Source organism: Elusimicrobiota bacterium, from assembly GCA_018816525.1.
Classification (GTDB): domain Bacteria; phylum Elusimicrobiota; class Endomicrobiia; order CG1-02-37-114; family XYA2-FULL-39-19; genus OXYB2-FULL-48-7.
The window spans coordinates 1-51,027 of sequence record JAHIVV010000048.1 but is presented as its reverse complement, the minus strand read 5'-3'; the positions used below and the strand labels follow the sequence as shown (position 1 = coordinate 51,027).

The window sequence follows — 51,027 nt, the reverse complement described above, 5'->3', positions numbered from 1 at the left end:
GACCTTTTTATTTCTTCCAGGATTACAGTTCTTTCCAGTTCCAGTTCATCTTTAGAGAAATTAGCCCGCTGGTTTGCAAGATCAGCCATTATTCTTAAGGCATTATAAAACCCGTCTGTAGATATATCGATATAAAAATACGTGAACTCTTTAGAGGTTGCTGCATTTATATAGCCGCCGTAGGATTCGACAATGCGTGAAATTTCCCCGACAGGAAAATTTACAGTGCCCTTAAAAAGCATATGTTCTAAACAATGAGACACTCCGTTGTTCCGTGTGTTTTCATCAATTGACCCGGCACGCACCCATAGCTGTACGGAAACTAGCGGAGTTTTGTGGTCCTCCTTAATGAAAACGTTTAAACCATTTTTAAAAACAGTTTTTTTAAACCCGGATAAGGGAGAAAATCCGGACAATCCTAAAATTGATAGTAAGCTCATCATAGCGATAGTTCCTCTCAAGTATTTTATTTTCACCTGAAACACCTCTCTTTCAGGTGTCCCAATGCTAGATTCTGACTGATAAGTTCAAGGTGAACTTGGGAAGAATCTATAGGGACTGAATAAGTAGTTTTCATTTCATTTATCTTCTTTTTTTAAGCACTTTTATAAGTTCGTGATAATTCAGTGTGTTTATTACATCTTTTTTTTCAAGCCAACCGCGCTGGGCGACAAAAACACCCTGAGGGATATATTCCATATGGTCCAAACGGTGGGCATCCGAACCAATGGTCATCTTTATGCCCATTTCTTTTGCTTTTTTGCAATAAATGTCTGTAAGGTCCAAGCGTTCGGGAAATGCGTTTATTTCAAGAAATACACCGAATTTTTTTGCGCCTTCAAGCACTCTTTCCATGCTTATGGAATAGGAATCTCTTTTGCGTATAATTCGTCCTGTGGGATGTGATAAAGCATTTACGTATTTATTTTCAAAAGCGCGGAGAATTCTGCCGGTAATTTGTTCTTCGGTCTCTTTAAAGCCCGTATGAATTGAAGCAGTAATAAAATCCAGTTCTTTAAGCACTTCATCCGGATAATCCAGCTTTCCGTCAGTAAGGATATCCACTTCCGAGCCGCACAGAATATGCACATCACCGTATTTTGCGTTATAATTGTGAATTTCATCATTTCTTTTCCTGAGGTCTTTTACTGAAGCCCCATTTGCAATTTTTAAACTTTGAGAATGATCGCAGATTATTATCCATTCCCACCCCAATTCAATGGCTTTTTCAGCAACCTGTTCTACGGTATTTGCGCCGTCGCTGTAATTTGTGTGCAGGTGTATATCCCCCAGAATATCCTTTTCGCGGATAAGCCCAGGGATAGAATTTGTTTTCGCCGCTTCAATTTCCCCCCGGTTCTCCCTTATTTCCGGAGGTATATACTGCAGCCCGACTGAATTATAAACTTCGGTCTCAGTTTTACCGGCTATAAGTTCGTTGGAAGTATTTTTCTTTTTTACTTTATATACGCCGTATTCGTTAATAGTTAAATCCTTCTTGGAAGCAAGTTCCCTGAGGGCGACATTATGTTCTTTGGAGCCCGTAAAATACTGCAGGGCCGCGCCGTAACTTTCCGGCGCAACAACTCTGAGGTCTATCTGGATATTCTCGTCGGTATAAATACTGGCCTTTGTTTCCCCGCTGGAAATTATTCTGTCAACTTCGGGCAGGTGCGTAAATTTTTCAATTATCAGGCTGTTATTGTTATTTTCTACGGTGCACAAAATATCAATATCTCCGACGGTTTCCAGCTTTCTTCTTAAAGAACCCGCGTAACTGATATTACGGACTTCTTTGATTTTTTTTAACTGGCTGATTATATTTTCTGAAAGCGCAAGAGCGTCATGCAAAAGTATTCTGCCTCTTGTCTTTTGTTTTAATGCAATACCCTGCAAAATATTGGCCTGAGTTTTTTCAGCAAAACCGGGCAAATCTTTCAATTTGCCTTCCTCGGCAGCTTTTTTTAACTTGTCAATGTCGGAAATATGCAGTTTATCAAATACTATTTTAGCTTTTTTCGGGCCCAGGCCGGGAATCTGCATGATTTGTATTAACCCTTTGGGAGACAGTTTTTTAAGGTCTTCGAAGTATTCGATCTTCCCGGTATTAAGGTATTCTGTTATCTTTTCAGCTATGCTCTCGCCTATTCTGGGAACTTCCCTTAGTTTTCCCCTGGCGGAAAGAGCATCAATGTCGTCAGTTAAAGATTCTACGGCCTGCGCTGCCCTTTCGTAGGCCCTTATGCGGAAAGGATTATGCTCGGTGAGGCTTAATAATTCGGAAATTTCGTAAAGTAATTTTGCTACTTCATTGTTTCTCATTTTACCGCGATTCCGGCGTAGCCAACAACGGCATCCATGTCGCCGCTGACATCGCCGCTTGTTGAGTATTGGATAAGCCTTGCAGATTTTGCGCCAAGTTTTTTACTGGCGATGATTACAGCAGTTGCGGGCAGGATACCGCACATGGAAATTCCATTTTGTTTGACTGTGCTATACAAACCGGCGGCGTCAAGCTGGAGTATTTTATCAATAGCTAATGAATCCATTTTTTTGGCATACTGCTGGGGTTCATAATGGGTCATATCTGTTGACGCAATAATCATAGTTTTATAATTTGTTTTTTTTATGGATTCAGCCACTGCATTAGCAATATCCTGGGCAACTTCAAATTCGTCCGACATAAGGACAATGGGTACAATTTTTACTTTTGGGTTAAAATATTGAATAAAAGGTATTTGGACTTCGATACAATGTTCGCGCATATGCGCTTGTGTATCAGTTTTCAAAAATTCCGAAAACTGCATTATGCTTTTTGAAAGAGCCGAATCTATTTCAACATCTCCAAGAGGCATTTTCCAGGCACCTTCAGAAAAAATGCTTGCCGGCGCGCCATTACCGGTATGGTTTGGCCCGATTATTATATAGGTTTCTGCAGTATTTATTCCGGAATAAACCTTCCCGGCGACCTTGCCTGAGTACATCCAGCCGGCATGAGGGCAAATACAGGAAATAGCGTCAGTTTTTTGTGTTTTGAGATCCAAATACTCTTCAATCTCTGTTTTTGTTTTTGGATACCAGGTACCTGCAAAAAGCGCGTTGCGAATCATGATGGTATTATACAAGTTTTTAGTTATATTTCAAACAGGGCGCGATGGAACTTGTCAGTGAACTCTAATTCTTGTACAATGTTAGCCATAGGGCTACCTCCTTAAGTTATTTTGATGATAACCTTTAGGAGTTTAGCCCTTTTCATTTTTTATGTCAAACTGAAATTACACACTATATGATACAATACCGGTACTGATGTCCCTCTTTACTCCCGCCTATATTTATTGTAAAATTAGCCACATCATGAAACTCTTAAAAATAGACTATTTTAAGCCCGAAAAAGAAAAGATTGCGCTGGCCGCTGAAACTATAAAAAAAGGCGGGACGGTTATATTTCCAACAGAAACGGTTTACGGTATTGGTGTTGATGCTTTAAACCCTGAAGCAGTAAAAAAAGTATTTGAATTAAAAGGAAGGCCGCAAAACAACCCTCTTACTATTCACATAGCCAATAAACAGGATATAATCAAAATAGCCTGGAATATCCCGGATTATATCTTTAAAATCATCAATAAATTCATGCCCGGCCCTTTGACAATAGTGCTATTAAAAAATAAAGATGTTAGCGACCTGGTCACCGCCGGCAGACAAACCGTAGGCATCAGAATGCCGGATCACCCGGTCGCTTTTGAATTTATAAAGGAATCCGGCTCATTGATAGCCGCGCCTAGCGCGAACTTTTCAGGCAAAAAAAGCCCGCAAAGTATCCAGGAAATCCCAAAAAAATTGCTTGAAAAAGCGGATATCGTTCTTGATAGCGGCCCTGCCTTGACAGGAATGCCCTCAACTGTGGTTGATTTTACTGTTTCCCCGCCAAAAATACTCCGCCAAGGAGCGATAACTATGGAAGATTTAAAACGCATTATTTGAACTACCCCTGTAATTTTAGTATAATACCACACTATGAAACGAACACATTATTGCGGTGAACCTAATCTTGAACATCTTGGAAATAAAGTAACTCTATGCGGCTGGGTGCACTCCAGGAGAGACCACGGCGGAGTAATATTTGTTGATTTGCGCGACCGGGAAGGTGTGGTACAGTTGGTTTTTAATCCTGAATCTTCAAAACTATTCCAACAGGCAGAACAACTTCATGCTGAATATGTATTGATGATAACGGGCCTTGTCCAAAAAAGGCCTAAAGGCACAATCAACCCCAAACTGCCTACCGGTGAAATAGAAATCATCGTTGAAACCCTTGAAATATTAAACACTTGCGAAACTCTGCCTTTTGAAATATCCGAATTCTCAAATGCCGGCGAAGAATTGCGCCTGAAATACAGGTACTTGGACTTGCGCAGGCCTCAGGTAAAAGAAAACATCCTTTTCAGGAACAAATTGACTTCTGCCCTAAGAAAACACCTGTCTCATGAGGGTTTCACCGATATCGAAACCCCATTTTTAACAAAATCCACACCTGAAGGCGCAAGAGATTTCCTTGTTCCATCGCGTTTGAACCCGGGCACCTTTTATGCTCTACCCCAGTCACCACAATTATTCAAGCAATTGCTGATGGTTTCCGGTTTTGACAAATATTACCAGATAGTCAGGTGCTTCCGGGATGAAGACCTGCGCGCAGACAGACAGCCGGAATTTACCCAGGTTGATATTGAAATGAGTTTCGTTGAACCCGACGACGTAATGACGATGACCGAGAAACTTCTCTGTGCGGCTTTAAAAGAAGCCACCGGTATTGAAATAAAAACACCTTTTAAAAGAATGGACTATGCTGAAGCCCTTTCCAGATATGGCTCTGACAAACCGGATTTAAGGTTCGGCCTGGAATTGGTTGATATATCGGATATCGTAAAAACCGCAAAATTTAAAGTTTTTTCTGATACGGTTGCTAACAAGGGAATTGTCTGCGGCATCTGCTGTAAAGATGACAAAGAGAAATTTTCACGCCAGAAACTTCTTTCCATGACAGAAATTGTAGCGCCCTTCGGCGCAAAAGGCCTTGCCTGGATTAAGATAACGACTGACGGGTTTGATTCTCCCATAGCGAAATTTTTCACGCCTGAAGAATTAGCAAAAATAAAACAACAGTTCGGAGCACAGCCCGGAACTATCATATTCTTTGTTGCGGATAAGCCAAATGTAACCTATAATTCACTCGGCTGTCTAAGAAACTATCTTGGCAAGGAATTGAATTTAATTGACACTTCTGCCGGGAAACTTGAATTTTTATGGGTTGTTAATTTTCCCCTGCTTGAATGGAACGCTGAAAATAAACGGTGGGTAAGCATGCACCACCCGTTTACTATGCCCAATATAAAAGATATTTCAGAAATTGGCCAGGCCACAGCCGGCATTAAAGCGCTGGCCTACGATATTGTATTAAACGGCACAGAACTCGGCGGCGGAAGCATACGTATTCATAAAAAAGAACTCCAGGAAAAAATATTCAAGCTGCTGGGAATAGCCGACGAAGAAGCAAAAGACAGGTTCGGTTTTCTTGTGGAAGCGTTCAAATTCGGAGCGCCCCCGCACGGCGGTATAGCGCTGGGTTTAGACAGGTTTGTAGCCCTGCTAAAAGGCGAAGAATCTATCCGGGATGTTATCGCATTCCCTAAAACCCAAAAAGGAATCTGCCCGCTTACGGGCGGCCCTGATACTGTAGAAGACAAACAATTGAAGGAGTTAAATATAAAATCAACTTATGTCGAAAAAGAAACTATTTCTAAGTAATTATACGCAAGCCATCAGCATCCTGGGCGAAAGCGACAGGAATATAAAGGATATTGAAAACGAACACAATGTAAAGGTTCTTTCTTTTGAAGATCCTAAAACGAACAAATACGTTATTGAGGTTTCAGGAAAAAAAACAAAAGTGGACAATGCATTCGAGAGCCTGCTTGATTTGAAAAACAAAACAATGCCGACTAATCCGGAAAAACCAGGCCCGGCAAATTCATGCCCTGAGCCCGGCCAGAGCGCTGTTTATAATACCTTTTCCGGCAAGCAGATTCGCTCGTTATCAGCAAATCAAAAAGCTTATATAGACGCTATAAATAAATACGACCTGGTGTTCGGCATCGGTCCCGCAGGCACCGGAAAAACTTTCCTTGCTGTGGCTGCGGCTTTGACCATGCTTGAAAGCGGCAAAGTCAGCAAGATTGTTATCACCAGGCCGGTTGTTGAATCCGGTGAAAAACTGGGCTTTCTTCCGGGCGACCTTTATGAAAAAATTAACCCTTATTTGCGGCCTCTTTATGACGCTTTTTACAGCATGATAGGCCCGGAGAGATTCCGCAGGTACAGGGATGATGATACTATTGAAATCGTTCCGCTGGCTTATATGAGAGGAAGGACGCTTGAAAATGCGTTCATAATTCTCGACGAAGCCCAGAACACAGTCCCGGAACAGATGAAAATGTTTTTAACGCGCCTCGGCTTTAATTCCCAGGCAGTAATCACCGGAGATGTGACCCAGATAGACCTGGAAAACAAAAAACAGTCCGGGCTGGTTTTAAGCGAAAAAATATTAAACAAAATCGAAGCGATAAAATTCATACATTTCACCGATAAAGATGTCGTCAGGCACAAACTAGTGAAAGAAATAATAAAAGCTTACGAAATTTGGGAGAACCGGAAAGACAAATGACACTAAGAGAGGCGGCAAGAAAATTCCTTTTAAGGCTTTTAATCTGGACGGAAAAAAATTCAAAACCCGTGCTAAGGGACAATCTTCAATTCTGGCAGAGACAAATACATATACATCCTGTAATAATCATCGGGGTTAATGCGCTTCTTATTTTTTCAGCACTTGTTATTGAAATCGGCCCCACACCTACAAAGCTTTTCGGGCTTTTGCTTTTTGTTTTGCTTTCTTTTACTTTATTCATTGTATTCCTTAAGAGAAACTTGCAGGATTTAGCCAGGGACAATGATGCGATGATGCTCCTGGGTATTTTAACCTCATTGTCGGTCCTGTTGATTGAAACTATAAAACCTTTTGGCTCGCTTTCGCCGCTGCTTGTGCCCATAGCGGGTGTTATACTTCTGGCATCGCTGTTGCTTGGAAATAAAGCGGGCATGCTTCTTGCCATTGCTATTCCTTTTATGTGCGGGATTCTTTACGATTTTAAGCTTGAATATTTGTTTTACCATATCATGGGTTCTCTCTTAGCTTTAAATTTGTCTACAAAAATAAAACACAGGCAGGACATCACCCGGGTTGGCACAAAAATAATGGCCATTAACGTTATTTCTGTAATAACCCTCACGCTTCTGGGGCCTCTCCCTGCTGGCCAATTAGTCACAAATATTTTATGGGCCTGCGCCAACGGTATTGCAAGCATAATATTTGTGTTCGGGCTCCTGTCGCCGCTTGAAACATTTTTTTCACGTATTACTAATATTAAACTGATAGAGCTGGCGGATTTCAACCAGCCTTTGTTGAAAAGGTTAATGATGGAAGCGCCCGGAACTTATCACCATTCGCTGATGGTGGCATCCGTCGCAGAACAGGCGGCCGAAGTCATAGGCGCCAACGCATTGCTCGCAAGAGTAGGCGCGATTTATCACGACATCGGAAAGATTGCCAAACCGGAATACTTTATTGAAAACCAGCTCGCCAGCGATAATCCCCACGATGCTATTCCGCCTTCCATGTCGGGACTGGTTGTTATAACGCACGTCAAAGAAGGCGTAACTTACGCGGAACAGCAAAATTTAGACAAACCTATAGTTGATTTAATTAAAGAACACCACGGCACCTCACTCATATACATGTTTTACCAGAAAGCGCTTCAAGGCGGAGATGATGCCGAGGAAAGCAGGTTCCGCTATCCCGGCCCAAAACCTAAAACAAAGGAATCCGCCATACTTATGCTCGCAGATTCCTGTGAAGCAGCATTGCGCCTGCTTGAAACGCCTTCTTCAAACAGAATAAAGGAAACCGTTGAAAAAATCATAAATAATAAATTCACCGACGGTCAGCTGGATGAAGCGCCGATAACCCTTTCAGACCTGCACATGATTGCAGGAAGCATGATAACAACCCTTACCAGCATACATCACACAAGGACGGAATATGAAAGATCAAAACAGAAAGACAACAATACGGATCCACAATCTTAATGTTAAAATAGATCTGCCGGAAAATATTGAAAACGACATCAGGACCGTAGCTAAAGCCACTTTTGACCAGGAAAAATTCTTCGGTTCCTACCAGCTGTCAATCGTGCTTACGTCGGATGAAGAGATAAAAGAAATGAACCTGCGGTATTTGCAAAAAGACCGCACCACTGACGTAATGTGCTTCCCCTACGCAACCGGCAAGCAGGTGCAATCCGACATATTTATTTCAGTGGATTCCGCCCAGGCCCAGGCCGAACAATACAACCATACCTTTAAACAGGAAATACTTTTTCTTGTCATTCACGGTATACTTCACCTGATCGGATGGAACGACGATTCCGACGGCAGAAGAAACCAGATGTGGGGCCGGCAGGAACAAATCCTGAAATCGGTATGCTAATTTTTTTCAGCCTTATCCTGATTTTATTCCTGTTATTTTTGTCATTCTTTTTCTCTGGTGCGGAAGCCGCGCTTTCCTCCCTGTCAAAATATAAAATAAGAAAAATTACCGCGCTTCAAAAACCTCTTCGCAAAATCTTTTCCAAATGGCTTCAGTACCCGCAGGATTTTTTGACCACCATTCTTGTGGGCAACGCCGTCTCCAACATTTTGGTAAGTTCTATTGCCACTTTCATTGCAATACAAATTTTCGATAAATTTCTATCAAGAGAAATAATTGAATTTGCCGCCTGGCTTTTTATTACCGCTTTTATAATTACCTTTTGTGACATTGTGCCGAAAATGTACGGTAAAAGCAACCCGGAAAGAATGTCCCTGCTGGTTATAACACCTATCGGTTTTATCAATAAAATAATTTACCCCCTGATTAAGCCCTTTATATGGTTTGCCGGAGGCGTATTGGGCATAAAATCCGCAAGGCCTGTCAGCAAAATTAACTCGATAACCGCTGAAGAAGTCAGAAATATAGTTTTAGATTCCGGCAGACGGGGCATATTGGGAAAAGAAACCACAAAAATGCTGGAAGGAATGCTGAAACTTTCAAAAATCAGGGTCAGTGAAATCATGGTACCTATAGACAAGGTGGAAAGCGTAAACATTGACAACTCTTCGGAAAAAATCATGGACGACCTGCTTGAAACCGGCCGCAGCCGCGTCCCTGTTTATTCAGGTTCCAGAAACAGAATAATCGGAATCGTCCTGCTGAAAGACCTGGTTAATACAGGTCAAAATGAATCAATAGAATTTTCAAAATCGCTTATCAGGCCCGCGCATTTTGTTACCGCGGATGAAAAGGTAAGTAAACTGCTTTCTGAATTCCGCAAAGGCACTTCGCATTGCGCTATTGTCATAGATTATAAAAACGATGTGAAAGGATTCCTGACGCTTGAAGATGTGTTGGAAGAAATAGTAGGAGAAATTATTGACGAATACGAATTGGCCTACGGCCAGTCCCGTTGAAAACTAAATTAAAATAAATATATGGAACTATTAATAGTTGTAAAACTTATTCTAATGGCAGTTTTCATACTCATGGGCGCTTATTTTAACGCAGTTGAAACCGCTATCCTGAGCATCTCCGGATTAGGCCTGACTGGAATGAAGGAAAAGCACCCTAAGATAAGTAAATGCCTTACGGCCTGGGAAACAAATCCTGATAACCTGATAGCGACAATCCTGGTAGGGAACAACCTTATGAGTATCGGCGCCGGGGTGCTTTCTGTTTCCCTGGCTTTGGATTTTGCCGGCCGCTGGTTTATATATTTTATACCTTTTATTGTTGTTGTTTTGGTTCTGATGTTCAGCGATATAGCTCCCAAGATTTACAGCAGGCTTAATGCAGAAGCAGTTTGTATTTCCGGGATACCTTTACTGATATTTTTCTCAAAATTGTTTTTTCCTGTAACAAATATTCTTGTACGCTTTGCAAAAAGTTTCATGCGCCTGATCAGGATCCATGAAAGATCAGAATCGCCATTTTTGTCCAAAGAAGAATTGCAGATTCTGCTTAATTCCGACACGGAACCCATCACGAATTCAAGCGCTGACTCAAGCCTCGGCCTGTCCAGGCAGGAGAAAAAAATGTTTTCCAACATCCTGCTTTTCGGCGAGAGGCGCGTTCAGGAAGTCATGGTTCCCAGGCCGGAAATTTTTGCCATAGATTACAATACGGGCCTGGACGAGATAATAAACAGGGTTTTAACAAGCAAATATTCCCGCATTCCCGTTTATAAAGGTTCCCTGGACAACATCATCGGCGTCATTTACGCCAAAGACCTTATACTTACCTGGCAAAACAGGAAACTCTTTGTTCTGGATGACATAATACGCCCAGCTTATTTCGTGCCTGAAAATATTTTAGTAGATAATTTAATCCGCGAATTCAAATCCGGTAAGCACCACCTGGCGGTTGTAGTGGATGAATATGGGGTAGCGCAAGGATTGATTACCGTCGAAGATATTGTTGAGGAAATAGTCGGCGAAATTTACGACGAATATGACATACGTGAAAAACCTATAACTGATTTTCCCTGTGCCGCCAGCACAAACTGGGTGGTTAAAGCCACGCGGTCCATACACAAAGTGAATGAAGAATTAAAGCTTGGCGTCCAGCCGACCAGAGCTTTCACCACCGTGGGCGGCTGGGTGCTTACGCTGTTTAAGAAAATACCGGCACCCGGCGAGAAAATAGTGTGGAAAGAATTTACCATTGAAATAGTGGATGCAGACCGTAAAAAGATAAAGATAGTTAAAATCACAAAATAAAAACATGCAATACCAAAGAACCCGCGGGATCGTTTTGTATTCCAGAAAAACCGGCGAAGTTGACAAGTACCTGCACATTTACAGCCTGGAACTTGGCAAAGTAAAAGCTACGGCCACCGGTTCCAGAAAAATCACAGCCAAACTGCTTGCGGCCACAGAACCCGTCACAGAAACCGAATTCATGCTCTACCTGAACAGTAAAACATCCAGGATCAGGGTTATAGGTGGAATATTAAAAAATATGTTCAATCCGCTTAAAACAAATATTACGAAATATTCCTATGCCTGCGCCGTAGTAAACCTGGTAGATTCATTGACCGCCGAACATGAAAAAAATATCCATAAATATGTCCTTTTAAAAAGAACTCTCGAATTGCTTGAAACTTCAAAACGGCCGGATTATATTTACCTGGCCTTTGCCCTGAGATTCATGAAACTCTGCGGTTATGGGCTGGAATTAAATAAATGCGTTAACTGCGAAACAGAAGTCCTGAATGATGAAATCAGCCAAAAATCTGATATAATATTCTTCAGCCTGAAAGACGGAGGGCTTGTCTGCAAAAACTGTTATAATGAAGCTGATTTTGAGTTAATAGGTGTTAACACTAAGGCAACAAGTTTCATCAGACAGCTTTCAAAACTCCCGGGCGAAGACGTGGAAAAATTGGAAGTTCCAAAAAGAATAGAAGAACTCGTTGAAAATTTAATAAGAACATACGTCAATGAATACGTGCCGTACTCATTGAAAACCCAGATGTTCGTGAAAAATTTAACCAGCTAATAACACATGACTGACCGCACATTCTTCCTATCGAATACCGTGCGGTTCGAGAAAGGTAACTGTGATTTTCCAGGAAATTATTTTTGCATTAGAAAAATTCTGGTCCCGCAAGGGCTGCCTGATTGTCCAGCCCTACGACCTTGAAAAAGGCGCAGGGACGTTTAACCCGGCGACTTTTTTGAGGGCCCTAGGACCCAAGCCCTGGAAAGCCGCCTATGTGGAACCCTCTCGCAGGCCAACCGACGGCAGATACGGTGAAAACCCAAACCGCTTACAGCATTATTACCAGTACCAGGTTATAATGAAACCTGCTCCGGCAAACATACAGCAATTATATTTATCTTCATTGACCGCTATCGGCTTAAACCTGAAACAACACGATATCCGTTTTGTAGAAGACGACTGGGAATCGCCTACCCTTGGCGCCTGGGGGCTGGGCTGGGAAGTATGGCTTGACGGAATGGAAATCACGCAGTTTACATATTTTCAGCAGATCGGAGGGTTTGAACTAAACCCCATCTCAGTGGAGTTGACCTACGGGCTCGAACGGCTTGCCACTTACTCCCAGAAGAAAAATTCTGTTTACGATATTCTATGGAACAAAGATACCACTTACGGAGAAGTGCACCTTGAAGATGAAAAACAATTTTCCAGATATAACTTTGAAGAAGCAAATGTAGAACTTTTACAAAGGCATTTTACAGATTGGGAAAAAGAAGCGCTTTCCCTTTTAGACAAAAAACTGGTTTTGCCCGCTTATGACTGCGTAATGAAATGCTCGCACTTGTTTAACCTGCTTGACGCGCGCGGAGCAATTTCAGTTACAGAACGCATCTCGTATATCAGCCGGGTGCGCAACCTGGCTCACCGCGCAGCAGAACAGTACATCGAAAAAGAGACAAAATAGCTTTATGGCTAAGAACACTTTACTCGAAATCTATACAGAAGAAATACCGGCGAACTTTATCCCCCCGGTTATCGCAAACTTGCGTGAGCTCACGAAAAAGTTCCTTGATGAACAGAAACTTGAATACAAAAATGTAACTGTCTGGGCCACACCCAGACGCCTTGCTGTTTATATAGACGGCCTTGTTGAAAAGACAAAAGAGGAAACCATTGAAGTAATGGGGCCTCCCGTCAAAATAGCCAAAGATGAAAACGGCGAATTTACAAAGGTAGGACTTGGCTTTGCCAACACCCAGGGAATTAAAGCTGAGAACCTCCAGATAAAAAACACTCCTAAGGGCGACTATTACTACATCACCAAACAAACCGGCGGCCAGCTAACAGAAAAAGTATTGCCGGAAATATTCACAAAAATCATTACCAAAATTTATTTCCCCAAAACTATGGTGTGGAATGAATCAAAATTCAAGTTTGTCAGGCCTATAAAAAGCATTATCGCGCTTCATGGAGCTAAACCGGTAAAACTTACAATAGCAGGAATAAAATCAGGCGTTCACACTTACGGGCTTTACATAAAATCATCAAAAAAACTCAAGGTTGCCCTGCCTGAAAAATATACAAGCATTTTGAGGGATAATTACGTTATTGTTGACCAACAAATAAGGAAAGGAAATATACTGAGCACTGCCAACCAGGCAATTAAAAAAATAGGCGGTAAAGTAGAATTTGATGAAAAGCTCCTTGAAGAGATAACATATTTAGTGGAACACCCCACAGCTGTCCTTTGTGAATTCGATAAAAATTTCCTAAAACTACCCGAAATAGTCATTATCACTTGCCTGGAAAAGAAACAAAAATTCTTCCCGGTTATGGACAAGAACGGAAAACTTAGCAATTATTTTATAGGTATCAGGAACGGCGCATCGGAACACCAGGAGATTGTTAAGGAAGGCTACGAGAAAGTGGCGTCAGCGCGGCTTAAAGACGCAGAATTCTTCTATGAACAGGATTTGAAAGAAAAGCTTGAAACCAAAACAGAAAAACTCAAAGGCATAATATTCCAGCAGAAACTTGGTACAGTGTACGAAAAAATACAGCGGATAGAAAAACTTTCCAGTCAGATCGGCCAGTGGCTTAACCTAGACCCGGTGCAAAAAAGAGAAATCAGCCGCACGGTAATGCTGTGCAAAAATGATTTATTAACTTCTATAGTATTTGAATATGCCGAGCTTCAGGGTGTTATCGGCGCAATTTACGCAGAAAAAAACGGCGAACCTGAAAATGTCTATAGCGCAATTGAACAACATTACTGGCCTTTATCAGCCCAGGGCAAACTTCCAAAAACAATAACGGGCGCTGTGGTTTCCATTTCAGACAAGATTGACACGATTGCAGGCAATTTTGCCGTAGGGCTTATTCCTACAGGCTCAGCAGACCCCTATGGATTAAGACGCCAGGCGATAGGAATAGTCAGGATTCTTATTGAAAAGAAAATCCAGATTCCGCTGAAAGAATTAATACAGAAAGCTATAGCATGCCTTCCGGGTTCAATTACAGGAAGCCAGCCGAAGCTTTTGGATATAACACTGGATTTTTTCCGCCAACGCTTAGAAGTAATTTTTGAAGAAAAAGGTTACAAAATAGACGAAATCAGGTCGGTTTTAAGCAAGGATTTTAACAATTTAATTGAAGTTCAGGAAAAACTGGATGCTATTAAAGAAATCCGGAAACTTCCTGACTTTGAACCTTTGGCGGCAGGATTTAAAAGAGCATCTAATATTTTAAGGCAGGCCCAGCAAAAGAACTTGCCTGTTAATGTTAATCAATTGTCTGCCGATAAATTAATGGAACAGGAAGAAAAGGATCTCTACCAAAGCCTTGAAAGAGTAAAAAAGGAAATTCAGCAGTTTATTGATAAGAAGGAATATTTGGAAGTTTTAAAGATACTTGTAACCTTGAGGGAACCGATAGATAAGTTTTTCGATAAGGTTATGGTAATGGCACCCGATACAACTTTACGCGATAACCGCCTTGCTCTCTTGCAGGAAACAGTAAACCTCTTTCTAAACGTTTCTGACCTCTCCCAACTGCAATAATCGCCCCAGGCCGTTTAAAATTTCATTCCTAACGAAAAATAATGGTTGCCGGGTGACTGGCTGAAATTTGAATTAAATAATCACGAGATGTCCCCTATTTGCCAGATAGACGTAAAAAATGCCAAAAAAGTTCCCCAATATTTTTAATGGGCTTGTAATTCTAAACGGAGGATATTGAAAACGTGGTTTGCGGAGCGTTCTTTGATTTCTAGGCGTGTGCCTATGAAGTGCACCGTTTCAGTTTTATTTTTTTTGGGAGTAACCAGGGCAAAACAGACCGTTCCTACCGGTTTTTCGGGAGTCCCTCCCGAAGGGCCGGCAATTCCGCTGATCGCGACAGCGTAATCGCTTTTGGTGAGCGCTTTCGCGCCTTTTGCCATTTCCAGCGCAGTGGGCTCGGAAACAGCACCATTTTTATCAATTACCTCAGGATTTACTTTGAGTATTTCAATTTTTGAGTGGTTTGAGTAAGAAACTATCCCGCCCTGAAAAAAAAGCGAACTACCGGGAATATTTGTCAGCCGGTTTGCTATAAGCCCGCCTGTGCAGGATTCTGCAACGGAAAGAGTACTTTTATGTTTAATGAGCAGGTCTCCAACAATACTTTCTAAAGTTTGAGCATCCTCACCGTAAATATAATCTTTGAGCACCCTATAGAACTCTGCTTTTATGCTGTGCATAATTTCATCCACTAACATTGAATCAGTGCCCGTGACAGTAGTTTTTATGTTTACTCCGGATAAATGGGCAAGAATGGTAAAGGATACGGAGCCATCTTCAAGTTTGCGCTCCGTTTCAATGATAGGTTTTATTATTTCATTTACTTTTGATTCCCCAAGCCCGAAAATATGAATAGTTTTTGATTTCGCAATAATCCCGCAATATTTATTTTTCAAAAGAGGCGCTAAGAAGGATTCAAACATTGTGTGCATTTCTTTCGGCGGGCCGGGAAGAATCACAATAAGTTTGTTATTGTGTTCCAAAAATTGCCCGGGGGCCGTGCCGAACTTGTTCTCTATTGTTTTTGCACCTTCAATAAGGTAAGCCTGATTTTCATTCCCCTTAAGCGAGAATTTGTAGCCCCTGGAAGCCATGTACTGTTCCAGTTTTTTAAGCAACTCTTCGTTGCGTATAAGTTTTTTATTTAATGCTTTTGCAGCGGCTTCTCTGGTAAGGTCGTCAAAAGTGGGCCCGAGCCCGCCGGTAATTATTGTAATATCGGCTTTGACGAAGGCATCTTTAAAAGTTGCTGTCATTTCTTCAAGATCATCAGGAATGGTTCTTGCGGAATTCAATTGCAGGCCGATATCACTGAGATGTTCTCCGATATAAGCGATATGGGAGTTTAGTTTACCATAGAGAAGTTCATGCCCTACACAGATAAGTTCAATACGCATATTTTAGTGAAAGAAACCTACTTTTTTTTCTTCTACTGCTTGAGGTGTTTTTATCTCGCCGAATTGCAGTTCATATTTTTTTATGTTGTCATTAATTGCCAAAAGCAGGCGTTTCATATGCTGGGGCGAAGTTATTATTCTTGACCTTATTTTTGCTTTTGGCGCCTGGGGCTGGACAAAGATAAAATCGAACACAAATTCGGTTTCATTATGGGATATTAACGCTAAGTTACAATAAATCCCCTGCGCAGTCTGGTCATCTACTTCAATCTGAATCTGTTTTGTCTCAAGTGACGGTTGATTTTGTTCGGCCATTTTTTTTCCCCTTTAACACCCAATGTTACTCGCTTGGAAGAGTATTGAGTGTATTCTCCTTGTAAATACCTCTATAGTTTTATCGCTTTCAATATTTTTTCAAGTTTTGCTTCCACAACTGTAGGCTGTTTTATCGATTTTATTGCTCTTTCAGGGTCTTTAAGCCCGTGTCCGGTCAAAATGCAAATAGCGGTTTTTCCGTTTTCCTTTTTTAATTTAGCAGAATATTTTATAAGCCCTGCCAAAGAGGCCGCGCTTGCAGGTTCGGCAAACACGCCTTCCAATCCGGCTAAAAGTTTATAAGCATTTATAATTTCGGTATCTGTTACGGTATCGATAACACCTTTGGATTCGTCTCTCGCGGCTTCTGCCTGTTTCCAGCTGGCCGGGTTGCCTATCTTTATTGCGGTTGCAAGGGTTTTCGGGTGCTTGATGGGTTTTCCTAAAACTATCGGCGCTGAGCCTTTTGCCTGAAACCCCATCATGCGCGGCAATTTGAGATTTGAAATTTGAAATTGTTGATATTCTTTATACCCTTTCCAATAAGCTGTAATATTTCCCGCGTTTCCTACGGGCATGAACTGGTAATCGGGAGCGTCTCCCAAAAATTCTATAATTTCAAATGATCCGGTTTTCTGGCCTTCAATTCTATACGGGTTTATTGAATTGACAACTGTTACCGGGTAGGTTTCGCTGATTTTTTTAACAAGGGTGAGAGCTTCGTCAAAGTTGCCTTTAATGGCGATAACTTTGGCACCATGCATCATTGCCTGCGATAGTTTTCCAAGAGCAATTGAGCCCTCCGGTATAATTACGATACATTTGATGCCGGCTTTGGCGGAATAAGCGGCTGCGCTGGCTGAAGTATTGCCGGTAGAAGCGCAAATGACCGCGTTTGCTTTTTCTTCCACAGCTTTTGAAATGGCCATAGTCATACCGCGGTCTTTAAATGAGCCGGTTGGATTAAAACCCTCACACTTCAAGTAAATCTTTAAGTCCAGTTTCAAGTGTGATTCTATGTTTTTTGCCCTTAAAAGAGGAGTATTCCCTTCATACAAAGTTATAATCGGGGTTTTATCGGTTACCGGGAGGTATTTCTTGTAGCGTTCTATAACGCCTTTATACATATCAGTCTGCGCCTTCAAAAGCTTCTTTTATTCCGCCGCTGGTTGGTGCTTTAACCGCAACGTTTGCTGTTTTTACATATTTTTTCACTATTTCAGCGCTATTTTTTACGTTCAATTTGTCGAAATAAAATACAAATTTTTCCTCCAACGCTTCAGTAATTGTATCCCTTGCGCTTTGAGGAAGCGACCAAATGGCTTTTTTGAACGGGCCGTTGGCTTTTTTACGTGTTTTATAAAGGAACTGCTGGTCGGTATCAGTTGATTTTCTTTCAGCGGCGCAATTCTTAACGCACCATTCATTGATTTCTTTTTTAAGGCTTTCCGGAAAAGCAGGGCTGTCAAAAATCATGTTCTGGAATTCTGTTGCCAGGTGGATTTCCGAAGTCTCGACTTTTGAAAACTTATCAAACAAATCAGCCGGAAGAGTGGAAGCTCCGTGCTGTACACAGCCGGAAATCTTGTATTCATCGCGGGCAATTTTGCCTAATTTTTCAAGGACATTAAAATCAAGTTTTACCGAGGCTATGCTTCCGTCTGGAAGAGGTACTCCGCCGTGCGAAGTTCCGGTTTGAACTGCTATTTTCGAAATCCCTGATATTTTTCCGATCTCTTTCAAATAGCCGTTCAAATAAGCGCGCATCTCGGCTTCATTTGAATTTGATCCGCCTATTTCGCCGATTTCCCCGCCGAGCATTACATCAATGCCTTCGGGCTGAATACTTCTGGTGAATTTTGTTAATTCAGCGGCAACATCAAAATTGGGTTTCTGTTGTTCATCTATCGATGTTTTCGAAAGATCTACAAGAGTTGATGTATCAAGGTCAATGTTGAAAAATCCTGCTTCAATTGATTCCTGAAGAAGGTCTTTTGCGCCTTTCATTTCTTTTGCCGCATCTTCTTTATATTTTTTACCGTTTACCTGGTAATGGTCGCCTTGGACGAATATTGGGTTAGGATAATTTTCTTTTATTGCGGCAGCCAGCATTGCCGCTGCAAATTCAGAAGGCCTCTGGTCAGTATAGCCGGATTCTGAACGGGCTATTTCAAAAATAAAAAGGCCGACATTTGCTTTCTTGGCCGCTCTGAAGACTGCTCTTGCGAAATCGTAGCTGAGCTGCCTTACGTTTATCGCCGGAACTGTAAAACCTTTTATTTTTCCTTCGCCGCGGGCTTTGTAAACCTCAAATATTGAAGCCGGTCCGTTTCCCAGCTTTTGTCCTAAAAGCCTGATAATGAATCTGGACATATTGCGTACTTCTTCGCTGGGCGAAAATGCCGAGTTCCAGACCAGTTCGTCTATCAGTTCGCTTCTTAATTTTTTATCATTAAGAATTTCAACAGCTGAACCGTCTTTGCTAAATTTGATTGTGTCTTTGATGCTGTCTATCAAAGATTTTTTGTCTGCATGCTCTTTCATTAGTTAATCCTCCTTCTTGGATTTTTTATTTTCCGTAAAATTGCCTATGGAGCGGTACTTTTTATATCTTGCCTTGAGTAATTCCGGAATTTTCATTTTTTTAAGGGCTGATAAATTTTTGATAAAAGCTTTTTTCATATTTTCTGCAGTCAGATTGATATCCTTATTGGCTCCACCGAGAGGTTCAGTGACAATCTCATCTATTACTTTAAGTTTTAATAAGTCCGGCGCGGTGATTTTCATGGCTTCTGCAGCCTCTGCGTATTTTGTGGCATCATGAAATAAAATGCTCGCGCAGCCTTCAGGGCTTATAACAGAATAGTAAGCATTTTCAAGCATAAGAATCTTATCAGTTACGCCGATACCTAACGCTCCCCCTGAACCGCCTTCCCCGATGACAATGCAGATTATCGGTGTTTCAACAATGGACATTTCCCTGAGGTTTCTTGCTATTGCTTCGCCCTGGCCCCTTTCTTCCGCTCCTATACCCGGATAAGCTCCCATAGTATCAATGAAAGAAATGACAGGCCTGTTAAATTTTTCTGCCAATTTCATAATACGCAATGCTTTCCTGTAACCTTCAGGGTGCATGGATCCGAAGTTACGTTCCATGTTTTCCTGCAGGGTTCTGCCTTTTTGCTGGGCTAATATGGCAACGGGTTCGCCGTCGAGCAGTGCGAAGCCGGCAATAAGCGCCTTATCATCGGAAAAGTTTCTATCGCCGTGCAGTTCTGTAAAATCCGTAAAAATAAGGTTGATATAATCCAGGCTGTAAGGCCTTTTAGGATGGCGGGCAAATTTTACCCGCTGCGCGGGAATCAGGTTTGAATAAATGTCGTGCTTTAGAGTATGGCATTTTTCTTCCAGGGTTTTTATTTCGGCGTTAACGTTTACCTGGGGAATACCGTCTTTGTTCGCCGGATTGTTTGAAATTTTTTTAAGTTCGGCAATTCTATTTTCAAGTTCAACTATAGGCTGTTCGAAATCTAATCCCTGGAATTCTTCTGCCATAATTTAAATTTTCCTTTGTTGGACTGCCGTTTAAAATTTGGTTTGGTAATTGATTTCGACAAACCTGTCGATATCAATCTTCCTTGGTGACGCAAGGTCCCTGAACGAAAAATCTATATAAATATCTTCAGTGGGATAAAGCCTTATGGCGGCATTGAGCCTGGTATCATCATAATATTTGAGGAGATTATCAAACTCAACAATAAAAGCCATTATCTTTTGTTCGTTATCTATTAAGGAATAATCGAAACCGGTAAAACCATAAACATTAGCTACATCCCTGTTATTTTCTGTTGAAAAGTTTACGTTGGTTCCCAGATGAAACATTAGATTATCTGTAAATATTTCAGTGTCTGTTACAAGGAAAACTCCCTTTTCCCTATAACTGTATAAGCCATTGCCGTCATTATACATGTATCCCTGACCGTCATAGCCAAGCGCTATCGCGGGAAAATTCTTCGAGCCGTCAAAGATGCGGAATTTAAGGTTGAGAGTGGGTTTGCGGGGCTGAGGGTTCTCATTTCCGATAAGTTTATCTATATCCCAGGAAAATCCGATATTCAATTTTCTGAATACTCCGAAATCAATCCGGGGTATTACGCCCCCTCCGCGGTATAGGCGGAAATTCAAATTCATTGAGTAGTAATCAATTATCCCGGCTGTAGGCGTATCAACAAGCTTGATTGTGGAAGCAAACAAACTTCCTGTCTGCAGGGTAATCAAGCAAGCTAAAAAAAAGCCTAAAAAGAATACTGGTTTATTATTTACTTTTTTGTTGTTGTTTTTTTTCAACTGGTGTAGTTTTCCCTTCCGCTGGTTTTGTTATTGCTTTTTCAAGAACAGGAAGTACCTTCCTGTGCAAAGAGCAAATTAACCGAAATAACAACTATAAAAATCGAAAAAATCAATGACCTTTTCAATGACCTTTTAACCATTTTAATACTTCCGTGATACTTAAAATAATTGAATAATTATATCCATTTTAAGGAAGCTTGTCAAACCCCCACCTCTATCAAACTATGAAGCTGTTTTACCTGAGTTGGCGTGCCGATTACAATTAAGGTATCACCGGAATTAAGTTTATAGTTTTGTTTAGGGTTATAGATAAATTTTTCAGTTTTACTTTCCCTTATTGCAATTACGATCAGTCCGACTTTTTCGTTTATATTGCAATCAGAAAGCGCTTTTCCTGTCAGCGGCGATTTGTCGGAAATTGTTTCTTCTTCGATGCGCAGGGGTTCATTATCAACTGTCTGGTAAAGCATCCGGTCAAGAAAAGAAACCACCGTAGGCCTTAGAGCTGCGGATGCGATTCTCATGCCTCCTATTAAGTTTGTTGATATAACTTCGTCCGCGCCGGCTTTCTGCAACTTTGCAACACTTTCCCGTTCTTTTGCCTGGGTAACTATTTTGAGGTTGGGGTTAAACCCTTTTGCTGAAAGTACCACAAAAAGATTATCTTTGTCTTCCTGCAATATGGAAACCAGGCCGGCAGCGTTTTCTATGCCTGCTGTTTGAAGAGTTCTATCTTCTTCAGGGTTGCCGTAAATTAATAGTATGCTCTCGTTCAGTTTCTCGGCAATATGTTTGTTGTTTGTAATAACTACTACGTCCTGTTTGGTTTTTACAAATTCTTCTATTGCATATTCGCCGGTTTCACTGTCTACACAGATAATATAATGGTTTTTCAGCGCTTTTATTGCTTTTTCCATTTTACGCCTCCTCATAAGGCCGGTTAGTTCGCCTTCAATTAGAAATGACATGCCGGTGGTAAATACATAGGTTAAAATTCCGATGCCTGTTAAAATAAGAAAAATGGTGAATATCCTGCCTTGGGTTGTAAGCGGGTTAGTTTCGCCGTAGCCTACAGTGGCAAGAGTAATAACAGTCATAAAAAGCGAGTCAAGGAACTTCCAGTGTTCTATGACCATATAACCGAAAGTGCCTACAAAAAAAACAATTACCATTAACATGAAGGATACAAGGATTCTTTTTGGGATGTCTTTAAAAATGTTCATCACATTTTCTCCGGGGCAGTGATAGCAAGCAAAGAAAGCCCATTTTTTAATGTAATTTTTATTGATTTTATTAATGCGATCCTGGCCCGGGTTTGTTCTGGATCCTGGGTAACTACGCGGTGAGTGTCGTAATATCTGTGAAATAACCCGGCAAAATCAAGCAAATAGGTTGCCAGGTAATGGGGCGACAGATTTTTTATGCATCTGTGCAGTACGTCGGGGTACAAAGTTATTTTTTTAATAATCTGGTGCTCGAGATTTTCTTTCAAAAGGCTATAGTCAATTTTAGATACAGCAGAGATTGATTGGGTTTTTTCCGCTTCTCTCAGGATTCCGCAGCAGCGCGTGTGGGCGTATTGAATATAAAATATCGGATTTTCATTTGCTTTCTTTTTTGCCAGTTCCAGGTCAAATTCCAGGTGTGTGCCTGGAGTTTTTGTAGAGAGGAAGTATCTGGCGGCATCCGTTCCTATTTCTTCCCGCACTTCACGCAGGGTCACAAATTCCCCCGCTCTTGTTGACATCCTGACCCTTTCGCCGTTTCTTGAAAGAGATACAAGCTGGTAGAGCAATACTTCCACATCTTCCGGTTTATGCCCGATAGATAACATGGCGGATTTAATTCTTGGAACATACCCGTGATGGTCACAGCCCCAGATATTCAGTAGTTTTTTATAGCCTCTTTCAAATTTGTACCAGTGATAAGCTATATCCGCGCCGAAATAAGTGTACCTGCCGTCCTGTTTTTGGATAACGCGGTCCTTCTCATCTATTGAATCTTCGGTTTTGAACCAGAGAGCGGAATCTTTTTCAAACAAAAATCCGTCTTTATGGAGGCCTTCAACCACTTTTTTGACTATGCCTTTATTATGCAGCTCTGACTCATACTGCCAGGAATCAAACTCAACTTTAAATTCTGCTAGGTCGCTTCTTATATCCTTCAATATTTCAGTAACCGCAAATTCCTTGATAACAGAAATTTCCGGTATTTTATCCCGGTATTCTTCAAGCAGCTTTTTTGCAATTTCCGCGATGTAGGTTCCCTTATATAGTTTTTCTGTGCTGATTGATGAAACATCTTCGCTTTTGATTATTTTTGCCTGCAGTTCAACGGATTGCGCCAGAAAATTCATCTGGACGCCTACATCGTTTACGTAATATTCTTTCAGGATTTTAAAACCTAACTGGGTGTATATTCTGGCAAGAGCGTCTCCTATTACAGCGCCCCTGCCGTGGCCGATATGCAGAGGGCCTGTGGGGTTGCTTGAAACAAAATCAATTAGTACCGGGTTGCCGTCGTATAAATCAATTTCAGGGTATTTGTCCCCTTGGGCCAGGACTTTTTCAAGTTCACTCTCAAGAAGTTCTTTTGAAATATGAAAATTCAGGAAACCCGGAGGAACAAATTCTATTTTAGAAAAATACGGCGCTTTCTCAAGTTTTTTTATAATTCCTTCAGAAAGCGTTTTTGGGTTGGTTTTTTCTTTTTTTGCCAGCAGAAGGACTACGTTTGTTGAAAGGTCAGCATTGAAGTTCTGAGGAGGTTCTTCCAGGCTGAATTCAAAATCGTTTTCTAATTCAAGCAGTTCGTAAATATTATTTCTTATTTCTTGAACGAAAGTTTTCTTGCTTTGTGCCATACATTTTCCAGTGAGTAGAATTCCCGCGCTTCTTTTGTCATTACGTGCACAACCACGCTGCCGTAATCTATTATCTGCCAGCTTGGAGATGAATCCTTCATTTCCTGGCGCGATAGCTGAAGAAGGCCTTTTTGCTTAAAGTTTTTTTTGATTGAGTCAATTACTGCGTCCATTTGAACGCTTGATTCTACGGTGCCGATCACAAAATAGTCAGCGATCGCGGTAAGTTTGCTGATGTTTAGCAATACAATATCTTTGGTTTTTTTGGCCCACATTAATTTTGCGGATTCTTTCGCTATACTCAGCGGTGTAGTTTTCTTGATCATAGTTCTCCTTAAAATTTGACGCTTCCCGTTCTGTTTCTTTCTAATCTTTCTTTTGCCAGCCTTTCTTCCTGGTTTTTAATATTCTCTATAGCATCAACAAGTTGTAAAGAGACTGAATTGAGCAGGTCGCAGGTTGTATGCTGATAAGTTACTTCTTTAGCAGTATTGCCCAGTAAAATAAACCCAAGGAGATTTTTTTTAAAAAGCGGAGAGATTACAGCGGATTTTACATTTGTAATTTCTTTGTCAATAATCCCTTTTATTTCTTTTTCTTTATTTGTGATGGCTATCGCTTCGGTTTTACCGGCAAGAAATGTGGAGAGCGGATGTTTGCCGGGGATGGCAGTTTTTTGGATGTTTTCCGGGAAAGTTCCATAAGGCTCATAGTCCCCAGCAAATTCATTCCAGAAAAAAAGAGATCCTGTATTAACATCCGGGACTGATAAACACAAATGTTTAATGATTTCCTGGCAAAATTCCGGAAGCGGAAGGCTTTTAATCATCATTTTACCGATTTCATAAATAGTTGCCAGTTCCCGGCTGGTTTGCTCTAATCTTCCCAGCGTCAAGAAAAGAAGCGTTTCAAGCATTTTCTGGGTTCCTGCCGGGTCTGAAGAAAGTAATTTCTTAAAAGCATCAATAGATATTCTGTAATAAAGAAGCCTTGTTTTTGCTTTTACTGATGCAGTCCTGGACTGAGCGCTGAAAAGGCTCATTTCACCGAAGATGTTTTTATCGTTTATTACAGAAAGAACTTTTTCTGTCTCTTCTGAAAGTTTTTTTATGACTATGGCTTCGCCTTCTTCAATAATGTAAAGATGAGCTGATGCCGAGCCTTCAGAAAAAATAGTTTCGTCCGGTTGTGCTTCCTTATACTCCATCATTTCCGCAAGTTTGTTGGAAAAATCCTGCGAAAAGTTACTCAATGCCGGAATAGTTTTAATAAATTTCAATTTATCCGAAGTATTAGTGTGCTGCATAGGAACCCGGCCCTCCCGTAGCCATTACTGTTTTTCCGCCGCTGCGCACATAATCGGGGTTTGCGGCTTTTGCTGCTGCATCTTCCGTAGATACTCTACCAGCCTGGACAAGAGCTATCAGCGCTTTATCCATGCTTATCATACCGAATTTCATGCCGGTGTCTATGGCATTATAAATCTGGTGTGTTTTTCCTTCACGGATAAGGTTGGCAATAGCCGGGGTTACCGTCATTATTTCCCTCGCCGCGGCTCTCCCGGGCATGTCGCACCGCGGAACAAGTATTTGTGATACAACGGCTTTTAGAGTGGACGCCAGCTGCACGCGCACCTGTTGCTGCTGATGCGGAGGAAACACGTCTATAACGCGGTCAACGGTTTGGGCGGCATCCTGGGTATGAAGCGTTGCAAAAACCAGATGCCCTGTTTCAGCCATTGTAATAGCAGCGCCGATTGTTTCCAAATCACGCATTTCGCCGACAAGAAGAACGTCAGGGTCCTGGCGTAAAGCATATTTCAAAGCGGTGGCAAATGATTTAGTGTGCTGGCCGATTTCCCTCTGCCTGACGATACTGCTTTTATGTTCGTAAACGAATTCAATCGGATCTTCAACGGTTATTATATTGTGTTTGTGCTTTGTATTGATTAAGTTTAAAAGGCAGGCAAGTGTTGTTGATTTTCCTGAACCTGTAGGGCCGGTGACAAGCACAAGTCCTTTCGGCAGGTCTGCAAGGGACGTGATCTGCGTAGGCAATTCTATTTCTTCCGGAGTAGGGATTACCGTAGGGATAACGCGCAGAACCGCTTCAACCCCGTTTTTCTGCAGGAATACGTTTACCCTGAATCTGGCAACTTTCGGGACGATGGTTGAAGAATCAAGTTCCCCGGATTCTTCAAATTTTCCGCGCTGGTCTTCAAATAAAATCGAGTAAATAATCCGTTTGCTTTCATCCGGCGTTAATACAGGGAATTCATCCAAAGACTGGATTTCGCCCCGGATTCTTACCATTGGCGGCTTGCCAACCACAACGTGAATGTCGCTTGCTTTTTTGTCAACTGCTGCTTTCAGGATTTCTACCATCTCAGCCATACTTTTTTACCCCCATTTACTGATATTCCTGCTTGTTTTTTATTTTATAATCTTTGCCGATATATACGGAAATGTCTACCAGTCGTTTAGAATCGTAGCGTGTAAAAATTTCTTCGGTTTCCATCAGATTGGCAATATTCTGGGCAGCTTTCAGGTTTCCTACCCGGTCTACAATTATAGTTTTCAAGGATTTTGTCGGGCAATTTTGGTAATTGATAACATCAAACCCTGAGTCTCTCAATTTCCTTGATACTTCCAGGGCTATCCCGGGGTAGCTGGAAGCATTTAACACTTCAACAATAATTTTTGCCTGGTCGTATTCAACGCCTGAACCATAAATAAGGCCCAGTACTTTATTGATTTCTACGGGGTCAGCCATCCAATAATTGTAAAAAGGTTTTCCGGGAAGCTGGGCTTTACGGATATTGTCGAAATCAACTTTTTTAAGCTCAAGCATCATAGTTAAAATATCGTAAATGCCTAAATTCGTATGGGGTGATTCCATTATACACTTCAATAATCTGGGAATGCGCAGAATTATTGTCGGACTCTTGAAGCGGTTAACCAGGGCTTCTACGAACCTTTGCTGTCGGTAGATCCTGCCGATATCTCCGGCGTTGGAGCGAAACCTTACATATTCCAAAGCGCCCATATTCTTGTATTCTTTTTTTGTAGTAAGGTCGACAGCTGAACTGCCGTATAAAAGCCAGGGGCCTGGCGTGAAATTTATATGCAGGTTTCCCGCCTGGTCGTCATATTTCATTGGGTCATCAATTTCTATCTTAATGCCGCCTACAGCGTCAATAAGTTTTCTGAAAGCATTATAATCCACCTGGAAATAGTAAGGTATTTCAACCCGGTTTAAAAATATTATCGCCACAACTTTACGCAAGGCTTCAAGAGAGGAATAATGGTTTTTCTCCCTTTTAAAATAATACGCATAAACCTCGTTTATCCTGTTTACATTGAGGCCGGGCACGGAGATTTTCGTGTCCCTGGGAATTGAGATAATATCAATGAAGTTACTGCGCGGATTGTAGGAAACAAAAATAAGCGTATCAGAATGCAGGGAATGGTCAACGTAGTCGGTGCCGACAACAATAAAATTAATGTTCTTTTTAGCTGTTATGCGGGATACAACGTTGCTTCTCCAGGATAAAAATATTGTAATTACAACGATGGAAGCGGCGACAATTAAAGTTATTTGTTTTAGAGTGAGTTTTTTTAGTTTATCGTGCATGGGGTACACTTATTCCTGATATAAATTATTTTTGGAAATATATTTTCTCACAGATTCAGGCGTTAAGTAACGCAGGGAAACATTTCTGCTTAAATAGCCCCGGAGCAGGGTGCTGGAAATATCTATAAAAGGTATATAGAAAAATTTTACTTTGTTTTTTACCTTATCAGGTATCTTGCTGACTGAAAAATTTGGTTTCAAACCAACAAGGAATTTACATTCATCCAGGATGTTTTCGCCCTTTTCCCAGGTATTAATTTCCAGCAATAGTTCAAGGCCCATAATAAAGTACAGCTCATCTTTTGGGTACAAATTTTTAAAATACTGGATTGTATCAAAAGTATAGGTTAGGTCAGTTTTTCGGAGTTCATAATCGCTGACAGAAAAATATGGGTTATCCTCAATGGCTATTTTTACCATTTTCAGCCGGTGTTCCTTTGATGCAATAGGAATGCCCGGTTTGTGCGGAGGTTTCCCGGAAGGAATTAATATAACTTTATCCAGCCCGAAATAGGATCTCGCCGATTCTGCAATAATCAGGTGCCCGTGATGTATAGGATTAAATGTCCCGCCGAATAACCCGATTTTCATTCTCTTATTTGTCCTGTTCCGCGAACAATATACTTTGTTGAGGTTAGTTCGTTCAAGCCCATGGTGCCCCGGGCGTGAAGTTTTTGCGTAGATATCCCCATTTCTGACCCTAATCCAAAGACACTGCCATCGTGCAGGCGTGTTGAAGCGTTGTGCAAAACAGCGGAAGAATCAACTTCGTTTAGGAATTTTTCTGCCTCATTTATGTCCTGTGTGATTATTGAATCAGTATGGCCTGAACCGTATGTATTGATATGCTTTATTGCTTCTTCGATGGAACCAACAATTTTTACGGCAAGTATCAGGTCATGAAACTCCGTGGACCAATCTTTACTTGCGGCTGTTTTTATATTTTTGAGGATTTTCTTCGTATTTGCACATCCCCGAATTTGTACTCCTGTTTTTTGCAGTAATCGGCCTAATTCCGGAAGCACGGCGCCGGCAATGTCTTTATGTACCAGAAGGGTTTCGGTTGCGTTGCACACGCCCGGCCGCTGAACTTTGGCGTTGTAAACAATTTTTACGGCCATGTCGCTATCAGCGGATTTGTCAATATAAGTGGCACATAAACCCCTGCCGTGCGACAAAACAGGCACGCAGGATTGTTCGCGGATTTCGTTGACCATTTTCTCCCCGCCGCGCGGGATTACCAGGTCTATTAAAGTATCCATTTTTATCAGCCTGTAAATTATTTTCCTGTCGGTGGAATCAATGAAAAATACCGCATTTTCCGGCAAGCCTGTTTCTTTAAGCGCCTGCTTAATTATTTTTGAGAGCAGTCTGTTTGAATTTATCGCTTCACTGCCGCCGCGTAAAATTACCGCATTGCCTGATTTGAGGCATAACGCCGTGGAATCTATTGTTACATTCGGCCTGGATTCGTAAATCATGCATATTACTCCGATAGGCACTTTTATTTTTTGCAGTTTTATTCCTGACGGCCTTGTTTGTTCTGATATAACCGTGCCAACCGGATCGGGAAGGGCAATTACATCTTTCACGCCCTTAGACATTTCATTTATTCTATTCTCATTGAGGGTAAGCCTGTCCATAAGCGCTTCGGAAAGTTTGTTTTTTTTTGCGTTAGCAACATCCTTAAGGTTTTCTTTTATTATCGCGTCTTTTTTTTCAATAATAAGTTCAGCTGCCCTGGTTAAAGCTTTGTTTTTAAGTTCTGTAGAAACATTGGCTAGTTTTCGGGAGGCTGTTTTTACAGCTTGAACAAGTTTTAAAAGTTGTTTATCAGTCATTTTTATTTTTTATAAAAGGCAGTAAACCGCCGGCAAAAATTAATTCCTTCTCCCGTTGGTCAAAGGTATATTTTACCTTGAATACAAGGTTTTTTGTTTTATTGAAAATTTTTAAAGGAAGATCCTGTTTAATGGAATTAATAATATCCTCCATTTCAAATTCGTCACCCTGGATAATGTTATCATAATCTACTGGATTTTTAAAAACAAGAGGAATAACGCCGAAATTTATCAGGTTTGACCTGTGTATTCTGGCAAAGGATTTTGCAAGCACGGCGGAAACGCCTAAATACCTTAAAACTATCGCCGCATGCTCGCGGGAAGAGCCCTGCCCATAATTTTCCCCGGCAATAATTATGTTTGTCTTTCCGGTTTGGAGAAGGCCTTTTGCCCTTTTAGGAAATAATTCATCAACTCTGGTTAAAGTATACTCGGATATCGCCGGTATATTTGACCTTAGAGGCAATATCTTTGCGCCTGCCGGCAGAATATCGTCGGTTGAAATATTGTCGCCCAATTTAATAGCAACAGAGCATAAAATTTTATCTTTAAGCGGCGTGAATTCAGGCAATGGTTTAATATTCGGGCCGCGGACAATTTCCACTTTTTTTGTTTTATCATAGGATGGGTAGATAAAATTTGATTTTATTTCCTGTTTTCCCGCAGGGGATATTTCCAGCTCAGGGAATTTGCCCAGTTCTCTCGGGTCGGTTATTGAACCAAAAATTGCGCTTGCAACCGCTGTTTCAGGGCTGCAAAGATAAATGGATGCGCTTTTTGTGCCGCTTCTGCCAGCAAAATTTCTGTTAAAAGTGCGCAGAGAAACACTGTTGGTTGAAGGAGCACTGCCCATACCGATACAAGGGCCGCAGGTTGCTTCAAGTATCCTTGCCCGCGATTTTACAAGTGATTCTAACGCTCCTGAAGCAGAAAGCATGGACATAACCTGTTTTGAGCCGGGTGAAATTATAAAATCAACGTCATTGTGAATTTCTTTATTTTCAAGTAATTTTGCAACAAGCAACAAATCACGATAGCTTGAGTTTGTGCAGGAACCGATACAAACCTGGTCAACTTTTATATTTGCAACTTCAGATACCTTTTTAACTGCATCAGGGCTGTGAGGACAGGCAATTAAAGGTTCCAGTTTATTCAAGTCTATTTCGACTGTTTCGCTGTATTTTGCATCTTTATCTGCAGAGAGTTTCTTCCACTGTTTTGCGCGCCACTGCCGGGTTAAAAATTGTTTTGTTATTTCATCAGACGGAAATATTGATGTAGTCAGGCCCAGCTCAGCGCCCATATTGGTGATTGTTGAGCGCTCGGGAACTGATAAATATTTAAGGGCATCCCCGGAATATTCATAAATTTTATTTACCCCGCCTTTTACTGTGAACATCCTGAGCAGTTCAAGGATAATATCTTTAGCGCTTACCCAGGGTTTAAGCCTGCCCTTAAGCACTATATTAACAACTTCAGGCATAGTAATGAAATAGGACTCTCCGGCAATTGCGCAGGCGATATCCAAGCCGCCTGCGCCGATAGCAATCATTCCTGTTGCGCCTGAGGTAGGTGTATGGCTGTCCGAGCCCAGTAGCGTTTCGCCGGGCGAGGCAAAATTTTCGAGATGCAACTGGTGGCAAATGCCGTTTCCCGGAGGAGAGAAGATAATCCCGTATTTTTGGGCTATAGATTTAAGATATCGGTGGTCATCGGAGTTTTCAAAGCCGGTTTGCAGGGTATTGTGGTCAACATAGGAAACTGAAAGCTTGGTTTTAATGTTCTTAATATCAAGGGTTTCAAGCTGTAGATATACTAGAGTTCCGGTAGCATCCTGGGTTAAAGTCTGGTCAATTTTAATGCCTACCTTCTCCCCTGGTACTAATTTGGCTTTTTTGTCAACTAAATGGCTGGAAATGATTTTTTCGGTTAGGTTCATAATAATTATAATTATACCATAAAAAAAGAGTAAAAAAAAGAGCCCTTAATATCTGTTTGCCACTATAGTTAGTGACTTTGTTAGATAGAAAAGACTCTTTTTATCCTGAGTTTGTCCTGAGTATTTTAGCAGATAAGTATTATCTTCTCACCATTTTAGCGCGAGAGACATCACCTTTCTTATCGATGAAATACAAATACCCTTTCGCTTTCTTCACGCCGACTTTAGCGACTTTTGTAGGTTTGCCACCTTTTTTGCCGCCTCTTGCCATTTTAGCGCGAGAAACATCACCTGCTTTGTCTACGAAATACAGGAATCCGTCCTCTTTTTTTACTCCAACTGCTACGACTTTTTCTGCCATGTAAACTCACCTCCTTTTGTTTTAGAATTTAAAAATAGTTTCCGAAATTACATTTTGAAACTATAACCAACAGCAATATTAAAAAGCGAACAGGCAGTGCCGCTGGTTGTAATATAATAGTATTTTATGGCGGCATCTATTGCCGGGCTTAATGAAGCGCCGGCTCCAGCGCAGATTCCAAAATCCGATTTGCTTAAAATCCCCGCTCCCGAAATCATGTAAATTCCTGCGCCGCCGGTAAGATACGGAGCGAAACTTCCTGACTGGTTGCCAACCGGATATTGAATTACGGCAAGTATAGGCATTGCAGTTGCAGAAACATTATATGAAACTGTCCCATATATTGGTTGAAAAGTCTGATAGTTGAAACCCGTTAATCCTGTAAGGCTGTAATTATAGCTATACAGCGGGATAGAGGCAAGTTCTATTCCTGCGGAATATGTTCCCTTATCCCACAATGCCTGAACTCCCCCATTCAATCCGCCTTTGGTCATTGTTCCGCCCAAACTAGAGACATCCGGTAATGACGGTGACATCAATGTGCCATAACCAAGGACTGGTTTTAATGTCCAGGCAAAAGCACCGCTGCAACTGCTCAAAACAACTACTGCTAACACCAACAATTTCTTCATTTTTTCTTCCCCCTCATTATTTTTTTACAAAAGAAAACTGTCTGTTTGCTTTATCAATCTCTTCCTGGGTAAACGGCTTGCCGTTCTCAGGGTAAACAAACATTTTCCCTTCGTAATTTTTTATAATTACGCCGCTTTTTGATTTGGAAATAAGATATTCCGGTCCGATCGGGACCTTCCCGCCGCCGCCCGGCGCGTCAATTACATAAGTTGGTACAGCATAGCCGGTAGTATGGCCTCTCAAAGAGTCAATAATTTTTATTCCGGCGCTTATATTAGTCCTGAAATGGGAAGTTCCTTTTGCTAAATCGCACTGATATATGTAATAAGGCCTTACCCGGATTTTCAAAAGTTCGTGCATAAGAGTCATTATTATCTGGGGTTTATCATTTATTCCCTTTAACAGTACACTCTGCGAACCTAAAGGAATACCCGAGTCTGAAAGCAGGTTGCAGGCTTTTTTTGATTCGGCTGTTATTTCTTTTGGATGATTAAAATGAATGCTTATATAGAGTGGCTGGTATTTTTTAAGCATTGAGCAGAGTTTTTCTGTGATTCTCTGCGGCAGTGTCACTGGCGCGCGGGTTCCAATCCTGATTACTTCGATAGTTTCAATTGAACGGAGGGTTTTCAGGAAATACTCAAGTTTTTCATCAGACAAAAGAAGCGGGTCCCCGCCAGAGATAAGTACGTCCCGTATTTCTTTATGTTCCTTTATATAGTTAACTGCCTGATGAAAGTTTGCTGTTGACATGCGAGTCTCACTGGAGCCTACAATACGCCTTCTGGTGCAATGCCTGCAGTAAGTTGCGCAGGTATCCGTTGCTAAAAGCAGAACCCGGTCAGGATAACGGTGAATCAATCCGGGGACAGGGCTGTCTTCTTCCTCTCCGCAAGGATCTGACATTTCATTGATGTTTGTTTTAAATTCCTGTAAAGAAGGTATGCACTGTTTTCTTAAAGGGCAGTTTGGGTCGTCTTTGCTTAGCAATGATGCAAAGTATGGTGTAATTGCCATTTTAAATATTTTGTTTGAATACTGAATTGCGCGTTTTTCTTCAACTGTCAGGTTAATAATTTTTTCCAGCTGACCTACAGTAGTTATTCTGTGCCTTAATTGCCAGAACCAGTCATTCAGGTTTGAGGGCCAACTTACGGGACTTGTGTCCGGAGGCTCGCAGTCTGTGTGAGGCATTATTACTCCTTGTCTTTTTTATCGAACAATTGTATCTGAGGTTCCAGCCCGGTAATTATTCTTTCTTTCAGCCAGTGATCGATAACTTCTTTTGAAAATCTATACTGCCTGCCAATACGGGATGCAGGAATTTTTTTTGTTCTTATTAGATTATAAATTTTTGATTTTCCTATCCCTAAATACTGGGCTAATTGAATAACATCCATAATTTCAGGTAATTTTTCTGAATTCAGGTTTGTTAGCGCTTTATTCTCTTCCATCTTTTACCATCCTGTTTTGTCTTTTCCTTTCGACTGCCATATTATACAATATAAACATATTTTTTGTCAATAGGGCTTCGCAAATCATTATTCCATCTATTGCTGTTTGGTTGTGTTGAGTGCTTTGTTTTAGTTCTTGGGGTTTTTGCTTAACCTTGGTAATTGGAAATAGGTTGGTACCACTTTGCGAAATGATGTGCCTTTTTTCTTGGATGCAATAAGGGCGATTGTGGAAGCTTTTGGAAAGATGAATTTGGTATCCGTTAAAATTTTAGAATCAGGGAATAATGTTTTCAACAATTCTTTATACTTTAACGCGCCTTCGCCTGTAAAAATTACCGGCGTATGTTTAAAAAGGTTTTTAACATCCTTAATATTTTGAAGTTTAGGCGCAATCAATCTTTTAAACTTTGTTCCCTCCGTTTTGTAAAGCGCAATATAAACATTTTCCTGCTGGGCCGGTATTAACGGACAGATAAAAAAAGCTTTCGAAGCTTCTGATTGGCGCGCCAATGCATCCAGCGTGGACACTCCAACCAGAGGAATGTTGTAAATCTGGGACAAAGTTCTGGCAAAAGAAAGGCCTATACGTATTCCTGTAAAACTTCCGGGCCCCGTTGTACAGGCAATTTTTGTAAGTTGTTCAAGTTTAATACCGCGGGTGATTTTATTTAATTGCTGAAACAGTACATCTGAATGCCTTAATTGGTCACTTAGTACAAACACTTCCCTAATTACTGCGCCGCTATTGTCCGTAAGGGCTAAACTAAGGCTTTTTGTTGAAGAATCAATTGCTAAAATCATGTTTTTTTATTATTATTTTTCTTGAGTTATTCCTATGAGTTGAAATTACTATTTCAGTATATTTTTTTGGCAGTGAAGATTCAATTTTTTCAGGCCATTCTATTGCGCAGATATTATTTTCATTCAGGCATTGGTCTAATCCGGATGTAATGAAATCATTCCCGTTTATCCGATACAGGTCCAGGTGGCAGAATTTCCCTTTTTTTAACGAATATTCCTTCATAATTACAAAAGTAGGACTGACAATTATTTTCTTTATACCAAGCCCTTTAGCCAGGCCTTTAGCAAAAGTTGTTTTGCCGGCGCCTAAATCTCCTAAAAGGCAGATAATATCGCCGCCTTTAAGATTATGTGAGAGGTTTGCGGCCATGTTGATTGTTTCATCAGCGCTTTTAGAATAAAAAATGTTTTTATTTGAAGTGCTGGTAGAGTTTTTCTTTTTTGATTTGAATTTCTTTGCCATTTTGATAGTATTTAATGCCGCTGTTTTTATTTTCAACGGTTCCTATGCACCTGTATTTTGGCATGCTTTTTTTTGACGTGAATATCAGTTCATAATCTTCCCCGCCGTAAAGCGCAAAATCGATTGGAGAACCGGAATATCTTTTTAAAGGACTGGAAACCGGAATAGTATCTAAATTGATTTTAGCTCCGGTTTTGCTCATGGCGCAGATAAGGCCGATGGAGTTGGCAAGGCCGTCTGAACAATCTATCATACTGGTGGCGTATTTTGCTATTGTCTGCGCTTCATTAATCCTTACCGGAGGATATAAATGTTTTTTTATCAAATAGTCTGCGGTTTTTTTGTCAGTTTTTTTACCTTTAAGCAATATATCCAGGCCGCCGGCAGAATCACCCAGCGGGCCAGTAACATAGATTTTATCTCCGGGTTTAGCGCCTGAACGCCTTATAATTTTTCCGTTGGTGCCTGTTGCGCCGAACATTGTGATTGCGATGGTAAGTTTGTCTGAAGAGTTTGTATCCCCTCCTAAAATGAATACTTTATATTTTTTGCAAAACTTTTTTAAGCCCTTATAAAAACTGTTTATATCCTCAATTTCAACCCTGCTATCAGGCAAACCAACGCCGATAAGGCAATATATCGGTTCACTCTTGCATCCCATTGATGATAGGTCGCTTAAGTTTATTGCCAGGGATTTATAACCAAGCGCTTCAAACAGCGCAGGCCTGCTTATCAGCGAATCAGCCCAGGATAAGCAAAAATGCACGTCCTCAAACAATAAATCTGTGGTAAAAACGAGTTGTTTGTCAGGAGAGTTTATGACTGCGGCGTCATCGCCGGGGGCAACGATAACTCTTTTTTTATATAAAGAATCTGCCGAGAGCCACCCCAGGATCTTGTTTATAAGATTATATTCGCCATAATTTTTAAGTTTCAAAGGAACTTCAATCCTTTTTTAATTCTTCTTCGCCCTTTTTGGCGTCGTTTTCATCTTTAAGAGTGGTAATGCCTGCAATTACCGACAGAAGGCCGCCGAAAAAAAACATAATAGGCAGAGCTCCTTTCAAAATGATGATAATGTCTGCCAGGCAAAAATTTAAGCCTATCCAGGCAGAAATTGAAACAACCAGCAATCCGATAATCAATGCTAACATGATTTACCCCCCCCCCTTTGAGTTGGACGAAATCCCAAAACCGCTTCATTATTGGTTTTGGGACATTTGATCCTCTGCAATCTGAGCAAACAATTTTGCTCCTGTGATTAATATGCTTTCATCTATATCAAATTCTGCGTGATGTAATGCCGTTGCGGCGCCTTTAAGCTGGGTTCCTATTCTCATGAAACATCCGGGCACAAACTGCAGATATTCAGAAAAATCTTCCGACCCCATAGTTGGTTTTTTAGAAATAACAATTTTGTTTCTTTTGACTACTTTTTTAGCCGACTCAATGCAGTTATCGACATATTTGTTATCGTTGTCTACCACAGGGCATAGATTGAAATATTTAAAGCCGTATTTTAACTTATGTTCAGCGGTTTTTTGTTTTATAATTTCTTCAATGAGTTTTGGCATTTTTCTTCGTTGGATTTCGTCAAGAGTCCTCACGGTTCCGGTCAGTTCTATACTTTCCGGAAAAATATTAGGCCGGGCTCCGCCGTGAACCATACAAACGCTTACAACGGCAGGTGTTGCCGGGTGAATTTTGCGCTGTACAAGCGATTTCAAGGAAACAATCAGTTCACTTGCGGTAAATATTACATCTTTTGCCAGGTAAGGATAAGCGCCGTGCCCTCCCCCGCCGTAAATTTTTAATTCAAATTTATCCGAAGATGCCATCATTTGCCCGTACTTGAAACCAATTGTATTTGTTGGGATTTCCGGGTGCACATGAAGGCCGAAAATGCAGTCAACAGGAGGGTTTTTTAACGCGCCTGCTTTTATTACATCTAGAGCTCCTCCAATCTGTTCTTCATTGGGCTGGAAAATAAGTTTTACAATACAACCACTTTTTTTAAGCTCAGCTTCATTCTGTTTCAGCAAAATTGCCGCGCCGATAAGCATTGCGGTATGAGCGTCATGGCCGCAGGCATGCATCACGCCTTTGTTTTTCGACTGGTAATGTTTTTTTGTTTTTTCTTCTATAGGAAGCGCATCAATGTCCGCTCTGAATGCCACAACTTTCCTAACTTTCTGTCCCTGCGTGTAGGACGGAATATGCGCTATCAGCCCGCTTTGTTTAAGAATTCTTGTTTGTATGCCGTATGATTTTAGGATGGAGTTAATATATTTTGTGGTTTTTATTTCCTGGTTTCCCAGTTCTGGGTTCTGGTGAATCTGTCTTCTGATGGATACCAATTTTTTTTGAAGGTTTTCCATATTGGGTATATTACCTCTTTAGTTTAGAGTTCTTTTTAATGCCTTAGGTATATTCTCAATTATATCACTCGGTGTCATAGCTATTTGTGTTTTTTCTTTTGCTGCCAGGTCGCCAGCCAGGCCGTGGACATATACTGAAACAATTCCTGCGTTCAATAGTTTTTCTTTGCTAGTTGTACCGGCAACCTGGAATATGAAAGCCGCCAAAATCCCGGTAAGCACATCCCCGCTTCCGCCCTTGGCCATGCCGGGGTTTCCTGTAGAATTAATAAAAACTTTTTTACCGTCGCTTACAACAGTCTTGTTACCCTTGAGAACACAAATTACTTTATTCTCTTTGGCGAATTTGAGGGTATTCTCAGCGCGTTTTGATTGTATAATATTCATGCTTAATCTGGTTAACCGGGTTAATTCGCCCGGATGCGGGGTTATAATAATTTCCGCGGCTGATTCTTTTAGTGATTTGGTTTTTCCATTGAGCGCATTAAGGCCGTCAGCATCAATTACGACAGGCAATGCAGCTCTTTTTAGAATTTCAATTACCAGTTTTTGCGTTGAGAAATTAGTTGTTAATCCGGGCCCGACAGCCAGCGTAGTAATTTTGTGCTTCCCGATGAAATTTAAAATTGAATTTAGTGCACTAAAAGACAATGTTCCGTCTTTTGTCTCTTTTAACGGGAGAGTCATTATTTCGGGAAGAGTTCTTTTTGCCGCGGCCGGCTGCTGGTTTTCCGGGACGCCCAAAGTTACTAATCCTGCGCCGCTTCTAACGCATGCATTTGCGCTTAAGACCGCTGCGCCCGTCATGCCTTTAGACCCGGCGAGAATTAAAATATTCCCGTAATCGCCCTTATGTGAACCTGGTTTTCTTTTTTGAATGAGCCTGTTTATAAGGTTTTTGTCTATTTTCTGTGTTTTCACATATTCAATACAGCCAGGGCTACAGCGTAATTTTTTGTGTGGGACAAGGATATACAAATTTTCTTCCGGATTTTATCGAGCCGTTTCGGCAAAACAACTACAGGTTTCCCAAAACTGTCATTTTTAACCGAAATATCCTTATGGGATAATTTCCTGTCTCCCACAGCTTTCCAGATTGCCTCTTTTGCGGCAAACCTTACGGCATAATGCTCGGAGCAGTTTTTTCTCTTGCTGCAATAGTCAATTTCTTCTTTCGAAAATATTTTGTTAAGAAATTTCCTATTTTTGACCAATTTTGCAATTCTGGCTACTTCAATAATGTCAACTCCTGCCTGCATAGAATTAACGTTTGGTCCATTGGAATTTCTTTCTTGCTTTCGGCTGGCCGGGTTTTTTGCGTTCAACTTCCCTGGGGTCTCTTGTCAGCAAGCCGGCATCTTTTAGTTTTCCCCTGAAAGTGCTGTTTACTTTTATCAGCACTCTGGAAATAGCATGCCTTACCGCTTCTGCCTGCCCGCTTAAGCCTCCGCCGGTAACATTGACGGCATAATCGTATTTTTTTGAGTCCAAAATTACATTAAACGGTTTCATGATTTCAGCCCGGTGCTTCTCCATTACGAAATACTTATCCAGTTCTTTCGAGTTGACTTTGATTTTTCCCGACCCGTTGACTGTTTTTACTCTTGCGATCGAAGTTTTTCTTCTTCCTGTGGCCCAAAGGGCTTCGCTTTCCTTGGTTATTTGCGCGTTCTGCGTGTTTTGAGTTACTTCCTGCGGTGTTGTTTCTGGCATTTTTATATCCTCCCGGAATTAGCCTATTTGTGTTAATTGAGCTACGTGTGGATGAGTTTCATCTTTGTATATCTTGAGCCTTTTCAGCATAACATCGCGAAGTTTGTTTTTTGGAAGCATTCCGCTGACTGCGGATACAATTATTTCTTCCGGTTTTTTCGCGAAAATGTTTTTATAGGAAGCATATTTATCTCCTCCGGTATGGCCTGTATGGCGGAAATAAATAAGCTGTTCCGCTTTTTTGCCAGTTACCCGGACCTTGCTTGCATTGATAAGGACAATAAAATCGCCGCAATCAGTATCTTTTGAGTAATCCGGCTTGTGTTTCCCCTGGAGGATTTTAGAAATTTCCGTAGCCATGCGCCCGAGCACCTTATCATTTGCGTCCATTAAGTGCCATTTTCTCTTTACATCAATTACTCTTGGTTGATAAGTCTTTTGCATTTTGTTCCCCTCTCCTTAAATTAATTCTTTCATTTCTTTGACTGCTTTGTAAAGCCCTGTAAATACAGCCTGCGCTACTATAGAAAAGCCAATATTCAAAGTATTCATATTGGGCAGCCTTGCAATCGGTTTTACGTTTTTATAGTCCAGCCCGTGGCCTGCATTTAAAACCAGCCCGAGCTCTATCGCAAGCTCGGCCGCCTGGCGGATTTTTTTAAGTTCCATCTTAATGTTTTTCATTTTTGCGCATTCGGCATATTTGCCGGTATGCAGTTCAACACAATCGGCTCCAACTATTTTGGCTGCTTCAACCTGTTTTTTGTCCGGGTCAATAAACAGGCTTACTACAATGCCTTTTGATTTGAGCCTTGAAACGACTTTTTTTATTCTCTCTTTTTGGGAAAACACATCCAGGCCGCCTTCAGTAGTTAATTCCTCTCTCTTCTCTGGGACCAGGCAAACTTCATCCGGCCTGATTTTTAATGCGAATTTTACTATTGCTTCCGCAACAGACATCTCAAGATTAAGAGGTATTTTCAATTTTTTTCTTAACAGAACTACATCACTGTCCTGAATATGCCTCCGGTCTTCCCTTAAATGTACGGTTATACCATCCGCGCCAGCAGATTCGCATATACCCGCAGCATAAATCGGTTCAGGAAAACCCGCTTTCCTTGCCTGCCGTAAAGTTGCAATATGGTCGATATTTACGCCTAGTTTTACCATGTTACCTTATGTAAAGCCAAAGAAGTACAGCTAAAACGAATGCCAGAAGTTTTAACTGCCAATTGTGTTTAAACCGTTCAAGCATTGGAAGCCTTCTTGTTATTTGGAATAAAAGTTTTTTCCAGTTTTTTTCTGTAAATGTCGCTGAGTTTCTTATGTAAATCGTCAGGATTTATGTTTTGTTCAAGTTTGCCTTCGAGCGCCAGAGAAATATCCCCGGTTTCTTCGGAAACTACAATAACGATAGCATCAGAAATTTCAGATATTCCCAGCGCTGCGCGGTGCCTGGTGCCTATCATCTTTGATGCCACGGGGTTGTCGCTTACAGGAAAAATACAGCCGGCTGAAGTAAGCCTGGAATGCTCGATAATAACAGCGCCGTCATGCAGAATAGATTTTGGGTAAAATATGCTTAAAAGCAATTCGTTGCTTACATCCCCGTTTATCAGGGTTCCTGTTTCAATATAATTCTTAAGGCCGATTTCCTGTTCGATGGCTATCAATGCGCCGATTCTTTTCTGCGACATTTCTTTTACGGCCTGGGCAATCTCTTTAACAACTTTAAGTTCACTTTTGATGAATATTCTTTTAAGCGGCTCGCCGCCTATTTTCGCAAGTACCTGCCTTAATTCCGGCTGAAATACGATTGCAACAATTATTGGCGCGGCAATCCAGAATTTTTCAAGGAGCCAGCTTAAAGTTTTAAAATGGGCCATTTGCCCCACAAAAATTGTCAGCAAAGCAAGTATGACAAAACCCAGGAGTATTTGTACCGCCCTGGTACCCTTTATTAGCAGGATTATTTTATAAAAAATCCAGCTCACTAACAAAATGTCTACAATATTTACTATGTAGTTATTCCAGATCAGGCTCATGCCAATACTCTTTCATTCTTTGTTTTTGTTATTGTTTCAAGCACTTTTAAAAATTGTTTTGTTTCTTTCACGTCGTGCACTCGCAAAACTTTAACTGAGCTGGTGAAAGCCCAGGCACAGGCAGCAAGGCTTCCGTAAAGCCTTTCGCTGGCTGGGAGAGGGCTGTCTTCCGACACGAGTATTTTTCCAATAAACGATTTTCTTGAGGTTCCCAAAACTAAAGGGCAACCGGTTGTGTTGAAGTTTTTTAAGTTACTCATTATTTCCAGATTGTGTTGTGTCGTTTTTCCAAAACCAATCCCAGGGTCAATCAGGATTTTTTCTTTTTTTATCCCGGCAGTTGCTGCGTAATCAATTCTTTTATGAAAAAAATCGTTAATCTCCCTGGAAACATTTGTATATGCCGGATTCAGCTGCATATTTTTCGGAGTTCCTTTAATGTGCATGATTATTACGTGCACGTTTCTTTCAGAAACAAGTTTCGCCATGCCGGCGCTGAAAGTCAGGCCGGATATGTCGTTTACAACCGCAGCCCCAGAGTCAATGGCAGCATTCGCTACTGATGATTTATAGGTGTCTACGGAAATTATCGTATCTTTGAATTGTTTGGCAATTCGTTCTATAACCGGAACAATCCTTTTGATTTCCTCATTTTCATCAACAGCTTCTGCGCCGGGCCTGGTGGATTCGCCGCCGATATCAATGATATCCGCGCCTTGCGCGACCATTTCCTGGGAATGATTGAGAGCATTGTCCAACAAATTATATTTTCCACCGTCAAAAAATGAATCGGGGGTTACATTCAAGACTCCCATAATTAAAGGCCTGTCAGAATTTAAAAGATCATTTAATGTCATTTCTTGATTAAACTCAATGCTTCAGCCCTGGTTTTTGCGTCTTTCAAGAAAGTGCCTCTTACTGCGGATGTCACAATTGTTGTGCCTGGTTTCTTTACGCCTCTCATGGAAAAACAAAGATGCTCCGCCTCTGCGATTACGAGTACTCCCAAGGGTTTTGCGAGTTTCACAAGCGTATCAGCAATGTGTTTTGTTATCCTTTCCTGAAGTTGCAGCCTTCTTGAATACATTTCTACCAGCCGGGCAAGTTTTGAAATTCCCAACAGGCGTTTTTTATGAGGTATATAAGCAATATGAATTTTACCGTAGAAAGGCAGAAGGTGATGCTCGCACAGCGAGTAGAAAGGAATATTTTTTATCAGGACTATTTCGTCATATTGTTCTTCTTCGTAGTAGATTGAAAGTACTTCTTCGGCTTTCTGGGATTGCCCGCTTAGGGCTTCAACATAGAAATTGCTTACGCGTTTCGGCGTGTCTTTTAATCCCTCTCTGTCAGGATTTTCGCCTATGGCGATGAGCAGTTCTCTTATAGCTTTTGCCACTCTGGGCTTATCAATTTGCTGTTTGCGTTGTTCCATTTGTTATTTCTTCACCCTTAATTATTTTTTCGACTTCTTCAGAGTCCAGAATTTCTTTTTCAATTAATTTTTCAGCCAATCGTTTTAATGTTCCCATGTTCTGCTCAAGCAGGTTTTTTGCCCTGCCTTCGCATTCAGAAATTATTCTCTTTATTTCTTCATCGATGATTTGGGCGGTATTTTCGGAATATTGGCGTTCTCTCTGAACAATGTCCCTGCCCAGGAAAGTTTCTTCTTCGCGTTTTCTTAACGTAAGAGAACCGAGCTTCTGGCTCATTCCGTATTCACAAACCATTTTTGTGGCTATTTCTGTTGCTTTTATCAGGTCATTCTGCGACCCTGTAGTTTGTTCGTTGAATACAAGTATTTCGGCCATTCTTCCGCCAAGCATAGCAGCCAGCCGTGCAAGTATTTCAGTTTTTGTTACCAGATACCTGTCTTCAATCGGCAGCTGCAGCGTGTAGCCCAGAGCGGGTCCTCTTGGGATTATTGAAACTTTATGTACCGGGTCTGATTCCGGAATAAGTTTTGCAATCAAGGCGTGCCCTGATTCGTGGTAGGCTATGATCTTTTTTTCTCTGTCTGAAATCATTCTGGATTTTCTTTCCGGCCCGGCAATTACCCTGTCAATGGCTTCTTCAAGCTCGGTCATTTCAACGCCGGTTTTATTTTTTCTTGCGGCTAATAGCGCCGCTTCATTTACAAGATTCGCCAGGTCAGCGCCCACAAATCCGGGTGTCCTTCTTGCAATAACGTTCAGGTCGACAGCTTTTTCAAATTTTATGTTTTTTGCGTGAACTTCCAGGATTTGCTGCCTGCCTTTGAGGTCGGGTGTCGGAACAACTACATGGCGGTCAAACCTGCCGGGCCTCATCAATGCCGGATCCAGTACATCAGGCCTGTTTGTTGCGGCAATAAGAATTACACCTTCTTTTGTGTCAAAACCGTCCATTTCTACAAGCAGTTGGTTTAATGTCTGTTCCCTTTCATCGTGGCCTCCGCCGATACCGGAGAACCTGTGCCTGCCGACTGCGTCAAGCTCGTCGATAAAAAGCAGGCAGGGCGCGCTTTTGCGGCCTTGTTCAAAAAGGTCTCTTACCCGGCTGGCGCCTACACCTACAAACATTTCAACAAATTCACTTCCGCTTGATGAGAAGAAGGGAACACCGGCCTCGCCGGCAACTGCTTTTGCAAGCATAGTTTTTCCGGTACCCGGCGCTCCGTATAAAATTACGCCTTTGGGTATTTTCCCTCCCAGCTTTTGAAACTTTGCCGGGTCTTTTAAAAACTCAATTATTTCTTTAAGTTCTTCCTTCGCTTCATCGCATCCTGCAACATCGGCGAAAGTAACTTTGGTTTTCTTAACGCCCTGCATTTTTGCTTTGCTTCTTCCGAATGCAAGCACCTGCTTGCCCCCGCCCTGCATCTGGCGCATAACAAAATAGTAGAGAGCAACAAACAGTATTATCCAGCCGACATTGCTTAAAATTGCAATCAACAAAGTATGCTCATTTTCAGCGGAATATTTTACATTGTTTGCTTCAAGTTCTTCTACAAGTTTTGGGTCGTTTACGGGCAAGGTTTTGAATAAAACTTCCTTGCCTTTGTCCGAAAGATAGGCGCCCCTGATGAGGTCGCTCTTTATTTTTACGTCTTTAATCTGATTGTTTTTTATTAGAACCCTGAATTGTGAATAGGGGATTTCTTCTTCTGCCTGCATCATTGATAACGGTTTTAGAAGCATAAAAAGCCCGAAGAAAACCAATACCCAGATGAAAAGCCCTTTAAAAACATTTTTATTTTTCATTTTTGTGTTTTCTTAAAAACAAGATCGTCCCCTTTTCGTTCGATTGAAATATTTTTCAGTATTATTTTGTTCTTGCCGCCTTTGGCGGAAGCCAAAAACTGAAATATCTCTTGAATGGATTTTGAATAGTCCTGAATGTTTAATTTAGACAGGATGCTTTTCAGAAGTTTCCATCTCAGGTATGGATTATACTTAAAAAACGTTTTTAAATCAAGCGTTACGTAATTATAATTAAGCCTAACCGCGGCTTTTTGAGCTGTTTCGGCAATTTTATCAAAATAGGTTTCTTTTAAATCTGAATATTTTGAAAGGTTTGCAAAATGTTCGAATACCTGCCGGTTAATTTTTAAAAGTTTTGGTAAAATCTCGTGCCTGATTAAATTTCTGGAGAAATTTACATCTTTATTGGAGCTGTCAAAGCAGTATTTAATGTGCCTGTCTTTTAAGTAGGCAAGGATTTCCTGTTTTTTTAAAGAAAGCAGGGGCCGGATTATTAGAATATCCTTGCCGGTGAGCTGTCTTTTTACGGGAATTGCTGTTATTCCCTCCTCGCACCTGGACCTTACGAGGTTTAACAAAACTGTTTCAGCAAGATCGTCCAGAGTGTGCCCTGTTGCGATTACGTTATAGCCGTTATGATTTGCGATTTCGGCCAACGCGCCGTATCTTACTTTTCTGGCTTCAGATTCTACCCCGGATTTGGATTTTTTTATCCTGACACTTTCGATGTAAACAGGCAATTTTAAATTAACGCCGGTTTTTAAAATAAATTTTACTTCATTTTTTACTTCATTCGGCCTTAGGTTATGGTTAATATAGGCAATTCCCAGGTTAAAGCCGAGTTTTTTCCTGAGAGTTAAAAGCAGGTTAAGCATGCAGACGGAATCAGGCCCGCAGGAAACGGCCGCCAGAATTTTGTCTGTAGGTTTGATGAGTTGGTTTTCACGAACGTGTGCCAGGAATTTTTCGTAGATTAGTTTCATAAAAGAAATGGAGCCAAAGGGATTTGAACCCTCAGCCTCTGCGTTGCGAACGCAGCGCTCTCCCAGTTGAGCTATGGCCCCATTATTTGAAATTGTAAGGATATCTAAAGACGCCTTTTTCGGTTATTATTGCAGTTATCAATTTCGAGGGTGTAACATCAAATGCAGGATGGCGGACTTTTATATTTTTTGGAGCAATGCATTTATCTCCTATGTTTGTAACTTCGTCCCAGGAACGTTCTTCTATAGGTATTTCTCTTCCTGTTTTCTTACCTGTGTCGATTGTTGAACCGGGTGCTGCAACATAAAAAGGAACGTTGTGGTATTTTGCAAGTATGGAAAGCGAATACGTGCCAATTTTATTAGCTGTATCGCCATTTGTTGTGATTCTGTCAGCGCCTACGACAATGGCTTTTACATTTTCGGTTTTCATGATATAGCCGGCCATGTTGTCGGTTATCAATGTAACGGGAATATTCTGTTGTTTAAATTCCCAGGTGGTTAACCTGGCGCCCTGCAGGTAAGGCCTGGTTTCATCAGCGTAAACCATTTTTACTTTTTTCTGCCTGTAGGCTTCAGTTATTACTCCGACTGCCGTGCCGATACCCCCGGTTGCCAGCGCCCCGGCATTGCAGTGGGTAATTACGTTTGTATTTTTTTTGAATAGTTTTGCGCCGAATTTACTTATTTTCTTGTTCATTTCTATATCTTCCGCCCAGATATTAAGCGCTTCTTTCTCGGCAGATTTTTGCACGAATGTGATTTTTTCTTTTTCTGTTTTGAACTTTTCGGGTGCAATTGCTATGAATTCCGAAATTTTTTCTTTCATCCTCTCAACGGCCCAGGAAAGGTTTACAGCAGTGGGCCTGGATTTCTTTAACGCTTCACCGGCTTTAAACGTATATTTTAAAAGTTCAGCGGTATTTTTGAATTTTTTTTCATTACAAGCCAGAGCCATGCCGAAAGCGGCGGTTATGCCGATAGCCGGAGCGCCCCTGACTACCATATTTTTGATGGCGGCTGCGGCCTGCTGATGGTTTCCTGCCCTGACGTAAATTATATCCTGAGGCAATTGTTTCTGATCAATCAGGAACAAGTTAGAATTTTTCCAGTAAAAAGGCCTAATGTTTTTCATTTGTTTCTTTCAATTTACGGAATGGTTTCGAGCGATTGATGCAGTTCTTCTTCGCTGCGGCCTTCTATTTCGATAATTTTTTCTCTGCCGCGATGGCCGCGCCTTAGGAAAATTTTCGATTGTTTCACTTCAAAAAACTCTGCTAGAAATTTAATCAGCAGTTTGTTTGCCTTGTCTTCCACGGCAGGAGCATGAATTTTAACCCTGAGGATAGAACCAAGCCGTGATACAATCTCCGTTTTCTTTGAATTTGGTATCACGCGGACTTTGATAATCATACGGGTTTAAACCCCCTAATAAATTGCTGGCTTTTTTAGCCGGCTATTTTGTAAGTTCTTTTGAGCGTTTTTTTGCGCATTTAACGGCTTCAAGAACTATAGTTTTCAATTTTTTTGCTTCAAAATATTTAATCGCCTGCTCGGTTGTTCCGCCGGGCGAAGTTACTCTCTGCCTGAGAAGTTCTGGCGCTTCGCCAGAGCTTCTTAACATTTTGCTTGCGCCGAATAAAGTCTGTATAACAAGAGTTTTGGCTGTGGTTTTGTCTAACCCCATCTTTTCAGCAGCTTTTATCATTGACTCAGCAAAATAAAACAAGTAAGCCGGGCCTGATCCTGAAATTGAAGTAACCGTATCAAAGTGTTTCTCAGACAAAACTATTGTTTTACCCGCACAACTAAATAGGGTGGCCGCACGATTTGAATTATTTTTGGATGCGTATTTGCCGGCACAAAGAGCCGCCATGCCTTCTCTTACGAATACCGGCGTATTCGGCATTGTGCGGATAACCGGCACTTTGCCAAGAAATTTTTCAATAAATGAGGTGCTTATCCCTGCGGCTACTGAAACAACAGTCTGTTTTTTTGTTATTTTACCGGATAGTCCAGCCAGTAAATCAGGCATTTGTTGAGGTTTAACTGCAATCACTAGGATGTCGTACGAACCAATGTTTTTTGGAGAAATGGATATCCCATACTTTTTTGAAAGATAGCTTAATCTCTCTTTTCTGATATCTGTTGCAGTTATCCTGTGTTTCAAAAAGCTGTTTGAATTAATGAGTCCGGAAATAATCGATTCTGCCATGTTCCCGGCGCCTAAAAAGAGTATTTTGTCAGTTTTCATTTATAAAGCGCTGTGCCGATTCTAACCATATTTGAGCCTTCTTCAATTGCCGCTTCAAAGTCGTTCGACATGCCCATTGAAAGAATCGGGGTCTTTGAATAAGGTTCATTTAACAAGTGCTTGATGTCATCCATCGTTCTTTTTGCTTTGTTAAAGTATGGCCTTGCTTTTTCAGGATCTTCGAAAAATGGAGCCATTGTCATTATTCCGCAAAAAACGACGTTTTTTAGCTCAGGAATAATATCAAGTAATGCTTTAATATTATCTTCAAAAATACCGAATTTTGATGGTTCTTCAGATACTTTAATTTCAATTAGACACTTAATGTTTTTCTTTAACTTTTGTGCTTGTTTATTTATCTCTTTTGCCAGGTTCGGGCTGTCAACAGATTGTATAAAATCAAACAATTCTACGGCTTTTTTTGCCTTATTTGATTGCAAGTGGCCTATCATGTGCCAGCTGGTGTTTAGCGGAAGGCAATCAGTCTTCGAAGCCGAAGAAAGCGCTTCAAATTTTGTAGTTGCGGACTGAATACGATTCTCCCCAATATTTTTAACACCAAGGCCTATTAATTCTTCAATTTTGTCAATTTCTACCGTCTTAGTGACAGCGACAAGTGTGATTTCATCTACTTTCCTACCTGTTTTTTGAGCAGATTTAGCTATTTTTTCGCGTATTTGGTTAAGATTATCACTAATCACTATCTTATTACTATAGCAAAAAAACAAGAAGAAGTAAAGGTGAGGCCGACTACAACTAGTAAACAAAGAGGTATAATGTAACTGCAAATCAAACCTGGGGATGGGTCAAAAGTGGATTATTTCTCCGTGCCAATTTTTAATACCGCATAAGTTTTTAAATTTTTGACTTCTATTTTTTTGGTTTTTTTGTTTATATTTACTGTAACATCCTTTTCCGGAGAAAATATCTCCGCGTTTTTATAAGCTCCGTTCCAGGTTATTTCTGCATTGCACTTTTTATTGTTTTCGTAATTTAACAGATGCAAAAAGTAAATATCGTCTTTTTTGTAAATGTCGGCTGTAACAAATATTTTTGACTTAACCGTAAATAACTTTTTCCGAAGGCCCAGCTGTTTTGTAATTGCATCAACCATTTTTTTTGCTTTTGGCGGATAGTACGTATTCAACAGCCATTTATTCGGCCTGAAATCGAACCCTTTTTTAAAATCCAGCTTTTCGGGCGCATCCTCAAGCCATAAAGCATTTTCATTATCCTTCAAGTTATCCAACACACCGGTTTTTCTTTTAAGAAAATATTCATCATGAGCACAAGATTCACCGGTAAAAATAATTTTCCCGCCTTTCGGGCCTTCCAGGAATTTTTCTAATGCTTCCAACTCCGCATTTTTCATCAAGCGGACATCAGGAACAATCAACAAATCTATATTTTGAAGCAATTCAGGCTTTTCTCCATAAACGAAAGAAAAAGGAATTTTATTTTGCAACAGAATTTGCTGTAAGCCCTGCAAGGAATTCCAGCAATGGTTAAAATCAGCCGTTATGCTTTCCCTGTTATAATATATGCCTGCCTGGGAAGCATGTTTTACATTATCATATAAACCAGGATGCTGTTCTAAAAACTTAGCCACATCTCTTTGAGGGTTCAAGTATTCCGGGCGTTCGTATAGCGCAGACTTCCCATCGTTATCCAGGCGCATTCCCCAGGTTGAAGCAGCACAATGCCCGCCGAACGCCAGGCCTTCGCATAATGATAACATTACTTCATTGCTGTCATTGGGAAACCTGTAACTGCCGTTTTTGTTTAAATGATGGTGCGAGGCATATACCTTGAAACCACTGGCATTGCCGTGCTGGTAAATTTCCGATTGATGCCGTATGGAATTTCTCAGGCTTTGAGGGAAGAGAAGATTTTCTGCGCAGACTAAATCGTGTGTTTCGCCAAGATCCGGTATGTAAATATTCACATAAGATACCTGGTCGGATCTTCTGCCTATGGTAGGGTTGCCGCCAAAAATTGCGCCTTCCTTTGTACTTTTTACTTTATCGCGTATTAATTTTATCATCTTCTGGCGCTGTATCTGGCGGAACTTTATCATCTCCATCCACAGGGGATCGTTACATATATAATTCCGGGCTGAAGGAAATTGAACACCTTCCAGCGAAGAAATACCAAAAACCATTTTGCATTTTTCCCGGGAATATGTTTCTTTAAGATACTCCCTGAACTGCTCCAGGCATCTCTGGCAATAACAGCCTTTATAATAATCATTATCCAGGCGGATTCCGTCTAAATCACAGTAATTTAACCCAAGTTCAACGCCGTCCAGATAGTATTTTTGTACTTCGGGATAGGAGAAACATAATACATTCCGGTCATACGTAGATGCGTATTTGTAAGGTTTGCCGTATTCATCTATCTGAAGCATTGATTGCAATTCAGGATAATCCAGAAAAAAAGTTTCTGATTGAATTGAAAAAAACTGGAAATACCCCAGAACTTTTATTCCAGCTTTATGCGCATTTTCCACAAATAATTTAGTGCGTTCTATTTCTTCCCTCTCGCTTTTTAATCCGAAACCGTATAAAAAGTGAGTTTCCAGCAGGTTATAGCCTGCATCTGCTATTTTTTTGAGTTCTTCGTAGGTATGCATCCTTTCATACCACTCTTCAAAAATATGGCCGCCAATATCAACTGTATTCAAAACCTTTATTCTTGTCCTGCGCCCATACTGTAAAGTATAATGAAACCCCATGATAAAACATTTTGGCCCGCTGTTAGTAATCATAATTACCCCTTTTTTAATTGTTTATCCAGAAACGAATATATTTTTTTTGCCAGAAAATTAAGGAATCATACAAGTTTACATTCCCATAAGTAGCAGGCCCGCCTCGGGTTATCGGATTCTGCTACATAAATAGTTTTTTTGTCAACTATCGCGATATCGTGCGACCTGTGGCATCCAATCCCGCCCGGTTCTTTAATCTCACCGAGAATATTAAACGATCTTTTTGAACGGTCATAAGTGAAAAGAAAACTCTTCCCATCATCTCCGCCGATTCCATAAATCAAATTATCACTGCCTATTTCCAGGCCCGGCATCCTTCCTTCGGCAAAAGGTTTGCCTAAAAACTCAATTTTTAATTTTTCCGGGTCTAATCTTACAAGCGCGCCGTCGGTTATCCCAATGTAAATAAAACCGTCCCCACCGTTAATCATAGTGTCTACAGGGCCCGCGCCGGCATACATTGTGCCGCCGGTAGCATTGGGTATGTTAAAATCAAAAAATTCCACTTTGTTAGCGTCAGGGTCATAACGGTAAAATTTATGGTGGCGCTGGTGCCACGTTCCCCAGAACCTGCCTTTGTCATCCAGGGCTGATATATGAGTAATGCTTCCCATAAACCCAATGTTTGTTACTTTCCTGGTGTCAATATCAAAACGTATTAAATTAAAATTCGGATAGGTCATCGCATAAATTATCCGCCGCTTCATATCCAGGGTGATTGTCTGTATGTAATTGTGCGGAAAAGGGGCAGCCAGGGTCTCGTATTTCTTTGATTCAATATCATAGGAAAAGATCCTGCCGCCTTTAGCATCCATATATAAGGAAGCGTCATGCAGGCAGGCGGTGGCGGTATAAATGGTTTTATTGCCGTCAAAAGTAAGAGAACGGT

53 protein-coding genes and 1 tRNA gene are annotated in these 51,027 nt (G+C 41.0%); 10 read left to right on the top strand and 44 right to left on the bottom strand.

Annotated features, from left to right (window positions below):
• The 3 genes from KKH91_04865 to amrB all read right to left on the bottom strand — a co-directional run.
• The coding region (locus KKH91_04865; GenBank protein ID MBU0952140.1) for an insulinase family protein at nucleotides 1–476 on the bottom strand (476 nt) is incomplete at its 3' end.
• A 106-nt stretch (nucleotides 477–582) separates the two neighbouring features.
• On the bottom strand, nucleotides 583–2,322 hold the full coding sequence (gene polX, locus KKH91_04860; GenBank protein MBU0952139.1) for a DNA polymerase/3'-5' exonuclease PolX: 1,740 nt from the start codon (nucleotides 2,320–2,322) through the stop codon (nucleotides 583–585).
• Nucleotides 2,319–3,110, bottom strand: a complete 792-nt coding sequence (gene amrB / locus KKH91_04855; GenBank protein MBU0952138.1) for an AmmeMemoRadiSam system protein B — start codon at nucleotides 3,108–3,110, stop codon at nucleotides 2,319–2,321. Before amrB ends, polX begins: the two co-directional genes overlap by 4 nt.
• A 244-nt stretch (nucleotides 3,111–3,354) precedes the next feature.
• On the opposite strand from amrB, the gene KKH91_04850 reads away from it, so the two are divergent.
• From KKH91_04850 to glyS, 10 genes are all read left to right on the top strand, one after another.
• Nucleotides 3,355–3,981: a threonylcarbamoyl-AMP synthase gene (locus KKH91_04850; protein ID MBU0952137.1), complete on the top strand. Its 627-nt coding sequence runs from the start codon at nucleotides 3,355–3,357 to the stop codon at nucleotides 3,979–3,981.
• A gap of 33 nt (nucleotides 3,982–4,014) precedes the next feature.
• Nucleotides 4,015–5,802: an aspartate--tRNA ligase gene (aspS, locus tag KKH91_04845; protein MBU0952136.1), complete on the top strand. Its 1,788-nt coding sequence runs from the start codon at nucleotides 4,015–4,017 to the stop codon at nucleotides 5,800–5,802.
• On the top strand, nucleotides 5,774–6,718 hold the full coding sequence (locus tag KKH91_04840; GenBank protein ID MBU0952135.1) for a PhoH family protein: 945 nt from the start codon (nucleotides 5,774–5,776) through the stop codon (nucleotides 6,716–6,718). The genes aspS and KKH91_04840 overlap by 29 nt, the downstream gene beginning before the upstream one ends.
• On the top strand, nucleotides 6,715–8,196 hold the full coding sequence (locus KKH91_04835) for an HDIG domain-containing protein (protein MBU0952134.1): 1,482 nt from the start codon (nucleotides 6,715–6,717) through the stop codon (nucleotides 8,194–8,196). Before KKH91_04840 ends, KKH91_04835 begins: the two co-directional genes overlap by 4 nt.
• The gene (gene ybeY / locus KKH91_04830) at nucleotides 8,150–8,596 is read left to right on the top strand and encodes an rRNA maturation RNase YbeY (GenBank protein MBU0952133.1); all 447 of its coding nucleotides are present in this window, start codon (nucleotides 8,150–8,152) and stop codon (nucleotides 8,594–8,596) included. Before KKH91_04835 ends, ybeY begins: the two co-directional genes overlap by 47 nt.
• Nucleotides 8,521–9,615, top strand: a complete 1,095-nt coding sequence (locus KKH91_04825; GenBank protein ID MBU0952132.1) for a hemolysin family protein — start codon at nucleotides 8,521–8,523, stop codon at nucleotides 9,613–9,615. The genes ybeY and KKH91_04825 overlap by 76 nt, the downstream gene beginning before the upstream one ends.
• A gap of 21 nt (nucleotides 9,616–9,636) precedes the next feature.
• A complete protein-coding gene (locus tag KKH91_04820; protein MBU0952131.1) occupies nucleotides 9,637–10,920 on the top strand; it encodes a hemolysin family protein in 1,284 nt (427 codons plus the stop codon).
• A 34-nt stretch (nucleotides 10,921–10,954) separates the two neighbouring features.
• Nucleotides 10,955–11,701 (top strand): DNA repair protein RecO, encoded by a 747-nt coding sequence (recO, locus tag KKH91_04815; GenBank protein MBU0952130.1) that lies wholly within the window; start codon nucleotides 10,955–10,957, stop codon nucleotides 11,699–11,701.
• Nucleotides 11,702–11,762: 61 nt separating this feature from the next.
• The gene (locus KKH91_04810) at nucleotides 11,763–12,608 is read left to right on the top strand and encodes a glycine--tRNA ligase subunit alpha (GenBank protein ID MBU0952129.1); all 846 of its coding nucleotides are present in this window, start codon (nucleotides 11,763–11,765) and stop codon (nucleotides 12,606–12,608) included.
• A 4-nt stretch (nucleotides 12,609–12,612) separates the two neighbouring features.
• Entirely contained in the window at nucleotides 12,613–14,703 is a 2,091-nt protein-coding gene (gene glyS / locus KKH91_04805; GenBank protein ID MBU0952128.1) for a glycine--tRNA ligase subunit beta, read from the top strand.
• Between the two features lie 143 nt (nucleotides 14,704–14,846).
• Here the strand turns inward: glyS and KKH91_04800 are convergent, their stop codons facing one another.
• The 41 genes from KKH91_04800 to KKH91_04600 form a co-directional block, all read right to left on the bottom strand.
• Nucleotides 14,847–16,100 (bottom strand): competence/damage-inducible protein A, encoded by a 1,254-nt coding sequence (locus tag KKH91_04800; GenBank protein MBU0952127.1) that lies wholly within the window; start codon nucleotides 16,098–16,100, stop codon nucleotides 14,847–14,849.
• Nucleotides 16,101–16,103: 3 nt separating this feature from the next.
• Nucleotides 16,104–16,415, bottom strand: a complete 312-nt coding sequence (locus KKH91_04795) for a DUF3467 domain-containing protein (GenBank protein ID MBU0952126.1) — start codon at nucleotides 16,413–16,415, stop codon at nucleotides 16,104–16,106.
• A 71-nt stretch (nucleotides 16,416–16,486) separates the two neighbouring features.
• Entirely contained in the window at nucleotides 16,487–17,542 is a 1,056-nt protein-coding gene (locus KKH91_04790) for a threonine synthase (protein ID MBU0952125.1), read from the bottom strand.
• 1 nt (nucleotide 17,543) lies between these two features.
• The gene (locus KKH91_04785; GenBank protein ID MBU0952124.1) at nucleotides 17,544–18,959 is read right to left on the bottom strand and encodes a class II fructose-bisphosphate aldolase; all 1,416 of its coding nucleotides are present in this window, start codon (nucleotides 18,957–18,959) and stop codon (nucleotides 17,544–17,546) included.
• A 3-nt stretch (nucleotides 18,960–18,962) separates the two neighbouring features.
• Nucleotides 18,963–19,970: an acetyl-CoA carboxylase carboxyltransferase subunit alpha gene (locus tag KKH91_04780; GenBank protein MBU0952123.1), complete on the bottom strand. Its 1,008-nt coding sequence runs from the start codon at nucleotides 19,968–19,970 to the stop codon at nucleotides 18,963–18,965.
• 30 nt (nucleotides 19,971–20,000) lie between these two features.
• On the bottom strand, nucleotides 20,001–20,762 hold the full coding sequence (locus KKH91_04775; GenBank protein ID MBU0952122.1) for a hypothetical protein: 762 nt from the start codon (nucleotides 20,760–20,762) through the stop codon (nucleotides 20,001–20,003).
• Nucleotides 20,763–20,965: 203 nt separating this feature from the next.
• Entirely contained in the window at nucleotides 20,966–21,988 is a 1,023-nt protein-coding gene (locus KKH91_04770; protein MBU0952121.1) for an NAD-binding protein, read from the bottom strand.
• The gene (locus KKH91_04765; protein MBU0952120.1) at nucleotides 21,988–23,628 is read right to left on the bottom strand and encodes an arginine--tRNA ligase; all 1,641 of its coding nucleotides are present in this window, start codon (nucleotides 23,626–23,628) and stop codon (nucleotides 21,988–21,990) included. The genes KKH91_04770 and KKH91_04765 overlap by 1 nt, the downstream gene beginning before the upstream one ends.
• Entirely contained in the window at nucleotides 23,592–23,954 is a 363-nt protein-coding gene (gene rsfS / locus KKH91_04760) for a ribosome silencing factor (protein ID MBU0952119.1), read from the bottom strand. The genes KKH91_04765 and rsfS overlap by 37 nt, the downstream gene beginning before the upstream one ends.
• A gap of 8 nt (nucleotides 23,955–23,962) precedes the next feature.
• Complete coding sequence (locus KKH91_04755) at nucleotides 23,963–24,934, bottom strand: cyclic nucleotide-binding domain-containing protein (GenBank protein MBU0952118.1); 972 nt, start codon at nucleotides 24,932–24,934, stop codon at nucleotides 23,963–23,965.
• Nucleotides 24,921–26,021 (bottom strand): type IV pilus twitching motility protein PilT, encoded by a 1,101-nt coding sequence (locus KKH91_04750; GenBank protein MBU0952117.1) that lies wholly within the window; start codon nucleotides 26,019–26,021, stop codon nucleotides 24,921–24,923. The genes KKH91_04755 and KKH91_04750 overlap by 14 nt, the downstream gene beginning before the upstream one ends.
• Before the next feature lie 16 nt (nucleotides 26,022–26,037).
• Complete coding sequence (locus KKH91_04745) at nucleotides 26,038–27,261, bottom strand: LCP family protein (protein MBU0952116.1); 1,224 nt, start codon at nucleotides 27,259–27,261, stop codon at nucleotides 26,038–26,040.
• A 9-nt stretch (nucleotides 27,262–27,270) separates the two neighbouring features.
• Entirely contained in the window at nucleotides 27,271–27,852 is a 582-nt protein-coding gene (nadD, locus tag KKH91_04740) for a nicotinate-nucleotide adenylyltransferase (protein ID MBU0952115.1), read from the bottom strand.
• A complete protein-coding gene (locus KKH91_04735; protein MBU0952114.1) occupies nucleotides 27,849–29,102 on the bottom strand; it encodes a glutamate-5-semialdehyde dehydrogenase in 1,254 nt (417 codons plus the stop codon). Before KKH91_04735 ends, nadD begins: the two co-directional genes overlap by 4 nt.
• Entirely contained in the window at nucleotides 29,095–31,041 is a 1,947-nt protein-coding gene (locus KKH91_04730; GenBank protein ID MBU0952113.1) for an aconitate hydratase, read from the bottom strand. Before KKH91_04730 ends, KKH91_04735 begins: the two co-directional genes overlap by 8 nt.
• 139 nt (nucleotides 31,042–31,180) lie before the next feature.
• The gene (locus tag KKH91_04725) at nucleotides 31,181–31,402 is read right to left on the bottom strand and encodes a hypothetical protein (protein ID MBU0952112.1); all 222 of its coding nucleotides are present in this window, start codon (nucleotides 31,400–31,402) and stop codon (nucleotides 31,181–31,183) included.
• 47 nt (nucleotides 31,403–31,449) lie between these two features.
• Nucleotides 31,450–32,034 (bottom strand): hypothetical protein, encoded by a 585-nt coding sequence (locus KKH91_04720; GenBank protein ID MBU0952111.1) that lies wholly within the window; start codon nucleotides 32,032–32,034, stop codon nucleotides 31,450–31,452.
• 16 nt (nucleotides 32,035–32,050) lie between these two features.
• A complete protein-coding gene (gene ablA, locus KKH91_04715) occupies nucleotides 32,051–33,229 on the bottom strand; it encodes a lysine 2,3-aminomutase (GenBank protein MBU0952110.1) in 1,179 nt (392 codons plus the stop codon).
• Nucleotides 33,230–33,231: 2 nt separating this feature from the next.
• On the bottom strand, nucleotides 33,232–33,489 hold the full coding sequence (locus tag KKH91_04710; protein MBU0952109.1) for a helix-turn-helix domain-containing protein: 258 nt from the start codon (nucleotides 33,487–33,489) through the stop codon (nucleotides 33,232–33,234).
• Between the two features lie 129 nt (nucleotides 33,490–33,618).
• The gene (tsaB, locus tag KKH91_04705) at nucleotides 33,619–34,293 is read right to left on the bottom strand and encodes a tRNA (adenosine(37)-N6)-threonylcarbamoyltransferase complex dimerization subunit type 1 TsaB (GenBank protein ID MBU0952108.1); all 675 of its coding nucleotides are present in this window, start codon (nucleotides 34,291–34,293) and stop codon (nucleotides 33,619–33,621) included.
• Entirely contained in the window at nucleotides 34,277–34,756 is a 480-nt protein-coding gene (gene tsaE / locus KKH91_04700) for a tRNA (adenosine(37)-N6)-threonylcarbamoyltransferase complex ATPase subunit type 1 TsaE (protein MBU0952107.1), read from the bottom strand. Before tsaE ends, tsaB begins: the two co-directional genes overlap by 17 nt.
• Complete coding sequence (thiL, locus tag KKH91_04695; GenBank protein ID MBU0952106.1) at nucleotides 34,704–35,693, bottom strand: thiamine-phosphate kinase; 990 nt, start codon at nucleotides 35,691–35,693, stop codon at nucleotides 34,704–34,706. The genes tsaE and thiL overlap by 53 nt, the downstream gene beginning before the upstream one ends.
• A gap of 7 nt (nucleotides 35,694–35,700) precedes the next feature.
• Nucleotides 35,701–35,910: a hypothetical protein gene (locus tag KKH91_04690; protein ID MBU0952105.1), complete on the bottom strand. Its 210-nt coding sequence runs from the start codon at nucleotides 35,908–35,910 to the stop codon at nucleotides 35,701–35,703.
• A gap of 48 nt (nucleotides 35,911–35,958) precedes the next feature.
• Nucleotides 35,959–37,134: an amidohydrolase gene (locus KKH91_04685; protein MBU0952104.1), complete on the bottom strand. Its 1,176-nt coding sequence runs from the start codon at nucleotides 37,132–37,134 to the stop codon at nucleotides 35,959–35,961.
• An 18-nt stretch (nucleotides 37,135–37,152) separates the two neighbouring features.
• On the bottom strand, nucleotides 37,153–38,055 hold the full coding sequence (locus tag KKH91_04680; GenBank protein ID MBU0952103.1) for an NAD(P)H-hydrate dehydratase: 903 nt from the start codon (nucleotides 38,053–38,055) through the stop codon (nucleotides 37,153–37,155).
• Nucleotides 38,052–38,393 (bottom strand): holo-ACP synthase, encoded by a 342-nt coding sequence (acpS, locus tag KKH91_04675; GenBank protein MBU0952102.1) that lies wholly within the window; start codon nucleotides 38,391–38,393, stop codon nucleotides 38,052–38,054. Before acpS ends, KKH91_04680 begins: the two co-directional genes overlap by 4 nt.
• Nucleotides 38,394–38,397: 4 nt before the next feature.
• Nucleotides 38,398–38,847 (bottom strand): 30S ribosomal protein S9, encoded by a 450-nt coding sequence (gene rpsI / locus KKH91_04670; protein MBU0952101.1) that lies wholly within the window; start codon nucleotides 38,845–38,847, stop codon nucleotides 38,398–38,400.
• A gap of 18 nt (nucleotides 38,848–38,865) precedes the next feature.
• Nucleotides 38,866–39,291: a 50S ribosomal protein L13 gene (gene rplM, locus KKH91_04665; GenBank protein MBU0952100.1), complete on the bottom strand. Its 426-nt coding sequence runs from the start codon at nucleotides 39,289–39,291 to the stop codon at nucleotides 38,866–38,868.
• 15 nt (nucleotides 39,292–39,306) lie between these two features.
• A complete protein-coding gene (locus tag KKH91_04660; GenBank protein ID MBU0952099.1) occupies nucleotides 39,307–40,017 on the bottom strand; it encodes a pyridoxine 5'-phosphate synthase in 711 nt (236 codons plus the stop codon).
• Nucleotides 40,018–40,094: 77 nt separating this feature from the next.
• Nucleotides 40,095–40,892, bottom strand: a complete 798-nt coding sequence (gene cdaA, locus KKH91_04655; protein ID MBU0952098.1) for a diadenylate cyclase CdaA — start codon at nucleotides 40,890–40,892, stop codon at nucleotides 40,095–40,097.
• Complete coding sequence (gene folP / locus KKH91_04650; protein ID MBU0952097.1) at nucleotides 40,889–41,749, bottom strand: dihydropteroate synthase; 861 nt, start codon at nucleotides 41,747–41,749, stop codon at nucleotides 40,889–40,891. The genes cdaA and folP overlap by 4 nt, the downstream gene beginning before the upstream one ends.
• Complete coding sequence (gene folE / locus KKH91_04645) at nucleotides 41,746–42,327, bottom strand: GTP cyclohydrolase I FolE (protein MBU0952096.1); 582 nt, start codon at nucleotides 42,325–42,327, stop codon at nucleotides 41,746–41,748. Before folE ends, folP begins: the two co-directional genes overlap by 4 nt.
• Nucleotides 42,302–44,134, bottom strand: coding sequence for an ATP-dependent zinc metalloprotease FtsH (gene ftsH / locus KKH91_04640; protein ID MBU0952095.1), 1,833 nt, complete (start codon nucleotides 44,132–44,134; stop codon nucleotides 42,302–42,304). Before ftsH ends, folE begins: the two co-directional genes overlap by 26 nt.
• A complete protein-coding gene (gene tilS, locus KKH91_04635) occupies nucleotides 44,131–45,117 on the bottom strand; it encodes a tRNA lysidine(34) synthetase TilS (GenBank protein MBU0952094.1) in 987 nt (328 codons plus the stop codon). Before tilS ends, ftsH begins: the two co-directional genes overlap by 4 nt.
• Before the next feature lie 8 nt (nucleotides 45,118–45,125).
• Nucleotides 45,126–45,198, bottom strand: a tRNA-Ala gene (locus KKH91_04630).
• Between the two features lies 1 nt (nucleotide 45,199).
• Nucleotides 45,200–46,243 carry an S-methyl-5-thioribose-1-phosphate isomerase gene (gene mtnA / locus KKH91_04625; protein ID MBU0952093.1) on the bottom strand — a complete coding sequence of 348 codons (1,044 nt, stop codon included), beginning with the start codon at nucleotides 46,241–46,243 and terminating at the stop codon, nucleotides 45,200–45,202.
• Nucleotides 46,244–46,266: 23 nt separating this feature from the next.
• The gene (locus KKH91_04620; protein ID MBU0952092.1) at nucleotides 46,267–46,530 is read right to left on the bottom strand and encodes a YggU family protein; all 264 of its coding nucleotides are present in this window, start codon (nucleotides 46,528–46,530) and stop codon (nucleotides 46,267–46,269) included.
• A 43-nt stretch (nucleotides 46,531–46,573) separates the two neighbouring features.
• Complete coding sequence (locus KKH91_04615; protein ID MBU0952091.1) at nucleotides 46,574–47,371, bottom strand: pyrroline-5-carboxylate reductase; 798 nt, start codon at nucleotides 47,369–47,371, stop codon at nucleotides 46,574–46,576.
• Nucleotides 47,368–48,075 carry a YggS family pyridoxal phosphate-dependent enzyme gene (locus KKH91_04610; GenBank protein MBU0952090.1) on the bottom strand — a complete coding sequence of 236 codons (708 nt, stop codon included), beginning with the start codon at nucleotides 48,073–48,075 and terminating at the stop codon, nucleotides 47,368–47,370. The genes KKH91_04615 and KKH91_04610 overlap by 4 nt, the downstream gene beginning before the upstream one ends.
• 113 nt (nucleotides 48,076–48,188) lie before the next feature.
• Nucleotides 48,189–50,138: a beta-galactosidase gene (locus KKH91_04605; GenBank protein ID MBU0952089.1), complete on the bottom strand. Its 1,950-nt coding sequence runs from the start codon at nucleotides 50,136–50,138 to the stop codon at nucleotides 48,189–48,191.
• Between the two features lie 65 nt (nucleotides 50,139–50,203).
• On the bottom strand, nucleotides 50,204–51,027 hold an 824-nt coding region (locus KKH91_04600), incomplete at its 5' end, for a hypothetical protein (protein ID MBU0952088.1).

Coding starts and splice junctions, on each gene's coding strand:
- ftsH (MBU0952095.1), bottom strand. CDS start 44,134: ATGAAAAATAAAAATGTTTTTAAAGGGCTTTTCATCTGGGTATTGGTT.
- rsfS (MBU0952119.1), bottom strand. CDS start 23,954: ATGATCAAGAAAACTACACCGCTGAGTATAGCGAAAGAATCCGCAAAA.
- folP (MBU0952097.1), bottom strand. CDS start 41,749: ATGACATTAAATGATCTTTTAAATTCTGACAGGCCTTTAATTATGGGA.
- nadD (MBU0952115.1), bottom strand. CDS start 27,852: ATGAAAATCGGGTTATTCGGCGGGACATTTAATCCTATACATCACGGG.
- tilS (MBU0952094.1), bottom strand. CDS start 45,117: ATGAAACTAATCTACGAAAAATTCCTGGCACACGTTCGTGAAAACCAA.
- KKH91_04710 (MBU0952109.1), bottom strand. CDS start 33,489: ATGGAAGAGAATAAAGCGCTAACAAACCTGAATTCAGAAAAATTACCT.
- amrB (MBU0952138.1), bottom strand. CDS start 3,110: ATGATTCGCAACGCGCTTTTTGCAGGTACCTGGTATCCAAAAACAAAA.
- KKH91_04820 (MBU0952131.1), top strand. CDS start 9,637: ATGGAACTATTAATAGTTGTAAAACTTATTCTAATGGCAGTTTTCATA.
- ablA (MBU0952110.1), bottom strand. CDS start 33,229: ATGCCTCACACAGACTGCGAGCCTCCGGACACAAGTCCCGTAAGTTGG.
- tsaE (MBU0952107.1), bottom strand. CDS start 34,756: ATGGCAAAGAAATTCAAATCAAAAAAGAAAAACTCTACCAGCACTTCA.
- KKH91_04825 (MBU0952132.1), top strand. CDS start 8,521: ATGGAACGACGATTCCGACGGCAGAAGAAACCAGATGTGGGGCCGGCA.
- KKH91_04690 (MBU0952105.1), bottom strand. CDS start 35,910: ATGTTAGCATTGATTATCGGATTGCTGGTTGTTTCAATTTCTGCCTGG.
- KKH91_04750 (MBU0952117.1), bottom strand. CDS start 26,021: ATGGCTGAGATGGTAGAAATCCTGAAAGCAGCAGTTGACAAAAAAGCA.
- KKH91_04685 (MBU0952104.1), bottom strand. CDS start 37,134: ATGGAAAACCTTCAAAAAAAATTGGTATCCATCAGAAGACAGATTCAC.
- KKH91_04755 (MBU0952118.1), bottom strand. CDS start 24,934: ATGCAGCACACTAATACTTCGGATAAATTGAAATTTATTAAAACTATT.
- ybeY (MBU0952133.1), top strand. CDS start 8,150: ATGAAAGATCAAAACAGAAAGACAACAATACGGATCCACAATCTTAAT.
- folE (MBU0952096.1), bottom strand. CDS start 42,327: ATGGAACAACGCAAACAGCAAATTGATAAGCCCAGAGTGGCAAAAGCT.
- KKH91_04790 (MBU0952125.1), bottom strand. CDS start 17,542: ATGTATAAAGGCGTTATAGAACGCTACAAGAAATACCTCCCGGTAACC.
- KKH91_04725 (MBU0952112.1), bottom strand. CDS start 31,402: ATGGCAGAAAAAGTCGTAGCAGTTGGAGTAAAAAAAGAGGACGGATTC.
- KKH91_04720 (MBU0952111.1), bottom strand. CDS start 32,034: ATGAAGAAATTGTTGGTGTTAGCAGTAGTTGTTTTGAGCAGTTGCAGC.
- KKH91_04795 (MBU0952126.1), bottom strand. CDS start 16,415: ATGGCCGAACAAAATCAACCGTCACTTGAGACAAAACAGATTCAGATT.
- acpS (MBU0952102.1), bottom strand. CDS start 38,393: ATGCAGGCAGGAGTTGACATTATTGAAGTAGCCAGAATTGCAAAATTG.
- KKH91_04615 (MBU0952091.1), bottom strand. CDS start 47,371: ATGAAAACTGACAAAATACTCTTTTTAGGCGCCGGGAACATGGCAGAA.
- tsaB (MBU0952108.1), bottom strand. CDS start 34,293: ATGATTTTAGCAATTGATTCTTCAACAAAAAGCCTTAGTTTAGCCCTT.
- KKH91_04735 (MBU0952114.1), bottom strand. CDS start 29,102: ATGACTGATAAACAACTTTTAAAACTTGTTCAAGCTGTAAAAACAGCC.
- KKH91_04770 (MBU0952121.1), bottom strand. CDS start 21,988: ATGAACATTTTTAAAGACATCCCAAAAAGAATCCTTGTATCCTTCATG.
- KKH91_04605 (MBU0952089.1), bottom strand. CDS start 50,138: ATGATTACTAACAGCGGGCCAAAATGTTTTATCATGGGGTTTCATTAT.
- KKH91_04835 (MBU0952134.1), top strand. CDS start 6,715: ATGACACTAAGAGAGGCGGCAAGAAAATTCCTTTTAAGGCTTTTAATC.
- KKH91_04785 (MBU0952124.1), bottom strand. CDS start 18,959: ATGAAAGAGCATGCAGACAAAAAATCTTTGATAGACAGCATCAAAGAC.
- aspS (MBU0952136.1), top strand. CDS start 4,015: ATGAAACGAACACATTATTGCGGTGAACCTAATCTTGAACATCTTGGA.
- KKH91_04765 (MBU0952120.1), bottom strand. CDS start 23,628: ATGGCACAAAGCAAGAAAACTTTCGTTCAAGAAATAAGAAATAATATT.
- KKH91_04800 (MBU0952127.1), bottom strand. CDS start 16,100: ATGCGTATTGAACTTATCTGTGTAGGGCATGAACTTCTCTATGGTAAA.
- KKH91_04620 (MBU0952092.1), bottom strand. CDS start 46,530: ATGATTATCAAAGTCCGCGTGATACCAAATTCAAAGAAAACGGAGATT.
- glyS (MBU0952128.1), top strand. CDS start 12,613: ATGGCTAAGAACACTTTACTCGAAATCTATACAGAAGAAATACCGGCG.
- KKH91_04730 (MBU0952113.1), bottom strand. CDS start 31,041: ATGAACCTAACCGAAAAAATCATTTCCAGCCATTTAGTTGACAAAAAA.
- KKH91_04660 (MBU0952099.1), bottom strand. CDS start 40,017: ATGGTAAAACTAGGCGTAAATATCGACCATATTGCAACTTTACGGCAG.
- KKH91_04780 (MBU0952123.1), bottom strand. CDS start 19,970: ATGGCAGAAGAATTCCAGGGATTAGATTTCGAACAGCCTATAGTTGAA.
- polX (MBU0952139.1), bottom strand. CDS start 2,322: ATGAGAAACAATGAAGTAGCAAAATTACTTTACGAAATTTCCGAATTA.
- KKH91_04840 (MBU0952135.1), top strand. CDS start 5,774: ATGTCGAAAAAGAAACTATTTCTAAGTAATTATACGCAAGCCATCAGC.
- rpsI (MBU0952101.1), bottom strand. CDS start 38,847: ATGCCAGAAACAACACCGCAGGAAGTAACTCAAAACACGCAGAACGCG.
- KKH91_04850 (MBU0952137.1), top strand. CDS start 3,355: ATGAAACTCTTAAAAATAGACTATTTTAAGCCCGAAAAAGAAAAGATT.
- KKH91_04745 (MBU0952116.1), bottom strand. CDS start 27,261: ATGCACGATAAACTAAAAAAACTCACTCTAAAACAAATAACTTTAATT.
- cdaA (MBU0952098.1), bottom strand. CDS start 40,892: ATGAGCCTGATCTGGAATAACTACATAGTAAATATTGTAGACATTTTG.
- rplM (MBU0952100.1), bottom strand. CDS start 39,291: ATGCAAAAGACTTATCAACCAAGAGTAATTGATGTAAAGAGAAAATGG.